Raw genomic sequence first — 57,671 nt, forward strand, 5'->3', positions numbered from 1 at the left:
AACAAATGTCACCCATTTGAGCCAAATACTTGCTCAAGAAGTACGAAGAATTACTGGGTTTGACAGAGTGATGGTTTATCGCTTTGATGAGAATTGGAATGGTAGAGTAATTGCAGAAGCGAAACTAGAGAATTTAACTGCTTATTTAGATTTGCACTATCCAGCTACAGATATTCCCCAACAAGCTAGAAAACTCTACACTCAAAATTGGCTCAGACTCATACCAGATGTCAACTATCAATCAGCAGCAATTATTCCTACCAATAACCCATTAACAGAACAACCTTTAGATTTAAGTAATGCAGTGCTAAGGAGTGTTTCACCCATACATATTGAATATATGAAAAATATGGGTGTAACAGCATCAATGTCAATTTCTATCATCAAAAATCAAACCCTGTGGGGATTAATTGCTTGTCATCATCAATCACCTAAATATATACCTTATGAAATTCGCAATGCGTGTGAATTTTTAGGACATATAACATCTATAGAATTGGGTGCAAAAGAGGATAGTGAAGATACTGAATATAAATTGCAGTTGAAATCTATTCATTCCAAGTTAGTGGAATATATGTCTAGAGAAACAAATTTTATTGCAGGTTTAACTAATTATCAACCTAATTTATTAGAACTTGTCAACGCAACCGGGGCAGCAGTTTATTTTGATGGTGAATATATTACTATTGGTAACACACCTGAACAACTGGATATACAAAATTTAATCAGATGGATAAATCACAATCTGCATGAAGAAATTTTTGCCACTAATGAGTTAGCCAAAATTTATCCAGCAGCAGAAAAATTTCGAGATGTAGCTAGTGGTTTGTTAGTAATTTCTATTGCCAAAAGTCAGAAAAACTATGTTTTATGGTTTCGTCCAGAAGTTTTGCAAACAGTAGCTTGGGGAGGAAATCCCCATAAAGCTGTAGAATTAAATGAAAATGGAGATATGCGTTTATCACCCCGCAAATCCTTTGATTTGTGGAAAGAAACAGTACGTTTAAAATCTCTTCCTTGGAAATCCTGTGAAATAAATGCAGCTTTAGATTTGAGAAATGCTATTATTGGTGTGGTACTGCGGAAAGTAGATGAACTTGCCCAGTTAAATATGGAATTAGAACGCAGTAACAGCGAATTAGATGCTTTTGCTTATATTGCATCCCATGATTTAAAAGAACCATTGCGCGGGATTCATAATTACTCTAATTTCCTCATCGAAGATTATGGTGACATCCTCAACGAAAATGGTAGGGCTAAATTACAAACCTTAGTGCGCTTAACTCAGCGCATGGAAGATTTGATTGATTCATTATTACATTTTTCCCGCTTAGGAAGGGTAGACCTTTCTATGCAGCAAACAGACCTCAATCAAGTTATACATCGGATTTTAGATTTGTTGAGTCCTCGCATAGAAGAGACAGGAATAGAAATTCGCATTCCTCAACCTTTACCAACAGTATATTGCGATCGCATTCAAGTAGGTGAAGTATTTAGTAATTTGATTGCTAATGCCATAAAATACAATGATAAAGCCGAAAAATGGATAGAAATAGGTTATATTTATAGAAATGAAACATTAATATTGTACGTTAAAGACAACGGTATTGGCATTCGAGAAAAACACTTTGATGCTATTTTTCGCATCTTTAAAAGACTGCATGGACCAAACAAATTTGGTGGTGGTACAGGCGCAGGACTCACCATTGCTAAAAAAATTGTGGAACGGCATAGTGGTAAAATATGGGTAGAGTCAAGCTATGGTGAAGGAAGTACCTTTTATTTCACATTAGCAGGAAGTGGAATTTAACTGTAAGAAGTAAAAAGTCAGGAGTCAGGAGTAAAAAATCAGGAATTTTACATTTTACTATTCCCCGTCCTAACAGATATGAAACTGCAACAAACGAACATGATTTAACAGAAAAATTACGGGTTTATATTTTTTATGGAGCAACCTTCAACAAAATGTATAATTGGTAAAAACACCCAACCTTTGCTAGTTGTTGAAGATAGTGATGAAGACTTTGAAGCCTTTTATAGAATTATCAAGCAACAAGCACTGATCAATCCGATAATTCGTTGTACAGATGGTGATGATGCCCTCGATTACCTATATCATAATGGCATATATGGTGACATCCAAACTTATCCCCCTCCAGCAATTATTTTACTGGATCTGAATTTACCGGGAACTGATGGTAGAGAAGTTTTACAACAAATTAAACAGGATGAAAATTTAAAAAAAATTCCTGTCGTTATATTCACCACTTCTTCTAATCCCAAGGATATTGATATATGTTACCAATACTCGGTTGCTAGTTATATTTTAAAACCTATAGATATCAAAAGACTAATCAAAACTATTCAAGTTTTTTTAACCTACTGGCTAGAGATTGTCATTCTTCCTGAAACTTTTAACTAATAACTATGGTGCAACCACGAACTGTTTTAATTGTTGATGATTCCCCTGAAGATCGCCAAGTTTATCGTCGTTATCTCCAGCAGGATCAGGAATATATCTACACAATTTTTGAGAAAGAATTGGGACAGGAAGCATTAGCTTTATGTCGGCAGTTTCAACCTGATGGAATTTTATTAGATTTTGTGTTACCCGACTTAGATGGATTAGAATTTATCACGGAATTAAAACAGCAAACTCATGGCAACATACCAGCAGTAATTATGTTAACAGGGTATGGCAATGAAACGGTTGCTGTGCAAGCTATAAAAAGTGGTGTTCAAGATTATTTAGTCAAAGGTAAAACAACAGCAGAACTCTTATGTTCAACCGTCAATTCAGCTATTAAAAACGTTAATTTAAGTCAGGAATTACAACGCAGTGAAGAACGTTTTCGTACCTCTGTAGAAAATATGATTGATTGCTTTGGCATTTATTCGGCTATTCGTAATCAAATAGGTGAAATAATTGATTTCCGCATTGATTATGTAAATGCAGCAGCTTGTGAATGTCACAGACTCACAAAAGAAGAAATAATAGATAAAAGACTGTGTGAAATACTCCCTGGTTATCGAACTAGCGGTATATTTAATGAATATTGCCGAGTTATAGAAACAGGCAATCCTGTAATGAAAGAATCACAACAATTTATCTGCAAATCTAAACAGGAGAAATTAGCCAGATATTTTGATCTTCGTATTGCCAAAATGAAAGATGGCTGTGTGGTTTCTTGGCGAGATGTAACTGAAAAAAAACAAGCAGAGGAACGGTTGCGGCAAAGTGAAGCCAAATTCCGCAGAATTGTGGAATCTAATATAGTTGGTATCTATTTTGGTGACATCGGTGGGCAAATTTATGAAGCTAATGATGCCTTTCTAAAAATATTGGGCTACACCCGTGAAGAATTGGCAAATGGCAGTATTCGTTGGGATATGATGACACCTTCAGAATACAAAAATCTAGACCAACAAAAAATTCAAGAACTACAAACTTTGGGAATTTGTACTCCCTTTGAAAAACAGTATTTTCACAAAAATGGTTCTCGTATACCAGTGCTATTAGCAATTGCCTTGATAGAAGGTGAAAAAAATGGCTATAGTGTCTGCTTTGTTCTGGATTTAACGCAACAAAAACAGACTGAAGAGGCATTGCGTCAAAGTGAACAATCATACCGTTACTTATCTGATGCCATACCTCAATTGGTGTGGATAGCGAATACTCAGGGTGAATGCGTTCATGTCAATCAAAGGTGGCTAGATTTTACAGGACAAACCCTTGAGCAAGTGATAGGATCTGGCTGGACTAAAATAGTGCATCCAGATGATATTGCTATTGCGATGGAAGCATGGTTAACAGCTTTACAAACAGGGAAACCTTATGAATTTGAAAAGCGTTTGAGAAGATATGATGGCATTTATCGCTGGTATTTAGTGAGAGCAGTACCCATTAAGGATGAGTGGGGAAAGGTTGTCAAGTGGTTTGGGACAAGTACAGATATTGAAGATAGCAAGCAGTTGGAGGCTGAAAGGGTCCGGCTTTTAGAAATGGAAAAAGCTGCCCGTCTGGAAGCTGAACAAGCGAACCAAGCAAAAGATGACTTTGTGGCGATGGTATCCCATGATTTGCGATCGCCACTCAATGCAATTTTAGGTTGGGCAAACTTACTGCGAACTCGGCCTTTAGATACACATACCATCAATCGTGCCTTAGAAATTATTGAACGAAATGCTCACTCCCAAGCCAAACTTTTGGAAGACTTGCTGAATATTTCCCGCATCCTACGGGGCAAGCTACAGCTTGAAGTCAGTCAAGTTAATCTGGTGTCTATTGTGAATACAGCTATAGAAACTGCTTATCCAACTGCAAAAGCTGAAAATATTTTCCTAGAATCAGTAATTGCTGAGTCAATTCCACCTATTAGGGGAGATGCTCACCGCTTACTGCAAGTTTTGGGTAATTTAATTGCCAATGCTATTAAATTCACTCCTTCCGGGGGAAGGGTGAAAGTGAAACTGTCACTGGTTGACGATCAAGTCACAAAACTCAAATATACTCAAATTACGGTTAGTGATACAGGAATTGGTATTAGTCCAGAGTTTTTACCCTTCGTATTTGAACGCTATCATCAATGCAATGGGCTATCCCCCACCATAGGTGAACGCAATCATAAAAAAGGCGGTTTAGGACTAGGTTTAGCGATCGCTCGTCATTTAGTAGAATTACACGGAGGTACAATTGAAGCCTCTAGTCCTGGTGTGGATAAGGGCGCTACTTTCACCATTAAATTGCCCATTAACGGCTGAATACTTACACCCCACCATCATCACTGTCATGGGAAAGCAGTAAATTCAAACTTTCACCAGAATTTAACCAGCCTGATCTGCGATTTTTAGAATACAAACAGATAGATGTGCAAGTTTCATCAATTCTCACTGCTGTTAATCCTGGTAATCCCGCTTCCTCTAATTTATCATATATCCAAGCCGCAATTGCTTCACTGGTTGGTGATTCCAAACCCGTAGATTCATTTAAATAATAATGATCTAAATAATTATCTAGTAAGGGTTGGAGATATTTTTTAATATCTGAATAATCCATCACCATCCCTTGTTTAGCACCTTCTTCCACTAAGATATTACCAGATATATAAACAACTCCACGCCAACTATGTCCATGCAACCGGGCGCATTTGCCGTCATGGTAAGGTAACTTATGTGCTGCCTCAAAGCGGAATTCTTTACCTATTAACCATTGATTATTAGTCATTCTACTCCTGTATATTATATAGCAGATTGCAGATCAATGAGGTACAGAATCGGGAGCATCCCAATTTTGAAAAAATAAACCTGTCCACTTCAAAAACTCTCGCTCGACTCTCTTCTCTTTGTGTCCTTTGCGTTCTTTGCGGTTCAATCATATCAAGGGAAAAGCCAGTTTTACTCCTGACTCCTGCTGTATATACTTTATCAAAGTTTTATAAAAGTTTTTCTCCTTGATATTCTGTCCATTCTAAAACCCGTCTTAAACCAATTTTTAAATATTCTTCTTGCAGTTCTATACTAATAGATTTTCTTCCTAAACGTTTAGCTACAGCAGCAGTTGTAAAAGTCCCAGCAAAGGGATCAAGTATTAAATCTCCTTCATTACTACTTGCTAACATCATTCTTTCTAACAATGATTCTGGTTTTTGTGAACGATGATTTTCATATTCTTTCATTTTATATCTCACACGATAAAAATACCAAACATTCCCAGGAACTTTTTCTGTATTATAAGCAGTGGGAACAGATTTTCTGTAATCAATCAATTGACGTTGTGAACCTGTTTTTGCTTCAATTTTTATATTCTCTGAATTAAAAGTATAGTTATTTTTATCTTTCACACAGTGTAAAATTGGTTCATACATTGAACCAAAGTATTTTTTAGCTTGAACTCCCGAACTGTCATAATGCCATATTATTCTACTGAGAATAGTTAATTTTTTTCTCAAGTAAATATCAAAATAAGGCATTGCTTGGGTACTAGACATTACATAAATTGTACCATCTTGTTTGAGAATACGAATACACTCATCTAACCATTGATATGACCAGTTTAAATATTCTGCTTCTGATTCCCATTTATCATGAAAATCACCAAACTTTTTACCTATATTATAAGGTGGATCAATAATTATTAAATCTACTGTTTCTGAGGGAATATGATTTTTTAAAACGTTAATTGTGTCACCATGAAATATGATATTTCCCTGTTCTTGATAAGATTGAATCATACATGAAATCATACATAATTAGGGGTTGCTAAAAAAGTATTTTTTAGGAGGTAGGAAATAGTTAATCAAATATTCTTCAAATTCTATCAGGTCTCGATATGATTGAACCGCAAAGAACGCAAAGTACACAAAGGTAAGAGTGTTTGAGAGAGTTTTATGAGTGGCTAATTTTACCTTTTTCCTAATTTCCAATTTTCACCACCTGGTAATTGAGTTAAATAATTATCAATGACTGCTGGCAACTCTTTAACTGAGTAATTATAAGTGAGTCTTAATAAATTTTCCGCTTGTTCAATTATTTGTTCTTTATCTACTATTTCTGTCAGTTGAAAGGGGCTGTAAATAGCATTCATTACTTCTTCACTGGCATCTCTAATGGCTTCTTCAAATTCATCTTCTAAGATTGGTCTCCATTCATCTATTTTAACATAATAGGAGGTTTTATTATCCTGTAAATTTATTTTTTTTATTTCTCTAACTGAACCACGAATTGAATTTGCACAAGAATTAGTTAAGCGTTTTTCTATTTGATTTTTAATCAAATGAATTATTAATCTTACTAGGAATGATTGGATATTCCTCAAAATTGCTTGTCTACTCATTCCCTCTAATTCGTCTACTATAGCTAACGCATCTGTATAACGCTGTTCTAAAATACTATTTCTGAGGTCTATTAATTCTTGTGTCATATTTATATTAGCCTCAATTTACATTCTTCTATTTACATTCTTGATAATTTCATTTTCACTAGATTTAATATTACCAAGTTTCTTATATTATAGCAGGAGGCAGGAGTCAGCAAAGAGACAGGGGAGCAGGGGGCAGGGGGAAAAGATTTATACCAGTCCCCACTCCCCAATCACCAATCACCAATCACCTATTCCCATTCTATAGTTCCAGGTGGCTTGGAAGTAATGTCATAAACTACACGGTTGACACCTTTTACCTCATTTACAATTCTGGTAGCGATCGCTTCTAGAACATCATAAGGTACACGCGCCCAGTCTGCTGTCATCCCATCTTCACTGGTGACTATCCGTAAAACTATGGGGTAAGCATAGGTTCTTTTGTCACCCATTACGCCCACACTACGAATAGGTAATAATACGGCGAAGGCTTGCCAATAGTCGTGATATAAGCCTCTTTGGTTGATTTCTTGGCGGACAATTAAATCAGCATCACGTAATATATTTAACCGTTCTGCTGTGACTTCACCTAAAATACGAATCGCTAAACCAGGTCCGGGGAAGGGTTGTCTTTGAACAATTTCTTCTGGTAAACCTATGGAACGGCCTACTTTACGAACTTCATCTTTAAACAGTTTCCGCAAAGGTTCAACAAGTTTAAATCTCAAGTCTTTGGGTAAACCACCAACGTTGTGATGACTCTTAATTTTCACTGCTACTCGTTCACCGGTTTTCGGGTCAACGTTTGTATCAGCAGATTCAATCACGTCTGGGTAAAGTGTACCCTGTGCTAAATAGTCAAAGTGACCAAGGCGTTTGGATGTTTCCTCAAAAACGCGAATAAATTCATGGCCGATAATACGGCGTTTTTCTTCAGGATCTGTAATACCTGCAATAGCAGAAATAAAGCGATCGCGGGCGTTGACATACTCTACGTGAATATGAAACTGTTCTTCAAACAATTTTATCAATCTTTCTGGTTCTAATTTCCGCATAAAGCCTTGATCAATAAACACACAGGTTAATTGATCACCTATAGCTTTATGTAGCAAAAATGCTAAAGTTGAAGAATCTACACCGCCAGAAAGTGCCAATAATACCCGTTTATCTCCCACTCTAGCGCGAATTTCTCGAATTGCTTCCTCTACAAAAGCCGCAGTCGTCCAGGTGGGTTCACAGTCGCAGATGTGGTAAACAAAGTTACGAATTAATGCTAAACCACCCAGGGAATGTACTACTTCAGGATGAAACTGTACACCATAAAGTTTTGTATCATGATTAGCAATAGCCGCACAGGGAGTATTTTCTGTATGTGCTAATAATTCAAACCCTGGTGGCATTTTTGTCACTGAGTCACCATGACTCATCCACATGGTTGTACCATCTTCGACGTTGGTTAACAAGTCCGTGGGATCATCTATATATAATGATGCTTTACCATATTCACCCCGATCCGCTTTGGTGACTTCTCCTCCCAGTTGGTTTACCATCAACTGCATCCCATAGCATACGCCTAAGATGGGGATGCCTAATTTCCAAATTTCTGGATCACAATGGGGCGCGTTTTCGCTATAAACTGAATTTGGACCACCAGATAAAATTATCCCTTTGGGGTTGAGTTTCTGTAAATGTTCTGCTGTGGTGCGATAGGATAGCACTTCAGAATATACTTGAGTCTCGCGGATACGTCTAGCGATTAGTTCTGAATATTGAGAACCAAAGTCTAGAATAACAATCATTTGGCGATTTAACTGCCCCAAATTTTCCTGAGTTTGGGGTGCTGTTTCGGTTGGTAGAGTCACCGCTGTATTCATGATGGTGAGAGTGTGTCTTTGATAGTAAAAATGTCAGTTACCATTTCCGGCTTTTTGGGCTAAATCTAAATTAATAGCTTTTTAGGCTAATAATGGTCGAGAAACCTAAAATACAGCAAATTTCATGTTTATGAGGTACACAAGGTTGGGTAAGGATATCTAACCCACATAAGTAAATATTATGAAAATGTGTACTACATTATACTGATATATTACTGTATATAGAGACGACTATGGCCGCACCTATTGAGCCGATAAATTTGGCTTATTATTAACCGCGAAAAATCACTCTGGAGTAGGTATACAAAAAATTATTTATTTGCTTTATTTATGATTATTCATATTAAGTTAACATAATTTTTCCATTAAGACACAACCAGTTTTACTCTTGATGATAATTTCTCGGTTGCGGTCGAAAAGCACAGAACCGCATACTGTGGTGTTAATATCTCGGTAACAATGACTTTTGATATATTCTTGAGAGCGAGTATCAATAGTTTCGGCAATGCTGCCATAAACTTGATCAGTCCAATTACTAGCAGTTTTGCTATCTAAGTCTCGCAGGTGTTGTAATGCTGCTTCTGCGGTGGGACTGTGAAATACTCTATTTATCTCTGAAGCTGGTAAACTGGCGATCGCACAATGGGCAGCTAAAATTTCCCGTCGGCCATCTGCTAGGTGGTGATGGGTGTGAAAAATTCCCCCTGCTAATTTCATTAGTTTACCGTGATAACCAAATAATAAGATTTCTTTGACTCCTAAAAGATTTGCTTCGACTAATAAAGGTCCTAACCAGTTGGCGGTTTTTACCAGTTGTTGCGGGTTTATTCCCCATTTTTGTGCTAAGTCTAAACCATTTTCGCCAATACAAAAAACTAAACTTTGAAACTCACTAGCTTTGTTTTTTAAATCACTGCGAAAAGCTGTTAGTTGATCTGGTGTGCTTAAAGGTTGAGAAATACCGCTTGTTCCTAATAAAGACAGTCCTTCAACTACTCCAAAAGCAGCGTTAGAAGTACGGACAGCGAGCGATCGCCCTTCTGGTAAAATAATTGTGACGATGATTTTTTCCCCTGGTGCTAAAAGTCGCTGTAGGTTTTCTTTGATTAAATTTTGGGCATAAGTATAAATCGCTGCTTGCTTTTCATTATTTAATTGTTTACCAATTCCTTCTCCGCCTTTAATGATAACACTTTCACTATCTCCCGTATACCATTCTACTGTTGCCCAAATTGGTGTATTTTTTGTCAAGTCTAGATTATCACCCGGATCACTGCGAGTAATAGCTAAAGCTGTATTTTCCGATATTCCCGCTACTTGCTCAATCAGTATTTCTACAATTTCAGCAGGTGTAATTAAGTCAATATTAACTACATTCAATGGTTGATGATGACGCAACCAATGTAAAGCCGCAACAGCAGCAGCACAGGCAAAAACAGGGAGAGTGTAACCAGAACGAGACATGATAATTGATAATTGATAATTGATAGTTGATAGTTGATATAGCAATCCTAAATGATTATAGAACGATTAGATCATAGTTACTATTGGCGTAAATCGAACTAGATTAAGACTTTGAGTATCCTAACCTTACCAAATCATTTGTACTATTTGTTCATAACTCAAATCGGATTGCTATAGTTGATAGTTGATAGTTGATAGTTGATAGTTGATAGTTGATAGTTGATTAGGTTATTTACTTCCCCTGTTCCCCCTGACTTCTCCATCTCCCCATCTCCCCACCTGCTGTCACCTGTCACCTGTCACCTGTCACCTAAACTAAACACCTACTTCTAACAATAAAGCTTCCATAGCTTCCCAAGAAATACCTTGTTGAATATAACGGGGAGATTCAGGATTATAAGGACTGGCTATGCGGTCAATGGCGACAATTATGGCATCATCAAGTAAGACAGGCACATCTGGATCAAAAGCTGTGGGACGCATCAAAGAACTAGAGAATCCCTTAAACACGGCAATTTTATCTTGTTCATCAGCAATATTGATGGTTACTAATAGAACTTCTTGAGGTCGTTTGACGGTGTATTGTTCTAGTCTTTTACCAATGGAATTATTCATCAAAAGGATATTTTACAAGTTAATTGAGTATTTGCATTATTTATTTTTTTTATACGAAAAAATCGGGTTGAAAACCTAGCCTTTTCAGGGGAAAAGTTTTGGGATCGGGGTATAAATCCCCCTCAACTAAGCTTCCAGTCCCTGCCTTCTTTAATGTGTTGCTACTGTGTGGCGTTTCTGCCATGTTTACCTAGTTTTACTAATACAAAATAGCTGAGATAAACTACATAAATTACTAAGCCAATTATGCCCAAAAACCCAAGAAAAGCTGGTTTACTATTATAATGGAAATAATCTTTAAACATTAATGGTGCTTCTAACCAAACTCTACAGTAGTTAGATTTGAGGGCATTTTCTGAAAAGGCACAACTTAAGAAAGGTGCAAAACCAATTACACCTAACAGGGAATAAATCGTCATTGCCCAACGCCAAGATGTGAAAGTCAGCTTTAAAGGACTGTTCGGTTGATACTCAATTTCATCGTTGATATCAACCCAAAACCAAAGAGAAATAGGAATGAGAATACGAGCTATTAAACCAGAGATAAAACTGACTGCCAAACCACCAATCATTAAGTAAACTGTGATGGCTAATAAACTTGCTACTCGCCAGTAAATCATTAGTAAGCGTTGTATACTATCTGCTTTTTGTACAAATGCCCAAATCAGAAGAATCAGGGGAATAATTAAGCTAAATAATAATGCTAATCTATAATCCATCCAGACATAGGGGCGAAACCAAAGTTGTGGCATAGTTTTGATTAGTTAATACCGTAGAATTAAGGTTGATTTTGTAAGCATTCAGCCGTCAGCTATCAGTTTCCCACCTCCTACCTTCGCTAAAGGAGGCAACAAGCAAAAGGCAAAAGACAGAAGTTTTGTAATTTTGACTTTTGACTTTTGACTTGATTTGTCTCCTGATCAGGTTTATAACCAGTGATTTGAGAGATGATCAAAACAATCGGGTCTAAAACCGGACTTCGTGCGGCTACGCTAATGCTATTGAAGGAGAAAAGTTTTTGGAGGGGGTATAAACCCCATGACAATAACGGACTCCCGCCTCCTGCCTTAGTTAAGAGTGATTGGTTAAATCTCTAGTCCTCGTAAAGCCGACACTCATCTGCTTCTGGATTAGCATCACAGTATTGCTCTAAAGAGTTTTTAGGTTTGGTTTGACGCTGGTGGGAAGCTTCCGCTTGCAATTCTTCGACTGCATCCCAAGCAGCAGCACATTCTGCGGAGTTGCTGCCGGAAATATCACAGACAACACGAGCTTGTTCAACTTCAGCTTGAATTTTTTCGTGAATGGTGTTGGTTGTTTCTTGAGTGTTTGTCATTGCGTTAATCTCGCTGGGTTTTGTTTATACTAAGTAGAGAAATCAAAAATTGCGGTTTTTGCTTTAATGTTCGCTTACTATTCTAACCACTGAGTTGCTGCTATATAAAACCTAGACAAAGCTAGACTTTACTTTCTACTTCAACGGGAGCATGGGAGCGGTTATCCCTCCGTAGACTTGCACGCTGTAGCCCAACGCGATCTTTCTGGTGTGAAAGGAGGCAGGAGTTGAAAGGCAGTTTTGCTGGAGGCCGATTATAGGGGATTTTCAACCCACCTCCAATCATAGACCGCCAAATCACCAGATTATGGCGGGGGACTTAAACCCAAATGGGCGAGTCAAAAAGGCTTTATTCTTAATTCAAAATTCTCCATCCTCCTGCCCCCTGCCTTTTGCCTCGCCCGAAGGGCAGTTAAGATTTTCAAAAAGACTACCACTATCATTGCTTGGTTTTCGCGTCGGCAATAGTCTTAATTCAATACTGGATATCCCAGGATTATATATCAAGATAGTTGATTTTTTAACTCAAGAGAAATTGATTTTTGTCTACATAAGTATAGCTTTGTCTGGAAAATCGCCAGCTTAGGACTAGCTCAGTTAAACTGCGATCCTGATCATCGCTTAATACAGCAAATTACCACAACTATACCCGGATTTCTCTTGATGTTTTCAGATTTGGCAGGGTATAACTACCGAAAAAGAAGCATACAATATATTTAATATTTAAATGAATATAGGAGTAAACGCCCCATTCAGCTTGTCAATTCTGATAAGATGCAATATCTCCCCGGATAACACAAACTACTAGCCTCAACACAAAAACAAGTCCAGCAATCATGGCAGACCAAATGCAGTGGGCAAATGCCCTATCAACCCGTCATTCTTTGGAAGCAGCTATTTCAGATGTGGTAGAACAAGCTATTTCGTCTTTAACAGCACCTGCGGATCTGGGGCTGGTATTCATTTCGTCTGCTTTTGCGAGTGAGTATTCCCGACTTTTACCATTGCTGGCAGAAAAGCTCTCTGTACCAGTGCTGATTGGTTGTGGTGCTGCGGGTGTGGTGGGGACGAACTCAGAAAACCAAATTCAGGAAATAGAAGGGGAAGCGGCGATTAGTTTGACGTTGGCGCATCTTCCTGGTGTCGATGTTCGCCCTTTTCATATTTTGGGCGATCAGTTGCCTGATTTGGATAGCTCACCAAATGCTTGGATTGATTTAGTGGGTGTGCCACCATCATCTGTACCCCAGTTTATTTTGTTGTCTAGTGCTTTTTCTTCAGGAACTAATGATTTGTTGCAGGGCTTGGATTTTGCTTACCCTGGTTCGGTGGTTGTGGGGGGACAGGTCGGCGGAGGTTTTGGCAGCGATCGCATCGGCTTATTTTGTAATGGTCGTCTCTATCGTCAAGGTACTGTGGGTGTGGCTTTGAGTGGTGATATTGTGCTGGAAAGTGTTGTCGCTCAAGGATGCCGTCCTATTGGTGAACCATTACAGGTGACTAAGGCTGAACGCAATATTATTTTGGAGTTGGATGAACAAGTTCCTTTGACGGTGTTGCGGAATTTAATTGATCGCCTCAGTGATGAGGAAAAAATGCTGGCGCAGCATTCTTTGTTTGTGGGGTTGGCAATGAATGAATTTAAGCTTTCTTTAAAGCAAGGTGATTTTCTCATTCGCAACTTACTAGGAGTAGATCCAGTCGCTGGGGCGATCGCTATTGGCGATCGCATTCGTCCTGGTCAAAGGTTACAATTTCACCTGCGGGATGCTCAAGCTTCTGCTGAAGAATTAGAATTTCTCTTGCAAGAATATCAAGCTCAAAATAGCAATTCATCCTCTGCTTTAGGGGCGTTAATGTTTAGTTGTGTGGGACGTGGTACTGGACTTTACGGAAAACCCAATTTTGATTCCCAGTTATTTAGTAGTTATTTTCATGACATCCCTATGGGTGGTTGTTTCTGTAGTGGTGAAATCGGTCCTGTGACTGGTAGAACTTTCCTCCACGGTTATACTTCAGTTTTTGCAATTTGCCGCAGAAGGTGACTGGTGACAGGTGACAGGTGACTGGGGAAGATTTTTAAATATTACCAATTACCAATTACCAATTACCAATTACCAATTACCAATTACCAATTACCAATTACCAAGCAAAAGCTTACTGTTATTATCAATTGGGCTGGGATGTCCACTGTGAGTAACTGCACTATATTTTTGAATGTAACGACGGACTTCTAAAGGAAAGTTGGGATAGTCTATTACTGCATCCCCATCGGCGATAGTTGCCCAAAAATCTCGCAAATCTGGGGCTAGTTGTTGTGCCTGTGCCAATGGTAGATTTAGGGGGGGTAGGGTGAGTAATTTGATCAGGAAGGGGAAAGAGCGATCGCCCATCCATTGTTTTGATGATTTTTGCAAGTTGGGAAAATCTGGTACTGATTCCACACGATGAGAGACTATTTGTAACCATTCTTTACCTAGATGATCTCGTTCAAATTCTAAAACACGGTAAGGATGGGGATAACTAACTAATGAACCAGTGGTAATATCATAGACTCCATCACCACAAGCTACATCTTGAACGTGCAAATGTCCGGTAAAGACTAATCTCACTCCATGTTTACGCAGTAACTTTAAAAGTTCTGGGGCATTTTCTAGCATATAACGGTTTGCCATTGGATGATTTGATTGATCTGGCAAATGTTCGACAACGTTGTGATGCACCATCACCAAAACTAACTCATTGTTAATTTTTGCTAGTTCTGTTTCTAACCACTGAAACTGCTGCTGATCTAAACGCCCGATTTGTTTACCATGCTCATCAAAGGTGTTAGAATTTAAACCTATTAGCCGCACTCTGGGCAAGATTTGACAATTGTAGTAAGGTTGGTGTGGGTTTTCATAACCAAACTTGCGGTAATAATGGGGAAAATCTGCAAAACCTATGGATTGCTCGTTTGCTGATAATACGGGAACATCATGATTACCAGGAATAACATACACCGGAAAAGGTAGTTGAGAAAGTCTGTTTGCTAACCACGCATGATTTTCTGGTTCACCGTGTTGGGTTAAGTCTCCGGGAATCAGCAGAAAGTCTAAATCAAGTTGTGTTAAATGTTCTAGTACACTTTCAAAGGCGGGAATACTGACTTCCACTAAATGAAATCGGTTAGGATGATCCCAAATTGTATGGGGTTGTGCAATGTGTAAGTCACTAACTATAGCAAAACGAAAGTTGATATCCATTGATTTAAAAAAATGTTAAAGCGGAAAGAGTAAATATACCCTTTTTACAAAAGTATAACTCTTGCCTTGTCTAGTTACGTACTAGCAACCAGACTTAATATTTGTATGTTTAACTTTTATTAGCGAAATTTTAGTGACAGGAGTAGTCAAAGGAGTATTTATTATGGCTATGATTCGAGTTCGTCAGCACGTTAACCCCCTAGCGAGAAAATTTCAAACCCCTGTTGATCCCCCAGCATGGGAAAAAATCTATGCACAGTATCAGCAACCCTTACATTTAGATATTGGATGTGCGAGGGGTAGGTTTTTATTACAGATGGCACAGGTAGAAACAAACTGGAATTTTTTGGGTTTGGAAATTAGAGAACCTTTGGTTATAGAAGCAAATAGGATAGTTTCTGAGTTGGGTTTAACAAATTTACATTATTTATTTTGCAATGTGAATAATTCTTTGAGTCCAATTTTATCTACTTTACAACCAGGGATTTTACAACGGGTGACAATTCAATTTCCTGATCCTTGGTTTAAAAGTCGTCATGCTAAACGTAGGGTGGTACAATCAGAATTAGTGGAAGATTTAGCTAATTATTTGGCTGTGGGTGGGGTGGTATTTTTGCAATCTGATCAGGAATTTATTGCTGTGGAAATGTGCGATCGCTTCCAAGAAAATCCAGCATTTGAGAAAATGGGAACGGAAAAATGGTTAGCAGAAAATCCGCTTCCTGTGCCTACAGAAAGGGAAATTGCAACGCAAAATAAAGGTGAACCTGTTTATCGAGCAATGTTTGTGAAACGAGCAATTAATCAACAAATTGATAACGAGTCAGACGTTTAACTGTAGTTAAATCTAATCCTAATTCTTTGGTAATTCCTGCTTCTAAAGCTGCAATATCTGTAGTCGGTAGTTCCAGTTCCAAGTTTTTGATTGCGGAATCCGTTGTCTTAATAGTTACTTTGGTAAATCCGCCCTTCTCCTTAATTTCTGCTTTAATAGCAATGACAGCTACAGATAAGTTAACTTTAACTTGGTGGTTGGCTTCTAAGTAAGATTGGGTACTATATTGATAACTTAACATTTGATTAGCAACGCTTTTTCCTCCCAACCAAATACTTAAACCTATCAGGGGTAATGGTAGCCAAAATGCCAACCCTAAACCCACAAACGGAGATATAACTGAGTTTGTTTTTAAACATTTCCATAGGGTAACAAGAAAATTATTTCTATTCATAATCCATATTTATTGCAAAAAATTAGCATTATTGTAATAGAATATTTCTAATCTAGAGTGTAAATTGTTGACAATCCTTATGAAAATATTGGTAGTTGAGGATGATTCAGAACTCTTAGAACCTGTTAATACAGCACTTTCCAGGGCTGGACATATTGTTGATGGGGTGGGTAGCTGTGAATTGGCAACCAGTTTAATAGCTGAAAAAGATTATGATTTGTTAATATTAGATTGGATGTTACCTAAAGGCAGTGGTATTCAAATTTGCCAACATTACCGACATATAGGGAAAACATCTCCTGTGTTAATTATGACTGCAAAAGATAGTATTCTTGATAAAGTCAAAGGATTAGATGCTGGTGCAGATGACTACCTTGTTAAACCTGTAGATATACGGGAGCTATTGGCCAGAGTCAGAGCTTTAGGAAGAAGAAGTCCTATTTGGCAAGATCAAATTTTACAATTTGCCGATTTAAAGTTAAATCTAGATACTTATACCGTAGAAAAACAAAATCAAAATGTGCAGTTATCTGTACGTGAATGTCAACTATTAGAATACTTGTTTCGTCATCCTAATCAAGTTTTAAGTCGTGATCAATTAGAGCAAGCATTATGGACATGGGATGCAGAATTAGGGAATAATGCTATTACTGTACAGATTAGAAGATTGCGGCAACGTTTACAACAAATAGGAGCAGAAAACTTGATTGAAACTGTCTATGGTTTAGGATATCGTTTAACTGCTGCTAATTGTAATTAGGGCTTGCTGATTAAGTAGGTGAACAGAAAAATTTGGCTCTTGCGTCTGTTTTAACCCTCTTTAATCTTGCCTTTTGCCTCTTGTCTGTCCATAACGACGATTTTTAACGCCCACCTACTTATGTCTAACTTATTTGATCGTAGTCGTCGCAATTTAGCATGGTGGTTTACTCTCTCAATGGGGAGTATTTTGGTAATATTTGCTAGTGTAATTTATGTTGCTGTTGTTAAAGATCGTCAGCAAGCTTTTGATTTACAACTTTATAGTAAAAGCCGAGTTATGGCGGCGGGAATTCGCTATAATTTACAACAAGGTCAATGGCGAGTTAAACTTGATGATGTGCCACTTTTAGGAAGTAATACTTTATTTATAGAAAGATTAGAAGATGAAATCGCCTATGCTCGTTGGTACTCTCCCGATGGTAAGTTAGTCAGATTTGTGAGGGAAAAACCGCCGACATTAGTTAATATTACTCCAGGTTTTCAGACTTTACAAAGATCAAATTTATGGTTACGTCAAGTGACATTACCTGTACTTCAAGATGGAGTATTAATTGGTTATTTACAAATAGCATCTCCCTTAACTCCGGTACAGGAAACATTAACCCAATTATGTTTATTTTTAGCAATTGGTGTACCGTTAGGAATAGTAGCTATTGGTTTTACAGGTTGGTTTTTAGGCGGTTTGGCTATGCAGCCTATTTATGAATCATATCAAAAATTAAATCGGTTTACTGCTTATGCTTCCCATGAGTTAAGAAATCCATTGGCTAAGGTATTAAGTCATGCTCAGTTAGGTTTAATGTCAAGGGAGGAAGGTAACACTGAGACTATTTCTCGATTACAAATAATTATTAAAACTACGAAAGCTATTAGTAATCTTGTGAGTGATTTATTGTTTTTGGCACGTCATGAAGGCGTGCTAAATGCACAAATATTAAAAGAAATTGATTTGGTGGAATTTTTGCAGACTTTAGTTGAGGAACAATCTATTTATTGTGAAGATAAGGGATTATTTTTTAAAACAGATTTTCCTAATTCCCAGGTGATATTAGCAGTTGAACCAGATTTATTGCGTCAGGCTATATTAAATTTATTAAGTAATGCGATTAAATATACTCCTGTTGGTGGTACGGTGGAGTTAAAATTAGTGCAGTTGTCTCGGAGTGTCATTATTCAAGTGTTGGATAATGGTACAGGTATTCCGAGTGCAGATTTACCTTATATATTTGAGCAGTTTTATCGTTGTCAAAGTCATAGACAGTACAGTGGTTTTGGTTTGGGTTTAGCGATCGCTCAACAAATTACTCAAGCTCATCGTGGTAAAATTACTGTTAGCAGTACCCTTGGTGAAGGTTCTTGTTTTCAAATTGAATTACCTAACATAATAGTTCGTAGTGAGCGATTTATCGCTCTCTGACAAGGTTTTAAAGGGCTAAAGCCCTGACTACGAACATTTCTTTACATTTTTTCACTTCTACTTCTTGACGGTTTCGCAGATACCCAAATGGTGGCTTTCCGCAAGGTCTGAGCAAAGAAAGAAAGAAAATTTTATAGAAATAAGTCCCTTGTTATTTTTCTGTTATTTTTATCTGCAACACTATTAATATTCACAAAATTAAAGTCATATTCTATGTACCGGAGAGCTTTTTTAAGTATTACTGTTACTGCGCTTAGTGCTGCAATTCTTTTACCTGCTAAAGCTTTAGCAGAATCTTCTGAAACTCAGACAAATACCCAAAAGGAAGCAACGGATACAGTAGAATCTCCTGAAACTCAGACAAGCACCAAAAAGAAACCAACTGATTCTGTAAAGAAAAAAGACAAACCAAAAAAACATCATCGCAAAAAATCCAAGAAACATGGACATAAAGAAAAACCTGTGGTAACTAAGCAAATAGAACCACCTGCTATTCAAGCTAATTAATATCCTATGAATTGGAGTGCTGCATTACCGACTTTTTTCATTACCTTACGTGAAGGTGTAGAAGCCGCTTTAGTGGTGGGAATTGTCTTTGCTTGTTTACAGCAAGCTCAACAACAAAAATTACACCGCTGGATATATTTAGGCGTTATCACTGCGGTAATAGCTAGTTTTGGAGTTGGGTTAATTCTCAATTTAAGTATCCAAGGATTACAAACATCTGATTTACTCTATGCACCAGTTTTCAAGCAATTGTTTGAAATGGGGTTAGGGTTAATAGCAATTTCTATGCTCAGTTGGATGTTAATTTGGATGACAAAACAAGCAAGATTCCTCAAAGCTGAAATTCAAACCTCTGTAAAAACTGCTTTAAATGAAGATAAAAAAGCAGCTTGGGCAATTTTTAGCTTAATCTTTATTGCGGTTTTTCGAGAAGGTTTAGAAACAGCATTATTTATTGTTGCTCAATTTCAATCAGGCTTAATACCTGTGCTGGGAGCAATAGGAGGATTAACTATAGCAGTGTTAATGGGAATGCTGCTATTTAAGTGGAGTATCCGCATTAATTTAAGTCAATTTTTTCAATGGATGGGGATATTACTATTAACAATAGTTTCCGGTTTAGTCATTTCTGCTCTCCGCCATCTTGATGCTGCTGTCACAGCTTTTAACAAAATAAATGCTCTGAATATTTGTCAAGGAGGAAGTAATGCTTGTGTTTTAGGTTTCCAAATTTGGGATTTTTCAGACATTTTACCTGATAAACAATTTCCGGGAATTTTGCTAAAAACCCTATTTGGATATAACCAAAAATTGTATCTAGCCCAAGCTGTAGCATATATCCTATTTTGGATTGTCATTGGTGGTTTATATTTCCGCAGTCTTAACCAAACTGCACCATTAAAACTAGCAAGTAAAGTTAATTAAATGCAACGGTAGAGGTATTTAAAATATCTCTACAAATCTGTCTTTATTCAAATTTGAATAAGGAAATTTTTTCATGAGTTTATAGCTACAAATAGGAGAATTAAACATTTCTTAATATTCTAAAATATTGCTTTTTTTGAACTCATCATGTTAAATTTATTGCTAATACCTCTCAACTACAATTATCTCAAAAGCCATAACCACTAAAGTAATTTAGTAGTCATGGAAAGCAATGCTATATTTATCTACCCATTCAGCGCCAACTGATGAGGGAAATCAAAGCTCAATTAGTTGAGAAAGTTTGTTTTTTCATTACCAAAGCAAAAAAAAGGCAAGCGCCAACTTGCCTCAAAAATCAAAAAATTAATTTCATCTTCTAGTATGCAGACAAATCTGACTTTTTTCAATAGTAACCTGTTAATTGCCTTTTTCCTATTCACAGCCATTGCTACACCTGCTGCGGCCAAAGAAACCGAAGAGAAAGGAAGTAACACTATCACGACTACCAAATCTGAAAGCCAAATTCCTAACCTACAGGAAATTAATATTCCCCACACTAGCACCAAGTTCTTAACTCAAGACACACCAGAGAATACAGAAGCAGAAAATACAGAAGCAGAAAATACAGAAGCAGAAAATACAGAAGTTGCAAGTCAAGAGGGTGATATAGAACTAGATGTAGTTGGTACTCCTTTAGTTAACTTTATTGAAGAAAGACAACAATCACCCACAGGTGTAATTATTCTTGATCAAAGAGAAATTCAAAGGTTTAATTATCGGACAGTTGGTGAAGTTTTGCGTCGTCAACCAGGTGTAGTTTTAGGAGGTCCACCGGGAGAAGATAAAGATGTAAGACTTTTGGGTTTACCGAAAGAATACACCCAAATTTTAATTAATGGTCAGCGTTTTCCTGACGGTGGAGAAAACCGGGAATTTAAAGTAGATAGAATTCCTGTTAGTTTAGTTGAGCGCATTGAAATTATCAGTAATCCTACCGCTACCCAAAATTCTCAAGGTGTAGCAGGGACAGTCAATATTATCCTCAAAAAAGCACCAGATGGTCGAGTTGCTGACTTAACAGTTAGCGGCACAACTTTAGAAAGTAAGGAACCATTTGGTGGATTGAGTTTACTTTATGGGGATAAACAAGGGGATTTTAGTTATTTATTGAGCGCAGGAATTCAGCAAAGAGAAGCACCCAAGAATAAATTTAAGCAAACTTTAGATTTACAGAATCGTCCTACCCAAACAGAACGGGAAACTGAAAGTAAGAGTCTTTTAGATATTAGCATTGCTCCTAACTTAGTTTGGCGAATTTCTCCTCAAGATACCCTCAGTTTTGAACCCTTCTTTTTGCGAACTACTGAAGAAAAAGACGCAACTCGCAATATTGATAATCAGAAGTTCTTTTCTCCTAGTGGGAGATTGCAAGAATTAAAACAGGACCATGTGAATCTTAATGAAGATAAAACCATCACTGGTTGGCGTTTAGGTGGTCATTGGGAACATGAATTAAGTGCAACCAGTAATATGAAATTGGGATTATTTTTCCAAAAAACCGATGAAACCAAAAGCAAAATAGAAACCATCAATAGCACGACTACAACTTTTAGAAATGTTGATGGTAGTCCCATTAATAATACCAGAAATACTACCAATATTAAGCGAGAAGAAGAGAAAAAATCAGACCAAGATTTATTTGCAACCTTGGGTTTTAATTTCCGTCCTTGGGAAAATCATAAAGTAACAGTAGGAATAGAAGGAAGTTTACGGGATAGAGAAAAAAAGAAAATTAGCACAGAACAAGAAATAGTTCCCACATTGAAACAACCAGTAGAAAAAACTGGACCAAAAGATATCTATACTATCGAGGAAAATCAACTTAATATCTTTGTTCAAGACGAAATCCGTTTAGGTGAAAAACACACCCTCACCGCAGGTTTACGGATGGAAACAATTGATAATAAAGCTACCGCAGGTGATAGTAGTGAAGTTAAACAATCAGGTACTGTCTTTAATCCCTCCTTACATTACAAATATTTAGTCACACCCACAACGGTTTTCAGGACAAGTTTAGCACGTACAGTTCGTCGTCCTAAATTTGATGATTTGATTCCTTTTCGAGATAGTAAAGATGGGACTTTACTTAAACCAGATAACGTTGGAAATCCTAACTTAAAACCAGAAACATCATTAGGTATAGAAACAGGAATTGAGCAATCTTGGGGAAATAATACTGGTGCATTTGGTGTGAATGCTTTTTATCGTTCAGTGAATGACAAAATCGAAAATGAAATAAATCTCAACCCTGAAAATAACCGCTTTGAACAATCACCGAGAAATGTGGGAGATGGAAAAATTTATGGTTTACGTCTTGACGCACAAACTCGGACTCCTTTTCTTGGTTTACCCAATTTAACTTTATTTGGTAATGTTTCTTTTTTGGGTTCTGAAGTAGAAGATAAAAAAAGCGGAGAAATTCGCCGTTTTAAAGAACAACCTAGTTATGTAGCTAACCTTGGTTTTGATTACACTATTCCCAATTGGGGGATGAATTTTGGTTTAACTTACAATATTTTACCTGGGTTTGAAAACCGAGAACTCAAAGACGGAAAAACAGAAGTTACGAACCAAGCAGGAGAAAACAGTTTAGATGCTTACCTAGCTTTTCGCTTAACTAATAGTGTGCAAATGAGTTTATTTGGTAAGAACCTTTTAGCTGCGGAAAGAAGTAAAGACAGAAGTATTTTTAATGCTGAAGGTGTGCTGGAAAATTTACGCATTGAAAGGGAAACAGCAGAACGTCTTTATGGTATTAGTTTGTCATGGCAATTTTGATTTAGTTTGATTTTGTTAATGTAAATACTCCTGTTATATGCTCATAGGGAGTATTTACCATTATTTTCAAGAGCAGGATTTTATGAATAACCAAAAAAATGGAATCAATAAGGATTTAGCACCAGAGATTTTTCAATTAGCGGCTGAATTATACGCTCAAAAACAACAAGAATATTCTCTAGATGAGTTAGTCTTAATTGGAGAAGAAGCTAAAATTCCGGCTGAGTTTATTCAGCAAGCTGTGGAGTTAATTCAAGTTAAAAATCAAAATAAAAATAAAAATAAAAAAATTAAAATTCTCAAAAAAATTCCTAAATTAAAAGTGTTTTTACTGGGAATAGCTATTACAACCGCAACTTTATTTATAAGTGGGATTAGTTATAAGATGATTTTTGTTAATCAAGATAATTCAGAATCAAAAATAGGGATTTTACCTGGTGAAACTAAAACTAAACATTCGGGTAATGTGGAACTTTATTTAATCAACAAAGAAGGTTTAGTTGATGGACTTTTACTCAAAGATGGTAAACAAGTAAAAGTACCACGTCATTTAAGTAAGCAACTGATAAACATTATTAAACCAGGAGATTCTGTAGAAGTAGTTGGTAAATTAGGTACTCCTACTGTATATGGACAAGAAATAGATACTCACACAATTACAAACTTAGAAACTAAAGCTTCTTTATCTAAAGAACCTAAACAGAAAAAGGAGAAAAAACCAGAAATCACCGATTTTCAGAATATTAATATTAATGATTCGGTTCAACATTGGTTAATTAATGGTAAAGGAGAAATTCGCGGAGCAGTTTTAACATCTGGTACACAAGTTTATTTTGCGAAACATCTTCATGTTCACTTAAACAAGGTTGCTAAAAAAGGTAGTCAAATTCAAGCTGAAGGAGTGGGAAGAAATACCCCCAATGGTTCAGTTTTAGAAGTGATTTCTCTACAAATTGATGGACAAATTTTACCAGGTAAATGAAAGATAAATGAAAAAAATAAGATCCCAAAATTCACTTTCTGCTTTAGTGGTAGATATGTTCAAAGTTTTACTAACATATCCCCAATGGTTAGCTGCTGCTATTATTTCCACTATCGTTGTTTCTGCACTTGAACCTAGTTTAGCTTGGATGGGTAAGAAAGTTGTAGATGATTTAAAAAAAGGTAATATTGATTTAAATTCATCCTTAACTAACTATATTGTGGTTTTTGGAGGTTTATTAATTGGGTTAGGTTTGATAAAATTTGGTGATAAACTCATTGATAAAATCTATGAAACTAAATTAATTATTTGTTTACAAAGAACCTATTTACAACGTCGAGAAAAGGAAAGAGATGCTGAAGATATTTCTCACATTCTCTATCATTGTAACCGCGCTAAACCAGGATTAGATATTATTCATAAAGATGGTTGGAAAATTATTTCTCAAACTATTTCTGTAATTGTTTGGCAATTAACTTTAGCTCCCGCATGGTTGCAAGCTTTATTAATTGCGGTTATTCCTCCTATTTTAATTGGTTTTATTTTTGGGCAATTTATTCAAAAGTCAAGTTTAAAAATGCTCACTGCTCAAGAAAATATTGCTGCTTCAACTCAAGAAGCAAAGAAGTTAGAATTAATTGCCAACCAAGAATCATTTCTTCGTCATAGTATTCAATTAGAAATAGTTAAATCAGGTACGGAAATATTAATGGATTTGTTAACCTGGTTTGGTTTATTGGTGATAGTTATATTAGCTTCAGTTTTTCATTTAAAAATCGTTCCCCAAGATATCCAAGCTGGTGATTTAGTGCTGTTTTGGGCAAATTTAAACTTACTTTCTAAACCATTGGGAGATATCGTCAAAGTTTACAACAAAGCTAGAGAATCTTATCCAGCTTTAATGAGAATTTTACGCCCACAATTGTCATAAATAAGGAGGCAAAAATGAGAAACTATACAGCATTTGCTCATAGAATTATTGGGGTTATTGTTGGTGTTTTTATTATCATTATCGGTTTAACTGGTAGTGTTTTGGTATTTGACAAACAAGTAAATCCTATATTGCATCTTGCCACACATCAAGTTACACACCAAGGAGAAAAAATTTCTCTACAAACAGCAGCTTCTATTATTTATCAACAATATCCTGAAGCTAAATTAGAATGGATAACTATTCCTACCCAAGCAACTGAACCTTATCATTTATTAATCAAATCACAAGACAATGTAAAAACCGATATTTACTTAAATTCCTATAGTGGTGAAGTGTTAGGAATTTATTTAAAAGATAGTCCTTTTCTGAAAATTATTAATCAATTACATACTCATTTACTTGCGGGTAAAATTGGTTCTTTCTTGGTTGGTTTGTGTGGAGTTTTATTACTAATATTAAGTATAACTGGTGTCATGTTATGGAATGGTTGGAAAAAGTTTTCCGTTGGTTGGAAAATTCGTTGGCAAGCTAAAGCTAAAATTTTACAATATGATTTACATAAGGTTAGTGGTGTTGTAGCGGCAATATTTTTAGTTTTAATTGCTGCTAGTGGTAGCTTTATGGTTTTTCATAAACCTCTTGAAAATTTTAGTTATCTATTAACTGGAAATACCAAAATAGAAAAACCTATTTCCCAGATTTCGACTAATGTTATACCTTTAACTTTAGATAATTTTCTGCAAACAGCTTTAGATGTATTACCAGAAGGTAAACCAACAGTTTTATATCCTGCTAAAGATGAAAAATCAACAGTAAGAGTCAGGTTTAAGTTACCTAATGAAATTGCTCCAGAGGGTAAAAGTTTTGTTTATCTGAATCAGTATCAAGGTGATGTATTGCAAATAGAAAGATTTTTTGAAACTTCTAGCTTTGAACAAATAAAACCTTGGATGGATGCTTTACATACTGGAAGTTATGGAGGTTTAATAATGCTGGTTTTGTATATCCTAGTTGGTATTATATCCGCTGGTTTATCTATTACAGGTTTTGTGATTTGGTGGGGAAGAAGTAAGAACAAACCCAAGAAAAAACCTGCTTAATTCTGTAGGTTGGGTTGACGGAAGGAAACCCAACATTATTAATATTAATGTAAATTATCAAGATAAGGAGTATAAATAACAGTGCAAGCAAATTTTATTCGCCAAATTGCTCAAAAAAATCCGGCTGAATTTCAAATTGAGACTTCAGCTTTTATCCTATATCAGCGGTTTTTTAAATATATCTGGAAAGAAAAATTAAAACTAATATTAGCATCAAGCACAATTTTTATTCTCTCTTTTGTACAAGTAATTATTCCCCAAATTACTCGTTATATTATTGATGTTGTGATCCCAGAAAAAAGATTTGATTTATTACCTTGGTTGGGATTAGGTATTGCTAGTATTGCTTTATTAATTGGGGGTTTAAATTTTGCTCGTAGTTATCTAATGTCTTTAGTAGGACAACAAATTATCCATGATATCAGAAATGAATTATATCAACATTTACAAAGGCTGTCTTTGAGTTTTTTTGAAAATCAACGTACAGGTACTTTAATGACGCGAGTAATGCGTGATGTTGATGCTCTAGAAAAGTTAGTAACTACAGAAGTCGCCGAAATTGTGGCAGAAACAGTTACATTTTTTGTGATTGTTACTTATTTAATTTATGCAGATTGGCAATTAACGGTTTTAATTTTGATCACCTTACCTGTGATGGTTTATCTAACTCAGGTTTTCGGTAAAAGAATGCGGGGAGTTTATAGAGAAGTACAGGAACAAAATTCAGAAATTAATAATCACCTCCAGGAAACTTTATCTAATATTAAGTTAATCAAAGCTTGTGCTAATGAAGGTTATGAAATTGATCGGTTTTCTGATTTCAATCGTTTAAATATGGAGGTGAATCTTCGTGCTGTGCGGTTGACTTCTAGTTTTTCACCTGTGATTGATTTTATGAATCATCTTGGCCATATTACTATTCTTTCTTATGGTTCTTGGGAGGTGATGAAAGGAAGAATGACTATAGGTGATTTAACGGCTTTTCTAGCTTATTTAAATCATATTAATCAACCTGCAAAACGGTTTAGTAAGGTAATGCACGTCATTCAAAAAGGTGCTACTGCTTTGGAACGAGTTTTTCAAACTTTGGATACTGAACCGGAAGTGAAAGAAAAACCAAATGCTCTTGCTCTTCCCCCGATACAAGGTAATATTAATTGGGAAAATGTAGGATTTGCTTATACTTCTAGTCAAGCTGTAATTAGTAATTTTAGTTTAGATATAAAACCGGGAATGACTGTGGCTTTAGTCGGTTCTTCGGGTGCTGGTAAAAGCACTTTGGCAAATTTAGCGGCTCGATTTTATGATCCACAAGAAGGAAGAATTTTAATTGATGGTTATGATTTGCGGGATGTGAGTTTACAGTCTTTAAGAAGTCAAATGGGGATTGTTTCTCAGGAAACTTTATTGTTACATGGAACAGTAAAGGAAAATATTGCTTATGGTAAACCAGGTGTGAGTGATGCGGAAATAGAAACTGCGGCTAAAATTGCTCATGCTCATGAATTTATTATTAATTTACCCAAGAAATATGATACTTTAATTGGTGAAAAGGGTGTAAAGTTATCGGGAGGACAAAGACAACGTTTAGCTATTGCGAGAGCTTTGATTAAAAATCCCCAATTTTTGATTTTAGATGAGGCTACTTCTGCGCTTGATACGGAATCAGAGTATTTAATTCAACAGGGATTACAAGTATTATTAAAAAATCGTACTTGTTTGGTGATTGCCCATCGTCTTTCTACTATCCAAAATGCTGATTTAATTATGGTTTTAGAAAAGGGTAAGGTAATAGAAAAGGGTAGTCATGGTGAATTAATTACCCAGGGGGGAAGATATGCTTATTTACATACAATGCAGTTTCCTCAAAAGTCCAGTTTGGATTTACAAGAACAATTGGTTTAAAAATATTACAATCTTACATTTTTATCAACGGTAAAATAACTGTGAAAGTTGTTCCTACATCAATTTGACTCTCAAATTTAATTTCACCACCATGCGCTTCCACACATTTTTTCACAATTGCTAAACCCATACCTGTACCGGAAATACCGCTGACATTTTCACCACGATGAAAGGGAATAAATAGTTGATTTTGATCTTTTGTAGAAATACCAATTCCCCAATCTTGAATTTTGAAAGTGACGGTTTTTTCTTGTCTGGTTAATTCAAATTTGACTTTGCTATCAGGGTGGGAATATTTAATAGCATTAGTGAGGATATTTCCTAAAATATGCCGTAATAAATTTTCATCCCAAAGAGTTGAGCTAAAGTCACCAGAACTGGTAAATTCTATAGTCACTCGTTTCTCTAAAGCAGTTAAATGGGCTTCTTCTAATATTTGGTGACAAAAAGCTTCTAAATCTAAAGGATAAAGTTGACATTGTAATTTGCCAGAATCAGCTTTACCAATAAATGAAACTTCATCTAATAATTGCGCCATGTTTTTAATAGCGGAACGAATCATTTTTAGATGATTTAATTTTTTCTCTTGGGTTAATTTTTCATCGTTGTTTTGGAGCAATCCCGCAGCTAGGAGTATAGTGTTTAAAGGATTACGAATGTCATGGGAAAGCATAGAAACAAATTCAGTTTTAAACTGATATAGTTCCTGGGCTTTTTCCAGTTCAGCAGTTCTTTCTTCAACTGTGATTTCTAATGTTTGATTGACTGTGCGTAATTGTTCTAAAACTTGTTTTCTGGCGATCGCATACTGAACTGAACGCACTAAAACATCTGGATTTACTTGTCTTTTGACTAAATAATCTTGCGCTCCCTGTCTCACAGCTTCTATTGCTAATTCTTCATCATTGATATTAGTAAGAACAACAATAGGTGTGCTGGGTGCTTGACTCATTAGTAAGGGGAGGGATGATAATCCTTGACTATCAGGTAAGGTTAAATCTAACAAAATTACGTCATAGTTTTGTTGACTTAATTCATAAAAAGCATCTCGTAATCTTTGGACATGAACTAAACTAAACTCTTTAGATGGGGATTGCTTCAAAAACTCTTGTAACAACCTAGCTTCCGCCAAGTTGTCTTCAATTAACAAGATTTTTACCAAGCAAGTTGCAGTCATTATTTTCCAGGAGTTCAGGAGTTCAGGAGGTAGGGAGCAGTTTTTTAATTACGAATTATGAATTATCAATTTATTTTTACCCAGTCACCAGTCACCAATCACCAATCACCAATTACCAATCACCAATCACCAGTATTATTCTGTTGGTAAAGTGGCGGTAGCAAACCAAAATTCTTCGATACCTTTGACTATTTGAAATAATTGGGCGAGGTTGCGGGATTTGGTGATGTAACAGTTTACGTGCAAGTCGTAACTGTGGTAAATGTCATCTTCGTTTTTGGAAGTTGTTAACACTACCACAGGAATGCGTTTGAGTTTGGGATCAGATTTAATTTCTGCTAATACTTCTCGTCCATCTTTTCTGGGTAAATTTAAATCAAGAAGAATCAGATCGGGGCGTATGGCATTTGCATATTCACCTTCTTGACGCAGATAGGCCATTGCGTCTATTCCATCCCTAACTGTCACTACCTGATGAGGTAGTGAACTGGTTTTTAATGCTTCTTGGATGAGGCGAATGTCGGCTTTATTATCCTCAACTAAAAAGATTATTTTGTGTGTTTCTTCCGTTTCTACGCTCACGATCACGTCCTCCTGCTGGAATGGTAAAGTAGAAGGTTGCACCTTGTCCGAGTTGTGACTCTACCCAAATTCGCCCCCGATGGCATTCAATGATTTTTTTACAAATTGCTAAACCCATACCAGTACCGGGGTATTCATCCCTGGTGTGGAGACGTTGAAAGATGACAAAAATGCGATCGCTAAATTGCGGATCTATGCCTATTCCATTATCGCGTACTGAGAACAACCATTCATCTTCTAATCTTTCTGCACCTATATGAATTTTTGGTGGTTCGTTACTGCGGAATTTGATCGCATTACCGATCAAGTTCAAAAATAGTTGCATTATTTGTGTACCATCAGCCATGACTGTGGGTAAGGGGTCATGGGTAATAGTTGTGCCGGTTTCGGAAATGCGTTTGCGGAGGTTGCTTAACGCTCTTTCTAAGGCTGTTTCTACTTCTGTAACTTGAAATGCGATCGCTTGAGTATCAACTTTGGAATATGCTAATACATCATCAATCAAGGTTTGCATTAAGCTGACTCCCTCGACTGCAAAATTAATAAATTCTTTTGCATCTTCATCAAGGGCAGCTTCATAACGCATTTCTAATAATTGCACATAATTTGCTACTTGATTTAGTGGTTCTTGTAAATCATGGGAAGCAACATAGGCAAATTTTTTCAATTCCGCATTTGATCTTTCTAAATCATGGGCTAATTGTGCTAATTCATCCGCTTGACGTAATACAATATTTACTATTGCTTTCCGCAATTCTAAAGCTGCTTTGATTTCTACATATTGCCAAGGTAAGGATGTTAATTTAACTGTTTCTTTCCACAGTTCAAATGATTTCCGGGGACATAAATGTAAATTTCCCTGAGTTTGATTAACTTCAAAAGCTTGATTAGGATTTCCACCCCAATTAACAGTTTGAATCACCTCCGGTCTAAACCATAATACATAATTCCTTTGGGAAATAGGAATAGCTAATAAACCACTAGCGACATTTTTAAAACTAATCGCATCTGGGTAAATATTAGCCAAAGAATCCGTATAAAAGACTTCATCCTCTATATTATTCTTTAACCATTCTACTAAAAAATTCAGTTCTTCTTCTTTGGGAGTTTCCCCAATTAAAGTATAATTTCCTCCAAAACAAACTGCTGCTCCTGTGGCACTGGTTAAATCTAAAAGATTTGGTTGGTTTTTCACCAAACCATCAATAAAGTTATCTTCTTGGGACATATATTCAACTAAAAGTGATTGAATATAGGTCAAATTCATGCGATAATCGTAATCTTCTGTTTCTTCTCTAGCGGAAATTTCAGAAAATATCACTCTCCCTAAAAATTCGCAAGCTTTTCGCAATTCATAGGAAATATATTTAGGTGTGATATGATGACAAGCAATCAATCCCCAAAGTTTTTTATCTTTAATCAAAGAGATGGTTAAAGAAGAAGCAACTCCCATATTATGTAAATATTCTATATGGCAAGGTGCGGGACTTCTGAGAATAGAGTTAGTTAAATCAACTGGACGATTTGTAACAGGATTATCAACAGGAAAAATTCTTACAGGTTCTATATTAGCATCGGGAATTAACCTGATAGAATTATCAATAAATAATTTTCTCGCTGGTTTGGGAATGTCTGATTCTGGATAATGTAAACCCAGGTAAGATTCTAATTCATCTATTTTTTCTTCCGCAATAACTGAACCATGTCCATCATCATTGAATTTATATAGCATGACTCGATCAAATCCGGTGACTTTTCGCACTTCTTGAACAATGATTTGACAAAATTCTCTCAGATTTTTGGTGTTTTCTAACCGATTAATGGATGTTCTGGCTAAGTGGTAAAAGCTTAAAAAGGGAATATTTTCTTGGGAAATTGCAGGTTCTAATTCTAGAATTAAAAAACCTTCGGAATTACGGTGAAATACAGCATCAAATACTGTGTATTCATCACCTTTTCTCTTAATCCAAAGTTTGGTAGGATTGATAAAATCTAGATTCTGATCTAATAACCCAGATTTAATTCTCTCAAACTGGAATGGATCGATTAAATCTTCTAATTTTTTCTGCACCATATTTTCGGGAGAAATGCCGAAAACATTTAAGGTATTATTACTAACCTGTAATACGTTTAATTCTGGTTCTTCTAATACTAACAGAATACCATAAGGTTGAATTTGGCTAGAAAGATGAATTGGTGCTTCTTTCAAGCTGGTTATATTAATATCTGAAACATTTTGTAGTTGTAAGCTTTGTAGTTGTAAGCTGATATCCATCACGATTCCCCTCTATTATCTAGGTGCATCAAGAGCAGAGTTAGCGATAGATGTTTTCACTTGTCAGGTTTATTAACCTACCCAGATGTAACTCTCTTAGCACTTTTCAATGTTTTTAGGACTTACGCAAGATGTGACTGAAAACCTTATTCTTGCGTAGGGGTAATTCATGAATTACCCCTACTTTCGTTCCTTTTTGCATAAGTCCTGGTTTTTTTCAACTAACTTGCAGATGATTATGTAGCTAAGAAACTGAATGAGATGTTAAATTATACTAATTTGCTTTTTCTAGATTTGGTGATTACTTGGTTAATTTTTTGTATTCTCTATATCATTGCCTTGCTTTTTTGTAATTGGGTAGATTTACCCTAACTGCTTACAGTTTAACAGGTAGTTATTCTGAATACCGATAATAAATGTAAAACACAAGTGAGTAATTAAACGCTTTTTATGTAGATATATTAAGAAAAAATCAAATCTTGGATCTTAAATTCCAGATCCCTGACTTCTGAACATCAATCAGATTTAATGGAAATTATCAAAATAAGAAGTCGGGGATATTTATTGCCACTTTTACATCAAATCCAACTTCTAAACCACATCCGTAGGTGATAATCTTCCATAGAAAGAGGTAAACCTAAATAAATAGGTAGCCAAAAAACAAAAGCAACTATAATAGTAAAAGTGATTGTCAGTCCAAATATCCGCATTCCTCTATAATAACTGCGAAGACATTGATCAACAAACCAAGCAAGTGCAATAAATGTAAATACCACTGCACTCATATAATGGTAGATAAATACACAGCGATTTACTTTCACCCAAGGTAATAAATTAGCAGCATAATTGATAACAATATATAAACCAATCCAAGTATCAACGCCGAGATTTTTGGGAATAAATAATCGTTGTTGTTGTATTCCAGGTAAAATGATTTTTACAAATAACATGACTACTAAAAATATAATCACTGCCAAACCAAACCACCATAAAAAAGGATTACCCATTGCATGAACATCATAAACCACTTTCCCCGCACCAGGAGGTAAGGGTGGTCCAAATACAGGAAGGGGATCTTGAAAACTTTGAGTAATTTGATAATAATAAGCCATTGGGCGAGTCATTAATGGCCATTTATACCATGCAGCACAATAAGGATGTACACTAGAATCATTACCACCTAACTGAAGATGAAACTGTAAAATTTGTTGGTGAACTTCTATAAATCCATAACTTGTGTCTAGTTGGAGATGAGGAATCCAAATTAAACTGTACATTAATATAGGGATAATTCCGAGAAAAAATCCCATTTGTAAAATATTGATTTGCGTAATTTTTTGTAGTGGTATTTGTGGGGTATTTTCTTGATTTTTAATTTGATTATTATTGGCTGAAAAGGAGTTGCGTAAATAAGAAAATAAAGGTGATCGTGGTGAAGGTGAAAAAGATTGCAACCAACGAATTATCCAAGCTGCTATCCACATTCCATAAGCACCAGCAAGAAACCATAAACCGTTCCATTTTGTACCAATGGAAGCACCAAAACTAATTCCAGCTATGAATAAAGCAAACCAACGTTGTTGATTTTGTTTCTCCAAAGCTAATAATAAAAACCAGTGTCCGATTAATCCAAAAATCACTATATAGATATTACTTAAAGCATAGCGAGATTCTACCAAAAATAAACCATCCAAAGCTGTAAATAAACCTGCCAATAGAGCGAAACCACCACGATAGCTTAATTGATAAGTGAGGAAAATAACTATTAAGGGAATTAATGAACCTGTAAAAGCATTTGCCCACCGATAACTCCAAGGAGATAATAAAGAACCTGTTGCACCATTGACAGTATTTTGCCAAAAGGGAATATGATTACCAATCCAAATTCCTAAACCAATGATATATTGACTTAGTGGGGGATGGGCATTAAAAAAGGGAGTGTTGGTAAGATAATTATTACCAAACTGAGCAAAGTAAACTTCATCAAATACGAGGGTATTAAATCGGTCTAATCCCCAAAAACGTAAACTAAATGACAGGAGAAATATTACCGTCGTACATATCCGAAACCATTTTTTAGTCATTGCTAATTAAATGTGTAAATAGCTGTTAGGGTCAGTTTATTATGACCATAAGCTATGGTAATTCAATTAGGGCAATGATTCAACTATATTTGAATTATCTTTTTTATGTATAAACTTACTCAGATCCTGAACGGTTTTAAATTATCGTTGAGTTGGGAATTTCTGTAACTGGTGTTTTTCCCCAGGTTTCTATTTGGTTGAGTGTATGTTTGGTTAATGGATAAAATCTGACGCTATCTTCTGTCAGATTTACTTGTTTATGCAGTCGTTTTTTGAGTTCTTTATATTTATCTTGGTTAAGAATACATTCAAAAACTGAATATTGGACTCGTTGACCATATCCTTCCAAGATATCTGATACTTTTTTACGTCGTTTATCACAGGGAATATCATAGACAATAACGTAAAATAACATTAGCGAATTTGATAAGGTTTATACATTTGACTTGGTTGATAAACAAAATCTTTAAAGGCTTTAATTTGCTGGGTCATTAAATCCCAACGTGGTTGTTTTTCTTCTTGAGAGTTTTGGACTTCTTCTTCTAATCTTTGGAGGAAATATTTAATATATTTTTGTCTACCTGAATTATTTAAATAACAACCACTATCATGATATTCAAAATCGTTGTTAGCATCCATAATTTTAGTATTAACTAACCACAATACTAAGGAATCAATAATTGGTGTTCTAAATTCTTCAATTAAGTCAGAAGCTAAAGCTGCATGGCGTTCTGTTCCTTGATGTAAACAAGCATAATAGGGATCTAATCCTTGGAGTTCAATTAATGTTAATAGGTGATTCCAGAGAATTTGATAACCAAAACTCAGCATAGCATTAACTGGGTTGCCTGGAGGACGACGACTGCGGGCTAAAAATATAAAGTTAGGATTATTTAAACATTCACCAAATGCGGAAAAATATTGAGCAGCACCAGCACCTTCTAAGCCCATTAAACGTTCTATTGTTTCAGCTTCTCCGGCTTTTTCAATTAACACTTGTAAGCTTTTAATGCTAATATCGGCGGTGGTGGAAGGGTTGCGTCGTTGTTGACGTTGTAGGAATGTGCGACTGTTTTTTAATTTGGCTTGAATGATTTTTCTAGCTACTATGAGTTTATCAATTGTTGTGAGTTCTTGTTGATAACGAGATAAGCGCCGATATCCTCTTTCTATGGGCATTAATCGACCATAACAATATCCCATTCTTGATAAATAAGCAATGGGTATATCTCGCCAAAGACAGCTACGAATCGCCTGGGTTGTGATTTGCGATTTACCAAAGATTAATATTTGTTCTAGTAGTGGTAGTTGAATTTCGCCGTGAATTGTTTCTCCTTGTTTAACTATTAATGTTTCCGCTTTGAGGGAGATACAACAACCTTGGCGTGAGACGTAAAGTGTTCTCATGTTTTTTATTTTATGATTGATTTTTTGTCAACTTAGATTACCGCTTTGTAACATTAATTAATATTTTTTCGGCAAGAGTAAAAAAGGAGTCAGGGATCTTTTTTTACGCCTCATTTAGAAATCCATAATAGAAATTTAGTCTTGATTTTTTTGTGAAGAATTAATTATTATTGACTGTTGTGAGATGATTTCTGCTATCATTGTTTTAATTTGAGTTGGTTGCAAAAAACGAACAATTGTATCTCCTGCTGTGGCATTTATAAAACTAGCAAGTGTGACTAAAAGTGTGTTGATAATTACTGCTGCTAGTCCTAATGGTGCAATTAACAAAATTATGAGTGTAATTCCACCATTGAGTAAGGAAACTGCTAAGTTTCGTACTAAGGCCGCACGATGAGAAATATACATAATTTACTTGGGATTTGAGTTGATGCTGTTTTTTTTAAGTTAATCGGTATAGAAAGTTTATACAAGTGGTTTCATGCGAATGACGATTTTTTTTATTGGTGTTGATTTTTTTGCGGCCGGGTACGCTGAGGGGTGGAAATTCTGATTTTTTCGTTGCCCCTGCCGATGTGTTGCTGTGTAGGGGTTTTAGGGCTTCTGACTGTGTTGGTTTTACCTGAAAATGGTCTTGGTTTCATACCCCGTCGCAAATGGCATCTAGACATTAGTCGCTGTCTGGGTTTATACTATGAGGAGGTCGCTTCCTTTATAGGAAGTGGAATTAATGGAAACTGTAACATCCTAGTGAACTGTGCTGTGTTGTGATTTTTCCAGGTCGCTTCCTTTATAGGAAGTGGAATTAATGGAAACGAACAATTTTTCTCAGCCCTGGCTCTGCCTGTCCGCAGGGTCGCTTCCTTTATAGGAAGTGGAATTAATGGAAACTTAGTTGGGGAAAATTGCTAGAACACGCCGTTTCCATGGTCGCTTCCTTTATAGGAAGTGGAATTAATGGAAACTTGTTCTTGTCATAATGAATAACGAGAGCATCCTTTGGTGTCGCTTCCTTTATAGGAAGTGGAATTAATGGAAACCTGACAATACACAAGCTGTGTCTTGCCGTTGCTGAAGCCACGATAGTCGCTTCCTTTATAGGAAGTGGAATTAATGGAAACACTCCCCCGGTGGCGTTGGAGTTTCCCCCTGTGCCGGGTCGCTTCCTTTATAGGAAGTGGAATTAATGGAAACGGCAGGGAAAAGATTATCAATACTTCCCAATCTTTCGATGTCGCTTCCTTTATAGGAAGTGGAATTAATGGAAACATTACCTGAAAAGAAATCGGGGATATTCAATCAATGAATATTCAGATCCCCGACTTCTTCCAAAATCTTGCTATTTAACAGATAATTAATCGTAGAAGTCGGGGATCTAGTCCAAACTAATGAATGGAAAGATTCAGATCCCCGACTTCCTTGTGGAATTATCTGTTTTTTAGAAAATTGATAAAAGAAGTAGGGGATCTAGAGGGGGACTATCTATAAATATTGACCATATCCTCACCAATTTGCTTAATTTTATCCACTAATAATTGTGGCTTGACAACCTTTACACCTGCTTTAAAACCAAGAATCCAGCGTAATAATTCTATATCTTCTAAACACCATTGAGGTAATTTTATTTGAAAGCGATGGGGAAATTTATTATCTTCTGTTTTCTCTAAACAAAAAATAGCTTTTGGTAAATTTAATTTATTTCCGGTAACTGGTAAAGACATTTTCATCTGTTGTGCTGGAAAGCGTTTAGTTCCTTCAGCAACAAACCGAAACATGGCATCATTAAACCACAGTTCCACAATAACGCAAACTTGAGAACGTTGTTGTTTATTACCAGTAAGAAATTGCTGTTGATCTTGGGAACTATATCCTAAAAAAATTCCTCCACTAGCTGCTGATAATATTTGAAGTTGTTTTAAAGCTGTTTCCTGTTGTTGTCGAGAACGGGTTTGATTTTGGGGTTTACCAATAAATAATCTATCTAATCTTTCAAAGCGAAATAAGCTAGAATATTTACCTGATACACATTCATAACCCAAGTACCAAGCAGAGTTAGAAAAAACAATTTGTAGGGGAAATGCTAAAAAGAATCCTGCTTCATCCTGTGCAAATTTACCACCACCAGGAAAGCGATTTAATTCTAAAAGTTGTCCGTTAGCGATCGCTTCTTCAACTCTTGGTAAATTTCTCGCTAAAGATTCTGATGGTAAATATTCTGGGTCAATCATACTACGATTTGCGATCGCTCTTACAGGATACACTTCACTCACACCTAATTTACTTTTCTCCATGCGAGTAGCAAATTTTTCATAAATCTCTAAAGCTATGGGATCATTGAGACTTTGTGCTTGAGACTGGAGGACTTGAAACACTTGGGTTAATTCTAATTGTGATAAAATTGCAGTTCCCGCAAAATAACCATCGCGCATAGGAAAATTAGGTAAAATTTGATAGGGTTTCAGCACTTTCTCAATATCTTTACGGACAGAATCTAAAACATTACTATTAATTATCCCCTGTTCTTGCATTGCAAACACTAGGGTTTTTAAACTTCCCTGGCCAGAATTGACTAAAAATGGATGATGTAAAATGAATCTAATTGTTTGTAATAATCGCTGGAATGCTGGGAAATCAGAATAAGGGTGAGTAGAGAGGGAAATTACAGAAGTAATAGAACTAGCTCCAGGGAAGATGGAAGTATGGGAAGATGAGGAAATAGTATTGACACCAATAAAGGAATTTTTTTGTAACCAAAGTAAATCAGCAGTTATGGCTTTTTCATCTGCATAGATATTGCCAAACAATTGACTTATACAAGTTGTAATTTCTTCTAGGGAAGTTGTAAATTCAGGAACTTTACCCAAAAGAGAAGCTAACAAACTAGGGTGAGTTGCTTGTAAATTACCAATTCCTGGATAGCGAATAATTAAAGATAATAAATACATCAATCGCTCAAAATCCAGTAATTTACTATAAGCGTGAATAGTAATTTGACTATTGCGATTTGTGCGGTTGATGAGAGTCCGATCAAGTTGTTGAATATAAGTAGATATTTGTTGAAAATTGAACTTTGCAGACGTGATATCAACTTCTTTAATTATTGCAAATCCTTCCGCTGCAACTGGGGGAAAATCTTGCAGAGATTGGTACATTTTATCAATTTCTGCTTCTGGAACTTGACGAGTGCGTTGTTTATTCCAGTGTTTACAGGTTTGAATAGGTGTGTGTAAATACCAACCCATCCATAAGATAGGGGAAGCGATCGCTAAATTGAACTTTTGATCTAACTTTTGATCTAACTTTTGCAATAAATTCAGTCTCCATGCACGCTTGGCATTAGTAGCATCATAAATTACACAAATACCTTCAGTAATAGCGGTGACAATTTCAGAAATCACCTTTGCTTCTATTTCCGTCCACACACCTTGAATAGCTGCATCACCATAGAGTTGCTGACGAATAGCATCAGTCGAAATAACGCGATAATTCCCCAATTTAGCAAGATAAGCAGCAAAAGTTGACTTCCCGCTACCGGGGACACCGATCAAGAAATGACAGATGGGAGGGGTGGACATTTTTGTTCATACTTGTTTTGCATTTTCTCCCGTTCACTAGAGTAAAAGTCTAGTGTTTTCAAGCGAAGCACGAATTTTTTTACCTCATTTACCTGGTGAATTTCGTCATTCGCATGAGTAGCAGTTTACAATCGGTTTTTTACCTTTAAGATAAAAACACAACATAAATGCGTCAATCTTCACAGATTGCAAAAAACAGTCAAATTTGTTGATATATCTTCGCAAATGTGAAATTTACGTGCAAAAACTTAACGATTTATAACTAAACTTGTGGATTTTTTTGACTAAATCTTACAAAATATTTTTTTTGCACACAGTATAACTTTTAGCGTGTATGTTAAAAACTAAGCACAACAAGGAGATACAGAACCTATGAATATATATACTGCTATCACCTTCGCTCCCGTTCAAGGGTTTATTGAGAAATCCCGCAAGCTTCGTGACTTGTATGGTGGTTCTTTAATTCTGTCTTATTTGAGTCAAAAGTTAGTAGAAGAGTTTCATAAACCACCAACATTAGAGGTAATTTCTCCTGCAAGTCATAATTTACAAAAAGGAATGCCTAACCGAATTTTGATTAAAGGTTATGTTAGCCAAGACCAAGCTAAAGAAGTCTTGCTAAGAAACTGGAAAAATGTCTTGAAAGTCTGTAAAAAATGGATAGATACAGATAATTTATCTCAAGATAAATTTCCTGAATTTAAGTATGAATGGGATAGAGAATGGAGTTTATGGGGTTGTCACACTTGGGAGATATTTCAAGGATGTGGATGTACTATTAAAGATGCAATGGAGGATTTAGAAACTAAAAAATTATCCCGTGATTGGACTGCGGTAAATTGGATTGGTGAAAGTTCTAGTTTAACTGGTACTGATGGGATCGCTTTTCCTGGTATGGGTGCAGAAAGACGTAATCCTAAAGAGATAAAATATAGTGATGAAAAGAAGGAAATTGAAGCTTTTTATCAGAAATTAGCGGAAATAACAGAACAGAACTCAGAAATACCGGAAGGTAAATTTATTGCCTTGAATGAAAAATTGAGTATTCCTGAATTGGTCAAACGTCTGGTTACTTGGCCAGAAATAGCTGAAGAATTAGAAATACAAGAACTAGATAAAAGTTTTGCAGAAATTCAACGTAAACCAACAGAAACTATACGCGGACAATGGACAGGGTGGTTTATGGGAGATGGTGACAAAGTTGGAGAACATTTACAAGAATTAGCGCAGAAAGAAAATGGTGATAAAGAAATAAAAAAATTTAGTAAAGCAATGCGAAATTGGGGTAAACAATTTGATGACAGATTTAATTTAAAACAAAAATTAGGTAGAGTTGTTTACGCTGGTGGTGATGATTTTTTAGGAATTATTTATAGTGAAGATACTCAAAAACAGATTTCTCCATTTACAGCTTATGAATGGTTATTAACTTTAAATAATACATGGAAAAAACATGGTGAAAAAATTACTGTGAGTGTGGGTTTTGTTTGGGTTGCGGGTAGTGTTCCCCAGCGAGATGTTTTACAACATTGTCGAGAAGCGGAAAAGGAAGCAAAAAATTTAGGGAGGAATAGAGTTACTATTCGGGTGGTTTTTAATAGTGGTCAATATGTCCAGTGGACTTGTCCCTGGGATGATTTGGGGATTTTGATGAAATATCGAGATAGGGATGGTAAAACATTTTATGAGTGGGAATGTAAGGGAAGAAATAAAGATGATTTTCCTAACTGGAGTCATGTTTATAGTGATTTAGCAACATTAAAAGCTCGTCATAGTTTTGGTTTATCACCCAATAAACACCATACATATATCAATGAACTGAAGGTATTAGATAATCTTTCTGGGTTAATTGACTTTATAGAAATGTATTTTCCTGGTTGTAAAGATATTCTCAAAAACAAAGAAAAATATCTTGTATGTGGTAACAAAGATCCTAACAATGTTACTCGTAAAACAGAATCCGCACCATTAATGATTACGTGGATTGAAGATTTAATTAATATTGGCTGGCATTTATGCTCAAAACCGGAGTAACTTATGTTTGAATATTTAATCATTATAAAACCATTAGGATTGATGTATGGAAGCGCAGGAGCATTTCTGTCACCTGAAAATTTAGTAGGTCGTTCTGGTGCTAAATTCCCACCTGATGCTGCTGCTTTATCGGGATTATTCTTTAGTGCAAACTTTAAAAATAAAAGCATCAAAGAAGAATTGCAACAAAAACTATATACTGCTGGACCTTTTTGGGCAGATTCTAAAAAAGAACAAAATTTTTATGTTCCCATTCCTAAATCTAAAATCATTGGTGAAGATAACATCAATGAGTGGATTATCAATGAAGATGGAAAATGGGATATTAAGAATAAGCCTAAAGATAAATCAAGACCAAAAATGGAATCTTCTGTTTCTTGGCAAACTATAAAATCTTGGATTCAGAATTTTTCTTTACCAATAATTAAAAAAGCAAACTCAGCTAATCCACCTTGGGAATATGTCAGTTTTTTACACCCTCAAATGGATAATGAACAAAGGTGTTCACTACCTAAAGATGGATTATTTTTAGAAACTGCGGTAAGAGTACCAGATAATATAAGTTTGGTTTACTTATCTACCCATGAATTACCTAGCGGTTGGTATCGTTTTGGAGGTGAAAATCATGTTGTAGAAATTGAATCAGAAAAAATTAAAGATGAAACTAAAAAATTTTTACAAGAATCAATAGAAGATGCTTGTGCTTTCATAACACCTGCTGTTTGGGGTTCAAATCGTCTCTCCCATCGTTACCCAGAACATCCAAATTTTCCCAAACCAGCACACATCTTAACAGAAAAACCAATACCCTATCGTTACCGCTTATCTGGAAGACTTGGTAGAGGACGTTATGCTGTTCCTCCTGGAACTGTTTATGTTTTTGATCAACCTTTAGGTAAATCTTGGTGGGAATGGGATCAAAAATGGTTTCCCGATGAAGGTTATAGTCTCAAAAAAGTCGGGTGTGGTTTGTGTTTACCAATCAAAATTGAAAATCTATCTTTGCAAAAAGGAGCAGCATAATGTATAACAAAGCCTATGGTATTATTGAGACTTTAGCACCTGTTCATGTGGGTGCATCAGCAGGAGAAGAAGACGGAAATTTGAATCTTATTTTTCGTGATCAATTTACCCAAACTGGTGTTATTCCCGGTAGTTCAATTCGTGGTCGTCTTCGTGCTGATATGCGAATTTATAAAGATTTTTTAGCCAAACAAAAAGAAGCAGGAAAAATATTAGACATACCACCAAATATTGATGAAGAAATTTGGTATGGTCAAAAGTCAGAATCAGGAAGTGAGAATCTAAAAAATGAGGCTTTAATTAAATTAGAATATGCTTCAATTGTTTGGCTACCAGTATTTTGTCCTGGTCAACCTATTGTTTGGGTTAGTTGTCCAAGTCTTTTAAATAGATATAAAAGAATTACTGGTATTACAGCCGAACTTCCGAAAACATATACAGCTTCAGAACAGCTAACACCATTAGAGTCTAAATCTAAAGATAAAGAATTCAAAGGTAAAAAGTTTCTATTTTTCAATTTGGGATTTTTAACAATTGAACACACGAAGGACTTAAAAGACTGGTTTCCTTTAGATAAAAAGTATCCGGCTATAGTTGTTGATGATAATGATATGCCAATGATTCATGATATGGCTTTATATCGTCAAAGTCGGGTGGCTTTAGAAGAAAAAGTAAAAAAGGCTAAGAAAGGGGCATTTTTCAATGTTGAAGCATTACCAGAAGGTACGGTTTTAGCTTTTCCAATTGCTATCAAACCTAATGATAAAGATTGGAAACCTATTAATGGTACTACCAGTGGTGAAATTTATTTAGGAGGACTAGAATCTATAGGTTTTGGTCATTGTTATTTAACAGTTAAGGAGATATAAATATGGCTTGGCATTCTTACGAATTGGACAGAGAAGCGCAAAAACTTGTAATTAAATACAAAGATAAAGATGTGTTAAATGAATCACACAAAATGCGCGTTACTGTTGCCTATGGTTTGGAAAGATTTTGGGGTGAAAACTTACGTTTAATTGGCAAGCCTAAAGAAAAAGAAAAAGGTGAATATTGGCGCGATACTTGGTCAACTTTAGTAAGAGTGATGCACAATGCTGGAATTGAAGTACCTAATGAAAATATAGGTCGTGATAGAAATAATAATTTTATCACAGAAGACATTGAACGGATGAGCAAAAAACTATGGGATAAAGAAACTTTCCCGATAGAACATCAAAGAATTACCCTGGCAGTTTTAACACAGCTTTGCGATAGTTTAGTTTGGTGGACACAACGATATAAAAATCAACCTTCAGACAAAAATCAATCTTCAGGAGAACAATAATGAATAATGAAGATATACCAATGATGTTTCGCGCTCAAATTCATCCTAGATGTCAAGTTCATAGAGTTATTAAAGACAGAAATATCCAAGATGCAGATAAATGGGTTAATAATTGGAAACAGGTTTTTCCTAAAGATATACTTCCTACTGAAGAACTGCAAAAACCTATACAACCTCCTCCTGTGCAGAAAAATAGAAACTCTGGAACTGCACGTCCTAGTAATAATCTTGCGCTTGCACGTTCCCCAAAACCAAGTGTATCTAGTGCAAAAGTTGAGTTAAATATTCCACAGTTTGGTAATGGCGTAGAAACAAAGGAATATACAATAAGATGGAGACTTGTTACTAATAGTGGACAAGATGAGGGAGTAATTCGCCCTATTATTGGTGCAAAAGGTTTTCCTTATTATTCAGGTGCAAGTATGAAAGGTGCTTTCTTGCGTGCTTGCAAACAAATGTCTCTTTCAACAGAAGAAACTGAAAATTATTGTGGTGCAAAACTAGATGATGGTAGTTATAAACCTGGAATATTGCGCTTTCATGGTGCTTATCCAGTAGATATGAATTGGACAAAAAATTTAGTAGATATTATTCACTGTCAAGACGAGAAACAAGTAATTAAAGATAAAAAAACAAATGCTAATGCACAAATTTCATTACATCATGTAAAGTTAAATTTTGGTATTTCTAGCACTAAAAAACTTAATACTTCAGAATGGAAAAAGATTTGGGAAATATGGGAATTTGCACTTTCTAAAGGTCTGGGTTCAAGAGTTAGTGCCGGTTATGGACAATTTCAAAATATTGATAGCCACAGTCAATTAATACAAATTCATCTTCAGGGACAAGGTGCAACATCTAAATTAGTTGATGGAACTAAAGAATTTCGTCCTAATATGTTTAAAGCTGCCTTGCGTGGGCATACTCTTCGACTTTTAGGAGGATTAACTGATGTCAATACTGCAAAAGAACAAACTTGTAAAATTTGGGGTGGTTTTAACAATGATGACGAAGATAAGCAAACATTTGTAGGATTGCTAGGAATTGGTTTTGATTATCAACCATCTCATATTAGATTTGAGAAAGAAAAGCAATTTTATCAAATCAGTCAAGGTAAATTAAATATTTTGTGTATGCACGATAATTTACCTGAACAAGAGATTTCTAATTTACGTGAATTATCAACTAAGTTAGTTCAATTTACAATTTTATTTAGTGGCTTTGGTAAATCATGGCGGCGAATATGTCATAAAAAGTTTTACTCTAGTTATTTTGAAAATCCCCGTAAACAAGTAATTGGTTGTAATTGGGAATTTATCAATGATTCTCAATTGCTGTATTTACCAGTTAATCAACTTTCTGATATTGCAGTGTTTATTAATGATGTCCAAAATCTTATCAAAAAGAGGATACCAAACAATAAACAACGTAACCCAGGAATAGCAAGTTGGCGTGAATCTTGGTATTCTCCAAAAGTTGAAGTATGGGGACGGTTTGCTGAAAATGGCAAAAGTAAAGCTATACATTGGTTTCATGGTAATTATGATGGTACAAATTCCATTAAAAATCCTCATCCTTTAAGTGGTTCGATGGGTAATACAGGACGTATTTGGCACAGAATGTACCCAAGATATATCATTAATTCCAATAATCAAATAGTAAGAGGACAGGGTTATGTGGAGTTATTAACAATTTTTAGGAAAGAATCATCAGATGAGAAATTTTTGAATTTCTTAGCAGATACAGATAAGAGTGGTTTTGAAAAAATTTGGTAATCAGGAGATTTAATCATGGCAATTTGGATTCTTAGCACCGGTAATAGTGATGTGCAGTTAAAAACTGATGATAATTGGCAAGGTTTATTTGAAGATGTGATGGAAAAACCTCCTCTTGAGGTTTGTCATGATCGTAATAATAAGTTTATTAACTTAACTAAAGATGATTTAACAAGACTTTATCCAGTTCCAGCGCGAGTATTAGGGTTAGCTTATAAAGAGAAATGGCAGGAAAATTTTGATGATCTGGATTTTCCACTTCTTAATACTTTTTTGGATTTTTTTGAGAAGAATTATCTTCAGAATGAGCTAAATAAAATTATTGTTTTACTAACAGATCAATCTAGTATTTTTGCTATTAATGGTGAAAATTCATCTCCAGAATGTCCCTATTGGCAAGATACAATAGAACTTAAAACAATTTTTGAAATGTATTTTGAATCTAAAAAAATTGACAATACAAAAATTTTGTTCAAAACTTTAATACCAGAATCTAAGGAACAAGGTTTAGATCATTGGGAATATACTTTATCTGAAGTTGAAAGAAAAATTCATGAAGCTATTGTAGAAGTCAATTATAACTTTGAACAGAATGAAACGGTTTACATAAGTCATCAAGCTGGTACACCTGCAATATCTTCTGCATTACAGTTTGTCAGTTTAAGTAAGTTCAAGAAGGTGAAGTTTTTAGTTAGTAATCCATTATATGATTATGATATAAATACAGGGAATTTAAAATTAGAGTATAAACCACAGCCTATTGATAGTTCAAAATATGCAAGAGGTATTCAACTGCAAAAGGCTAAACAATTAATTGAAAGTGGTTTACCTGGTGCTGCTTTAAATATTTTGGATACCATTGATATTGATGAAACTGTGAAAGAAGAACTAATAGAATTGGTGAGATTTTTTAATATCGAAACTGAACTAGATAAAAGTAGAAAAATTGCTCCAGAGACGTTAATAAAAGATGCAATAAAACGAGTAGTAAATGCTTTAGAACTTGTGAGTTGTTACTTTCAAGAACAAAGCTATATTCAAGGTATAGCTTTATTAGCTGCTGCCCATGAAACTTTTCTCAAAGCAGCAATCATGAAAGAATTATCTAATCAATATTCTTACTTTAATTTATCTGTTAATGGAAATTCAAAGCGATTACAGGTAACAAGAGTCATTGAATGGACTAAATCAGGTTTAGGTTTTGCTAAAGATCCTAAAGATAAAAAGTATCGAGAGTTAGATAATCATTTGAAAAAATTGCTAGGCATAACACATATTGAAAATATTAAGTCTTATAAACTTGATATTTTAAAACAATTAGATTTTCCGACTAATGATCCTGACTTGTCTAAAAAGTTTAATAAAGATAGAGGTAAAGATGATAAATCTGATCATGGCAATTTTAGTGTAATTGGCAGTAATACAGGTATGCTGGCATGGCTAAAAAAATTATCATCAAACTCATCAAACTTTACATCTTGGGATCTAATGGAATTTATAGGTCAATATGATAGAGAATTTGAAGATGATAGACGTAATCAATTAATGCACAATTTAGTAGGTGCTAAACCAGCAGAAGTAATTAAATATTTATTAGGTAATCAACAAGATATCTCACCGTATACTGATGATAATGCAGGTGTATTTACGGCTTATCAAGAAAAAGTTAAAAAACCATTTTTAGAACAAATTCAGAAATTAGGATTACCTTACCAAGAAAGTGATTTGCGAAAAAAATTACAAGAAATAGCTAGTAAGCTACGTTGAATAACTGGAAATAATGCGTTCCTTCTTACACCTTTAGTAATAATCTCTTTGTCTCATGATCATGATATCGCCAGATTTTCGACTGCAATTAATAAATCAACTAATCAGGATCAACACTCAATTGATCAAAATCAACACCCAATTAATAAAACTCAACCAGCAAATAATCAACCTGAACCGTCAATTAATGAAGTTCATGCAGCTTATGTCCAAAATGTGAAATCACCATTTTTGAAGGCATTAAAATTATTTGCACTTTCCCCAGAACAACCTATAGAAAATCAATTGGAGGAGAAATTGCAACAATTAGCAAATTCAATTAACTAATCTACAAATGTAAGAATTCAGGAGTCAGGAGTCAGCAGTATATGACAGGTTTTTGTATTAGTTTTGATTTTTTGCGAAGGTCAGCCCAAGAAGGCTCAAATGCTGATTCTTTCGTTGTGAACTTCGCTCTGGCTCTGTGTAAGGGTTTCAGGCGTTTTGGTTGGTGGTTTTTGGCTGAAAATTGTCCTGTTTTCAGTGACCTTCGCAAACAGCCTCTAGACACTAGGCACAGCAAGGGTTTATACTAGAGGGGTCGCTTCCTTTATAGGAAGTGGAATTAATGGAAACCTCAGAAACTCTACAAACTTATCCCTGTTGTCAACTACGTCGCTTCCTTTATAGGAAGTGGAATTAATGGAAACTAGACCCGCCGCCGCTGGTTCCTGATGTCTTGTCAAGTCGCTTCCTTTATAGGAAGTGGAATTAATGGAAACAAAGTGGCTAATGCAGAAGCATTAGTCCAATTAATAGTGTCGCTTCCTTTATAGGAAGTGGAATTAATGGAAACATGCTTATATAGGCATCATCAGTCTCTAGATCGTACTTTCGTCGCTTCCTTTATAGGAAGTGGAATTAATGGAAACCTAGAAAGGAAAAGGTTAAGAGTAGGTGAGCGTAAGTCGCTTCCTTTATAGGAAGTGGAATTAATGGAAACTAATGGAATATCGGATTTGATAGCAGCAATAGCAAGTCGCTTCCTTTATAGGAAGTGGAATGAATAGAAACATGAAAAAATCGGGGATCTTAAACCTTAACTAGATCCCCGAATTTTATATTTAATTAGTTAATTAACAGCAAAATAATCCTCAAAAAACGGGGATAATTAAACAGAATCTTCACACTTTGCCACTGCTAACATAGTCTGTAAAACCGAATCAGGATTCAAACTAATAGTATCAACACCAACAATATTCAGATAACTTTCTTGCTGTCCCGCAAAACTCGCATCAGGTAAGTCTTCCGCAGTGGCGCTAGAACAGACTGCAACATCCGTATCTGCGTTGTATTCTTGACAAAGAATTTGGTATGCAGTGGCGATCGCACCTCGCAGATCCTTAGGAAAAGGCAAAATCACCAATACCATTAGGTGATCGGGGTGATTATAATACTCTAGTCAAGAAAAATGAACAAATATTAGAGATAATAACTGTACATAAAACAGCGGATAGATGCACCATGTCACAATTAGAAAAATTCTTGAAAATGGCAGAAGATGAACTAACCGAGTACAGCACTGATGCCAGAAAGATAGAAAAACTACGCAGGAAGATAAGTTTATCCTTATCATTAGTACAACAACGGCAAATGAAATCCGAATTATTAGCTACAATGCAATCTGGTAAAATTGCAGAAATAGTAGAGAAACAAAGACAAGCAGCAGCTTTGCCATTTTGGGGTATTGGCGGTTTGGGTTTATTATTGGGAATTTCTCTAAATCAACCTATCGGTTTATTAGCAGCCATACTGGGAACTTTAGCAGCTTTTAGAATCCAAAAATGGGGTTGGCAGTTACAAGCAAAACGTCTATTGTTACGCACCTTGGAAGATATAGAGGAACGTATTACTCAATCTAGTAAATAAGGTTACATGGGTTTGTGTATGAATGAAACTCAAAAATCAGATTTAGAAACCTTATCTATAGGGAAAAAACAGTAATCAGGAAAAGTGGCCACTAGTTTGTGGTATCCTTTGCTGGTTACATAGATTACTAAAATCACTAAATAAAATCTAGACAAGGTTTGCCTCCTTGCTAAACTAACAATTGTTACCCTGAGACATCGGTTATTACTAAAAGACCATTGATGGAGCTAACTATTATGACCAAGTATGATAAAATATTTCAGTCAAAAGAAATCTCAGAAGAATCACTAAGTCCAGAAGAAGCGGTAGCCGCTATAGGTGTAATTACCGGAATAATTGATTCTTCCATTGAAGACTTAGATGCAGAAAGTTTAGCCAGTATTCTCTGGGAATTTGAGGTTTTTGATGAATACTCAGCCGAGGAAATGCTAGAAATAGTTGATAGACTAGTAGCGATCGCCGAAAATGAAGGGCTAGGGGCATTATTCAACACCGCCAACACCAGCCTTGTAGATGAAATAGTATTAGATGCCTTTGCTGCTGGGGTAGTAATGCTTTTAGACGACGAAAACCTGACTATCCCTACACCAAAACAGCCTTATATTAAAAAATTACAACAAGCCTTAGAACTAGAAGATATAGAAGCAGAAGAAATTATCAAAGAAATCATAGCTGCAATAGAAGAAGCAGAATATCAAGAAGAATATGCCCAGACAGAACAGGAAACAGTATTATTAGACGAATTTGGACAAGAAATATATCAATCACCTTTGGGTAATTTTATTGTTCCCATACCAGTTACCCCAGAACAGGGAGGAAAAATTCAAAGTCAAGAAGGAATAGTTGGCTTTTCTGATGATGTCGGTACTTTACTGAGAATTGATTATTATCCTCTACCAAACGAACATTTAGCAACAATGGAATCTCAGGGACAGGAAACATATCTCCACTCTATTTTAATCGAAAAATATTTACCACAAGCCATTTTTGCCAATGTTGAAGGTGCAGAAATCAAATATACAGAATATCTGCAAGATACCTTAAAAGGTTATTATTATGTATTAGTTGATATGCCCAAAGGTTCAACAATTTCCAAACAAGAAAAGAACGGCAATGCCATCAGATTAGATGCCTATCGGGGTTTGTTAGCATTTATCAATGGTGAGTTTTTGTATATAGTTAGCAGTCAGCGGACATTTTTTAAAGGTGACATTCCGGGTTCTATTTTGGATGAAGCTGAGGATATTAAGCAAAATATTTTAGAGTTTATCGAGACAATGGAGTTTAGTTAGGGTTTGCTGAAAAAGTCTTGTCGTGATGACAGGTGACAGGTGCTACGCCACGGTGCTACGCCACGGTGACAGTTTCAAGAGTTGGATAGGAACGATTTTTCCTTTGAGTAGGAATTACAGCAGTTTCGAGGTAAATGAGGTACAAGGTTAACAGGCAGGATGCCTGTTCCACAAAGGTTTTATGATTTGAGTTTGTACCTCACTGGTATGAAATATGCTGTAAATGCAAGGTTTTTAAGTTTCCACCCCGTAAAAGCTTGCACTTTTTTTACCTGAAAACGGCTCAAACCCTTTACCTGTAATCTTTTCATGTTTATTCAGCAAACCCTAGTTAGTAGGTGAGAGGTTAATAAAATTTTAGATTTTAGATTTTGGATTGAAGGTTATCAATACAATCCAAAATCATCTATCCAAAACAATTAAAATTTAATCCGTCGATAAATTTCATTTATAGGAACTTCTACATTTAAACTGTGCAGAAAAATTGATTTATCAATCTGATCATAAGTTTGTAATTGCCAAAGATTATTATTGGGATTTTCCTGTTTATAATAATGATCAATATAAGGTTCTGTTTGACTTACCAGCAGATATTCACAAAAACTAGAAACTGAGCGATATTTTCTAAATTTATCGCCTCTATCATAACCTTCAGTGGAAGGTGAAAGCACCTCAATAATTAATGAAGGATTGAGAATTTCATCAGTGCGATTATTATTAAATATTGGTTCACCATTAATCACCATCACATCAGCATAAGTACCATGATTAAATTCAGGAATCCAAATTCTTAAATCACCATTATAAGTTTGAAAATCAGTATCTCTCAAAGCTACATTGAGCAACGTAGTAATATTTACACCAATACGGCTATGAACTTCTGAACCTCCAGGCATAACAATAATTTCTCCGTTAGAATATTCATGTCTTTCTGTAGCTGTTTCCTCCATTGCGCGATATTCATCTGAAGTGAAGTTTGTTTTTTTTACCTCTGTTGTGGGGTTTGGTGGATAGGTGGAAGCAATAACCATGATTACATTTCCTATTTATAATATTCAGCAACATACCATAGTTAAATTTGGGTATATAAATATTTTATCCTGTTAATGATTCAAGTTGCAACAACCATGAATTAAAGTGAGGACACTTATTCCTAATTGTTTCCAAACCTATTAATTCAGCCAATTGTGAACCATCAGCAACTTTTCCTTTTTCATAAGCAGGAAACTGGGAAATAATGCGTTTACTAGGTGCTGTTTCTATTCCATCATTTATAAATTCAGGAGTTTCATAAATATTAGCCATATTCTGGAGAATTTTAACTTTGTCTAAGCAGTCATTATAAATAAACTCAAAACAACTTGGTTCAGAAAACAGATAAGCTTCGTATTCATGTAATTGAATGTAAGGTATGAATCGCGGATCATCAATATCATCAGCAAAATTTTTCTCTAAAAATTCTACTCTTTGTAAAGGATGTTGACGTAATTTTTCAGACTGATTTAATCCTGGAAAATCAGGAGCGATCGCATACAAATCAATCATCGTTGTAAAGAAAACATTATCTCCTTTCTCTTGTTTGAGAAAACGTAAAATATCATCCTTCATTGGTTCGTATTTTCGACCACCTCCACGATGAACTTTACCTTTTCTTCTAGCATGAGCTATCAATATAATTTTCTCTAAAAAAACATTATATTTAGCCAAATGTGGTTTAAGGATATTATCAGCAAATGTCTGTTCAGTTTGTCCTTCAGCAAATAAATAAAGTCTGATCATTAGTGGGGACCTCCACCAATGATATTTTTCTCCCAAATTTCTCCTAAACTATATTCTTCTAACCAAACTTCTAACTCTTCTGCATTTAACCTTTTAAATATGGATTCTTTATCTACTCTATCTACAGTAATTACATCTTCAGGATTAAAATTATCTAGAAAAGCAGTAGATTGGGTACTAATTAAAATTTGTGTATGATAGGAAGCCTTACCAAAAATCGCCGCTATAATATTTAAAGCATAAGGATGTAAACCCAATTCCGGCTCATCAACAATAATTAATGCTGGAAGTTCTTCTTCTGGTTGCAAAAGCAAAGTAATTAAACAAATAGCACGCAATGTACCATCAGAAAATTGATGTGATCCAAAAACTTGATCTGATCCTTTTTCTCGCCAATTCAGAATAACATTATTACCTCTAGGTTCAAGCACAAAATCATCAAAAAATGGAGCAATTAAACGAATGGTTTTAATAATACGCTGATAGACTAAATTATTATCTTCACGAAATCTCAAAAGTAATGCAGCTAAATTTCCGGCATCAGACATTAATAACCTATTATCACCAACATAACAAGATTGACGAACTGCTGCGGTAGAAGATGTGTCATGGAAATGGTAAACACGACATTGGTTGAGAAAAAATTGCAAAATTTGAGCCGTTTCCCTACCTGCTTTCGCTGCATCAATCATTTTTGTTTCCTGATGTCCTGAACCGAAAGAGCTAGTGCTTGAAGGAATGTGTTTAGTTTCTGAAAATTTCCAGGTAAACCCCTCATCAGCAAAAATCAAAGTATCCCCAGCAGCATGAAATAGACGCATGGAATATACAAGGAGGTCTGTTTTTACATCAAACTCTAATTGTGCTTCTATTTGCGGTGTTATTTTCAGTCCAAAATATAAAAGAGAATGAGCATAACCAGATACAGCAATATATTGCTGCAATCTATCATTCATCATCTCATTCAACATCTTAAAAAACGAAATGAGATTACTTTTACCTGCTCCGTTAGCTCCAATTAAAATATTTAAAGGACGCAATTCAAGATCCATATTTTTAATAGACTTGAATCCATTAATTTTTAGTCTTTGCAACATAGTCAATCATTAGTATTTATAAAAGTGATGATACAAAAGTTTTGAGTTGATTTTAGCAAATAACCATAATCACAGCTACTTAATAATCATACAAAAAAAGATGATCATTCAAAAGAGAAAATAAACTTTTACAAAAACCTAAGTTTTATTACTTTCTTCCTTTGCGTCTTTGCGCCTTTGCGTGAGGTTAAAAAATCTACCACAATTATATGAAAATCTCTGTAATAACCCAACCTAAGTAGGTAGGTGTTAAAAATTGTCGTTATGGCAAGGCAGGAGGCAGGAGGTTTTTGGCAACTTTACATTGTGTTACACACCTTGGTTTTTTCGTGCCGACTTACTTAAATAAAATTAGCTGCATTCTAAGTCAAAATCGCTCCACCCATTAACCGCGCATACCTATACTGCAACTCTTCCTTCATCAACGGCCAACGCGCTAAACTCGCATCCATATCAATCACTTTCTCTGCTGCTTGACGCGCTAACAGCAACACATCCTCATCTTCCAGCAAACTAGCCAAAGTAAAATCCGCTACCCCAGATTGTCTAGTCCCCATCACTTCCCCAGGACCACGAAACCTCATATCCATTTCCGAAATAAAAAACCCATCCTGAGACTGTACCAGCACCATCAACCGTTGTTGTGCATCAGGACTTCTGGAACTACTCATCAATAAACAATAGGACTGCGCTGCACCCCGTCCCACACGACCCCGTAATTGGTGTAACTGAGATAACCCAAACCTCTCCGCGTGTTCAATTAACATCACCGTAGCATTAGGAACATCCACACCCACCTCTACCACCGTCGTAGAAACTAAAATCTGGGTTTCATTATCCCGGAATTTAGTAATAGCTTCATCCTTTTCTGCTGAAGTCATTCTTCCATGCAATAACCCCACTTGAAACTCAGGAAAAACGCTTTCTTGTAATTTTTGATGTTCATCTATTGCTGAACGCAAATCTAATTTTTCTGACTCTTCCACCAAAGGCAAAACTACATAAATCTGCCTACCTTGGGCAATTTCTCGCCGCATTAAATCATAAGCTTGGGGTCTTTGTTGACCAGTTAACAAAGATGTTTTAATTGCTTGTCTTCCTGGTGGTAATTCATCAATTTGACTCACATCTAAATCACCATGAACTGTTAAAGCTAATGTTCTCGGAATAGGAGTTGCAGTCATGGTTAAAACGTGGGGTTGTTCACCTTTTTGTTGTAATTTCGCTCGTTGTTCCACCCCAAACCGATGCTGTTCATCAATCACAACTAAACCCAATCTTTGAAAATTTACCTTATCTTGAATTAACGCATGAGTTCCCACTAAAAGAGGTAATTCACCTGTTTCTAATTGCGAATGAATTTCTCTCCTTTTGGCTGTTTTTGTTGAACCTGTTAATAATTCAACTGGCAAATGTAACAGGTTAAACCAACTAACTAACTTTCTATAATGTTGTTCTGCTAATACTTCCGTGGGAGCCATCAAAGCTGCTTGATAACCCGATTGAATTGCTGCTAAAATCGCAACTACAGCTACTACAGTTTTACCCGAACCTACATCACCCTGTACTAACCGATTCATGGGTGTAGGTTTTTGTAAATCATTGAGAATATCGTTAATAACTCTTTGTTGAGCGTTAGTAAATTTAAAAGGTAAAATCTCGTTAAATTGTTCTAATAATTGACCTTTTGGTGCTAAAACCGCGCTAGTTTGAATTGCCTTAGCTTTTTTCTGACGTTGCAATAAACCTATTTGTAAATAGAAAAATTCATCAAATACTAAACGCCGACGGGCATACTTTAAAGTATCACTATCTTTAGGAAAATGAATATTAGGAATTGCGTCTTTTAATTCCATTAATTCATATTTTTTTCTTAAACCAACTGGTAAAGGATCTTTTAAATTTACCGCCGCAGGTAAAGCAGCCATTACCGCTTGTCTCACGGTATTTGCAACAACTCCTTCAGTTAAACCATAAATCGGTACAACCCGCCCAATAGTAAAAGATTCTATCGCATCACCAGGATTTGCTAATACTTCTATTTCGGGATTATCTAAGGTTAAACCATATTTACTGGCTTTCACTAAACCACAAGCAGCCACCACACTACCCACAGCATAACGTCGTTTTAAACTTTCTTGCCAACCACGACTACTAAATCTAGCACCGGCATAAAATCTACTAACTTTTATTTGTCCACTTTTATCTTTTAATAATAGTTCTAAAATTGATAACTTTTGATTTTTAGGACTGGTAAAACAATTACAACGCTTAACTTCGGCGATGATGGTTACTGTTTCACCTCCTTGTAATTCTTGAATGTTAACTTGACGAGCATAATCAATATAATCACGAGGATAATAAAACAGTAAATCTCTCACTGTTGATAAATCTAAACGAGATAAATTTTCTGCTCTCTTGATGCCAATTTCTGGTAAATCGCTGAGTTTTTGCTCAATTTTTGGCGCTAGTCTCCGACTGGTTTCAGTCACAATAGGAGTTGTTTTAACTGTTTTTGTTGAATAATTTTTTTCCTGGGTTTTAATTTCCTGAGTTTTAATTTCTTGTTTTTTTATGTCTTGATGTTGCTGTTCACCCGATTCTAATTGTTGTTGTAATTGATAAAGATAGGTTTTAACTTCAGCAACTAACTGCTGTCTAATTTCTACTGCTAAATCTGGATATTCAGCAAATTGAAAGGCGATATGATGCCAGCGCGATCGCTCTTTTGCTGGTAAACTTTGAGGAAACTTCCCAAAGGTTAAACTGAGAAATTCACTGAAGCGATATTGTCTACCCATCAAATCTACAAACCCATTTTCAGCCTCTACCGCCAAGGCTTTATGTAATCTTATCCAATCGGGAATTTCGTTAGTCATTAGTTGTTAGTTGTTAGTCATTAGTCATGAATCATTAGTTAATTCTACCCAATCACCAGTCACCAGTCACCAATCACCAATCACCTGTCACCAGTCACCTTAAACTAATCCTCAAACCAACTCGCACGCCAAGCCGCTTCCGCTTCCGCAATTTTCAATTCTCTGTGTTTCTTTTGATATTCTTTTCCTAATTTATTCAGTTGCAGTAAAATATTACGAATTTGTTTGCGTGCTGACAAGAGTGTGTTATCAGCAAATTCAATGTCTCCTAGTCGCAAGTTCAGGGTCATCAGTTGTGTCAAGCTAGAATCTTCTGATTCATCGTCACTACTGATTTCAATTACTAAGTTTAATAGATTAGGCGGACCCGGTATCACTTCCCCTGAAGCTTCTGAAACTGCGGCCGCTGCTGCTGCTAAAATCGGTTCTGGTAATTTTTTCGGTAAAATTCCCGCTTTTTGAATTAAAGAATTAGCATCCTGGGAAACTTTTCTCAGAGTATTCTGAATTCCTTCCTCTAAATCTTGATGCCATTGTGCCACTTCTATGGGGTTGGAAGGATCTAAATATTTTTGCTTTTGAATTTTCGATTGAGGATCGTTTTCACTTTCTTCAGTTTCGTCAATTTCTTCAAATTCCTCCGTTTCTTCAGTTTCCTCCGTTTCTTCAAATTCCTCCGTTTCTTCAGTTTCTTCCGTATCTCCACCTTGAAGATAAACAAGCAATTGTTGTGCGCCTTTTTGTCCTAATTTACGAATACCTTGTTGCAATTGTTGTCGCTGATTCAGTGACAATTTGAGAAATTTATCAGGATATCCTTGAGTACAAAGGTGATAAACTGCCAAAATTAACTGTTTTTGTAAAGCTTCACCCAGGATAGTTAAATAATTGACATAATTGCTGTGGAGTTCTGTGGCGATCGCTCTAATCGCCTGTTTTATGGCTGTGATATCCTGTTCTATGCGCTCAATTGATCTGGCCATATTTTCCTTTTTTTCTCCACCTGAATTTTATTTTGATACAAATTTACAATTTGCAGTGAAAATAATCATCCAGAACATCTGGAGTTTGGACTATAGTGCGGCTCGTAGTTAGCCCATTAAGGCGTAAACTTGATATATTTAGAAATATAGCCGTAGACAAAGTAGTTAGGACATCAATTAATCATGAAACTCTTACTACAAAAGTGTTTTAATCCTGACTCCTGACTCCTGCTATATTTGACTATATTTTTCGTAACTACGGCTGCCAATAAAATACAGGTCAGCAAAATTTGCCAGACCTGTGATTTTACAAATATCAGTTATCAGTTATCAGTGTCATCAACGTTCATTTTACCATAAACTGTCTGACCTGTCTACTGTGTACTGATTTAATCATTAGTCAAAAATCTTTAGTCCAGCAGCTTCAGTTAATAACATACTATTAATAACTAACTACTGACTACTGACTCATAACTAAATTACTTAGCGCCATTACTTAGCGCCCATTTGAGCAGCTACTTCTTCAGCAAAGTTAGTTTCTTGTTTTTCAATGCCTTCACCCAGTACATATCGCACAAAGCCATGCACTTTAATGTCTTCATCGACTTTAGACTGAACTTGCTTCACTAAGTCTGCTACAGAAATGCTTTGATCGCGGATATAAGGTTGATCCAACAAAGTTAATTCTTTTAGGCGTTTTTCAATCCGTCCTTGAACAA

General features: G+C 35.6%; 47 protein-coding genes, 1 pseudogene and 2 CRISPR repeat arrays (2 of these 50 running past the window's edge). Of the genes and pseudogenes, 23 read left to right on the forward strand and 25 right to left on the reverse strand.

What is annotated here, in order from left to right; translation table 11 throughout:
• From IQ237_RS02890 to IQ237_RS02900, 3 genes are all read left to right on the forward strand, one after another.
• Positions 1-1,810: the 3' portion of an ATP-binding protein gene (locus tag IQ237_RS02890; RefSeq protein WP_194052078.1), read on the forward strand. The gene continues 458 nt to the left of window position 1, outside the view; only the last 1,810 of its 2,268 coding nucleotides appear in the window; its start codon lies beyond the left edge, outside the window; it ends in the stop codon at positions 1,808-1,810.
• Between the two features lie 159 nt (positions 1,811-1,969).
• Positions 1,970-2,422, forward strand: coding sequence for a response regulator (locus tag IQ237_RS02895; RefSeq protein WP_194052241.1), 453 nt, complete (start codon positions 1,970-1,972; stop codon positions 2,420-2,422).
• 5 nt (positions 2,423-2,427) lie between these two features.
• Entirely contained in the window at positions 2,428-4,761 is a 2,334-nt protein-coding gene (locus tag IQ237_RS02900; protein WP_194052079.1) for a PAS domain S-box protein, read from the forward strand.
• Positions 4,762-4,765: 4 nt separating this feature from the next.
• Here the strand turns inward: IQ237_RS02900 and queD are convergent, their stop codons facing one another.
• The 8 genes from queD to IQ237_RS02940 form a co-directional block, all read right to left on the reverse strand.
• The gene (gene queD / locus IQ237_RS02905; RefSeq protein WP_194052080.1) at positions 4,766-5,224 is read right to left on the reverse strand and encodes a 6-carboxytetrahydropterin synthase QueD; all 459 of its coding nucleotides are present in this window, start codon (positions 5,222-5,224) and stop codon (positions 4,766-4,768) included.
• A 208-nt stretch (positions 5,225-5,432) separates the two neighbouring features.
• Positions 5,433-6,230 carry an adenine-specific DNA-methyltransferase gene (gene yhdJ, locus IQ237_RS02910; protein ID WP_194052082.1) on the reverse strand — a complete coding sequence of 266 codons (798 nt, stop codon included), beginning with the start codon at positions 6,228-6,230 and terminating at the stop codon, positions 5,433-5,435.
• 170 nt (positions 6,231-6,400) lie between these two features.
• Positions 6,401-6,919, reverse strand: a complete 519-nt coding sequence (locus IQ237_RS02915) for a DUF29 family protein (protein ID WP_194052084.1) — start codon at positions 6,917-6,919, stop codon at positions 6,401-6,403.
• 188 nt (positions 6,920-7,107) lie between these two features.
• Positions 7,108-8,730, reverse strand: a complete 1,623-nt coding sequence (gene guaA / locus IQ237_RS02920) for a glutamine-hydrolyzing GMP synthase (RefSeq protein ID WP_194052086.1) — start codon at positions 8,728-8,730, stop codon at positions 7,108-7,110.
• 348 nt (positions 8,731-9,078) lie between these two features.
• Complete coding sequence (cbiD, locus tag IQ237_RS02925) at positions 9,079-10,194, reverse strand: cobalt-precorrin-5B (C(1))-methyltransferase CbiD (protein WP_194052089.1); 1,116 nt, start codon at positions 10,192-10,194, stop codon at positions 9,079-9,081.
• Positions 10,195-10,509: 315 nt separating this feature from the next.
• On the reverse strand, positions 10,510-10,809 hold the full coding sequence (locus tag IQ237_RS02930) for a hypothetical protein (protein ID WP_194052091.1): 300 nt from the start codon (positions 10,807-10,809) through the stop codon (positions 10,510-10,512).
• Between the two features lie 161 nt (positions 10,810-10,970).
• Complete coding sequence (locus IQ237_RS02935; protein WP_194052093.1) at positions 10,971-11,561, reverse strand: DUF3177 family protein; 591 nt, start codon at positions 11,559-11,561, stop codon at positions 10,971-10,973.
• 341 nt (positions 11,562-11,902) lie between these two features.
• A complete protein-coding gene (locus IQ237_RS02940; protein WP_194052096.1) occupies positions 11,903-12,145 on the reverse strand; it encodes a Calvin cycle protein CP12 in 243 nt (80 codons plus the stop codon).
• Positions 12,146-12,981: 836 nt separating this feature from the next.
• On the opposite strand from IQ237_RS02940, the gene IQ237_RS02945 reads away from it, so the two are divergent.
• Entirely contained in the window at positions 12,982-14,190 is a 1,209-nt protein-coding gene (locus IQ237_RS02945; RefSeq protein WP_194052098.1) for an FIST N-terminal domain-containing protein, read from the forward strand.
• A gap of 90 nt (positions 14,191-14,280) precedes the next feature.
• On the opposite strand, the gene IQ237_RS02950 is transcribed toward IQ237_RS02945, so the two are convergent.
• Complete coding sequence (locus IQ237_RS02950) at positions 14,281-15,390, reverse strand: metallophosphoesterase (RefSeq protein WP_194052101.1); 1,110 nt, start codon at positions 15,388-15,390, stop codon at positions 14,281-14,283.
• Between the two features lie 163 nt (positions 15,391-15,553).
• Between IQ237_RS02950 and trmB the strand changes: the two genes are divergently transcribed.
• Positions 15,554-16,225, forward strand: a complete 672-nt coding sequence (gene trmB / locus IQ237_RS02955; protein WP_194052103.1) for a tRNA (guanosine(46)-N7)-methyltransferase TrmB — start codon at positions 15,554-15,556, stop codon at positions 16,223-16,225.
• Here the strand turns inward: trmB and IQ237_RS02960 are convergent.
• Positions 16,191-16,619 (reverse strand): hypothetical protein, encoded by a 429-nt coding sequence (locus IQ237_RS02960; RefSeq protein ID WP_194052105.1) that lies wholly within the window; start codon positions 16,617-16,619, stop codon positions 16,191-16,193. The genes trmB and IQ237_RS02960 overlap by 35 nt on opposite strands.
• 79 nt (positions 16,620-16,698) lie before the next feature.
• Between IQ237_RS02960 and IQ237_RS02965 the strand changes: the two genes are divergently transcribed.
• The 9 genes from IQ237_RS02965 to IQ237_RS26845 all read left to right on the forward strand — a co-directional run bounded on the left by IQ237_RS02965 (position 16,699) and on the right by IQ237_RS26845 (position 27,988).
• Positions 16,699-17,379 carry a response regulator transcription factor gene (locus IQ237_RS02965; protein WP_194052107.1) on the forward strand — a complete coding sequence of 227 codons (681 nt, stop codon included), beginning with the start codon at positions 16,699-16,701 and terminating at the stop codon, positions 17,377-17,379.
• A 120-nt stretch (positions 17,380-17,499) separates the two neighbouring features.
• Positions 17,500-18,798, forward strand: a complete 1,299-nt coding sequence (locus IQ237_RS02970) for a sensor histidine kinase KdpD (RefSeq protein WP_194052109.1) — start codon at positions 17,500-17,502, stop codon at positions 18,796-18,798.
• A gap of 213 nt (positions 18,799-19,011) precedes the next feature.
• A complete protein-coding gene (locus IQ237_RS02975) occupies positions 19,012-19,305 on the forward strand; it encodes a hypothetical protein (protein WP_194052111.1) in 294 nt (97 codons plus the stop codon).
• Between the two features lie 6 nt (positions 19,306-19,311).
• Positions 19,312-20,229, forward strand: coding sequence for an FTR1 family protein (locus IQ237_RS02980; protein WP_194052113.1), 918 nt, complete (start codon positions 19,312-19,314; stop codon positions 20,227-20,229).
• 381 nt (positions 20,230-20,610) lie between these two features.
• Positions 20,611-23,067 carry a TonB-dependent siderophore receptor gene (locus IQ237_RS02985; RefSeq protein WP_194052115.1) on the forward strand — a complete coding sequence of 819 codons (2,457 nt, stop codon included), beginning with the start codon at positions 20,611-20,613 and terminating at the stop codon, positions 23,065-23,067.
• An 82-nt stretch (positions 23,068-23,149) separates the two neighbouring features.
• Entirely contained in the window at positions 23,150-24,049 is a 900-nt protein-coding gene (locus IQ237_RS02990) for a hypothetical protein (RefSeq protein WP_194052117.1), read from the forward strand.
• Between the two features lie 7 nt (positions 24,050-24,056).
• Positions 24,057-24,980, forward strand: coding sequence for an ABC transporter ATP-binding protein (locus IQ237_RS02995; RefSeq protein WP_194052119.1), 924 nt, complete (start codon positions 24,057-24,059; stop codon positions 24,978-24,980).
• Positions 24,981-24,994: 14 nt separating this feature from the next.
• On the forward strand, positions 24,995-26,083 hold the full coding sequence (locus IQ237_RS03000; protein WP_194052121.1) for a PepSY domain-containing protein: 1,089 nt from the start codon (positions 24,995-24,997) through the stop codon (positions 26,081-26,083).
• Between the two features lie 81 nt (positions 26,084-26,164).
• Entirely contained in the window at positions 26,165-27,988 is a 1,824-nt protein-coding gene (locus tag IQ237_RS26845) for an ABC transporter ATP-binding protein (RefSeq protein ID WP_194052123.1), read from the forward strand.
• Positions 27,989-28,001: 13 nt separating this feature from the next.
• Here the strand turns inward: IQ237_RS26845 and IQ237_RS03010 are convergent, their stop codons facing one another.
• The 8 genes from IQ237_RS03010 to IQ237_RS03045 all read right to left on the reverse strand — a co-directional run bounded on the left by IQ237_RS03010 (position 28,002) and on the right by IQ237_RS03045 (position 39,088).
• A complete protein-coding gene (locus IQ237_RS03010) occupies positions 28,002-29,165 on the reverse strand; it encodes a hybrid sensor histidine kinase/response regulator (RefSeq protein ID WP_194052125.1) in 1,164 nt (387 codons plus the stop codon).
• 135 nt (positions 29,166-29,300) lie between these two features.
• The gene (locus IQ237_RS03015; RefSeq protein WP_194052127.1) at positions 29,301-29,747 is read right to left on the reverse strand and encodes a response regulator; all 447 of its coding nucleotides are present in this window, start codon (positions 29,745-29,747) and stop codon (positions 29,301-29,303) included.
• The gene (locus tag IQ237_RS03020; RefSeq protein ID WP_194052136.1) at positions 29,701-32,022 is read right to left on the reverse strand and encodes an ATP-binding protein; all 2,322 of its coding nucleotides are present in this window, start codon (positions 32,020-32,022) and stop codon (positions 29,701-29,703) included. The genes IQ237_RS03015 and IQ237_RS03020 overlap by 47 nt, the downstream gene beginning before the upstream one ends.
• A gap of 578 nt (positions 32,023-32,600) precedes the next feature.
• A complete protein-coding gene (locus IQ237_RS03025; protein WP_194052144.1) occupies positions 32,601-34,106 on the reverse strand; it encodes a dolichyl-phosphate-mannose--protein mannosyltransferase in 1,506 nt (501 codons plus the stop codon).
• 136 nt (positions 34,107-34,242) lie between these two features.
• Complete coding sequence (gene cas2, locus IQ237_RS03030) at positions 34,243-34,521, reverse strand: CRISPR-associated endonuclease Cas2 (RefSeq protein ID WP_194052154.1); 279 nt, start codon at positions 34,519-34,521, stop codon at positions 34,243-34,245.
• Entirely contained in the window at positions 34,521-35,513 is a 993-nt protein-coding gene (cas1, locus tag IQ237_RS03035) for a CRISPR-associated endonuclease Cas1 (RefSeq protein ID WP_194052156.1), read from the reverse strand. The genes cas2 and cas1 overlap by 1 nt, the downstream gene beginning before the upstream one ends.
• Before the next feature lie 135 nt (positions 35,514-35,648).
• The gene (csx18, locus tag IQ237_RS03040; protein WP_194052158.1) at positions 35,649-35,921 is read right to left on the reverse strand and encodes a CRISPR-associated protein Csx18; all 273 of its coding nucleotides are present in this window, start codon (positions 35,919-35,921) and stop codon (positions 35,649-35,651) included.
• A gap of 294 nt (positions 35,922-36,215) precedes the next feature.
• Positions 36,216-36,782: direct repeats of the CRISPR family, unit length 36 nt; unit sequence GTCGCTTCCTTTATAGGAAGTGGAATTAATGGAAAC.
• 209 nt (positions 36,783-36,991) lie between these two features.
• Positions 36,992-39,088, reverse strand: a complete 2,097-nt coding sequence (locus IQ237_RS03045; protein WP_194052160.1) for a WYL domain-containing protein — start codon at positions 39,086-39,088, stop codon at positions 36,992-36,994.
• Positions 39,089-39,460: 372 nt separating this feature from the next.
• On the opposite strand from IQ237_RS03045, the gene IQ237_RS03050 reads away from it, so the two are divergent.
• From IQ237_RS03050 to IQ237_RS03080, 7 genes are read left to right on the forward strand one after another with little or no spacing between them, the layout of a single operon-like run.
• A complete protein-coding gene (locus IQ237_RS03050; RefSeq protein ID WP_194052162.1) occupies positions 39,461-41,122 on the forward strand; it encodes a type III-B CRISPR-associated protein Cas10/Cmr2 in 1,662 nt (553 codons plus the stop codon).
• 3 nt (positions 41,123-41,125) lie between these two features.
• Entirely contained in the window at positions 41,126-42,145 is a 1,020-nt protein-coding gene (locus tag IQ237_RS03055; protein ID WP_194052164.1) for a type III-B CRISPR module-associated Cmr3 family protein, read from the forward strand.
• A complete protein-coding gene (locus tag IQ237_RS03060; protein ID WP_194052166.1) occupies positions 42,145-43,014 on the forward strand; it encodes an RAMP superfamily CRISPR-associated protein in 870 nt (289 codons plus the stop codon). The genes IQ237_RS03055 and IQ237_RS03060 overlap by 1 nt, the downstream gene beginning before the upstream one ends.
• A 2-nt stretch (positions 43,015-43,016) precedes the next feature.
• The gene (locus IQ237_RS03065) at positions 43,017-43,472 is read left to right on the forward strand and encodes a hypothetical protein (protein WP_194052168.1); all 456 of its coding nucleotides are present in this window, start codon (positions 43,017-43,019) and stop codon (positions 43,470-43,472) included.
• Positions 43,472-45,247, forward strand: coding sequence for a hypothetical protein (locus IQ237_RS03070; protein WP_194052170.1), 1,776 nt, complete (start codon positions 43,472-43,474; stop codon positions 45,245-45,247). Before IQ237_RS03065 ends, IQ237_RS03070 begins: the two co-directional genes overlap by 1 nt.
• 15 nt (positions 45,248-45,262) lie before the next feature.
• Positions 45,263-47,014 carry a hypothetical protein gene (locus IQ237_RS03075; RefSeq protein WP_194052172.1) on the forward strand — a complete coding sequence of 584 codons (1,752 nt, stop codon included), beginning with the start codon at positions 45,263-45,265 and terminating at the stop codon, positions 47,012-47,014.
• A 48-nt stretch (positions 47,015-47,062) separates the two neighbouring features.
• The gene (locus IQ237_RS03080) at positions 47,063-47,341 is read left to right on the forward strand and encodes a hypothetical protein (protein WP_194052174.1); all 279 of its coding nucleotides are present in this window, start codon (positions 47,063-47,065) and stop codon (positions 47,339-47,341) included.
• 252 nt (positions 47,342-47,593) lie between these two features.
• A CRISPR array of direct repeats spans positions 47,594-48,067; the repeat unit is 36 nt; unit sequence GTCGCTTCCTTTATAGGAAGTGGAATTAATGGAAAC.
• Positions 48,068-48,230: 163 nt separating this feature from the next.
• Here IQ237_RS03080 and IQ237_RS26060 read toward each other — a convergent pair.
• Positions 48,231-48,422: pseudogene (locus tag IQ237_RS26060) on the reverse strand (PEP/pyruvate-binding domain-containing protein); the annotation flags it as partial.
• Positions 48,423-48,517: 95 nt separating this feature from the next.
• Here IQ237_RS26060 and IQ237_RS03090 point away from each other — a divergent pair.
• Positions 48,518-48,922: a hypothetical protein gene (locus IQ237_RS03090; RefSeq protein ID WP_194052179.1), complete on the forward strand. Its 405-nt coding sequence runs from the start codon at positions 48,518-48,520 to the stop codon at positions 48,920-48,922.
• Between the two features lie 236 nt (positions 48,923-49,158).
• Positions 49,159-50,214 (forward strand): tellurite resistance TerB family protein, encoded by a 1,056-nt coding sequence (locus tag IQ237_RS03095; protein WP_194052181.1) that lies wholly within the window; start codon positions 49,159-49,161, stop codon positions 50,212-50,214.
• 419 nt (positions 50,215-50,633) lie between these two features.
• Here IQ237_RS03095 and IQ237_RS03100 read toward each other — a convergent pair whose 3' ends face one another.
• From IQ237_RS03100 to tsf, 6 genes are all read right to left on the reverse strand, one after another.
• Complete coding sequence (locus IQ237_RS03100) at positions 50,634-51,245, reverse strand: Uma2 family endonuclease (protein ID WP_194052183.1); 612 nt, start codon at positions 51,243-51,245, stop codon at positions 50,634-50,636.
• Positions 51,246-51,309: 64 nt separating this feature from the next.
• On the reverse strand, positions 51,310-51,993 hold the full coding sequence (locus IQ237_RS03105; RefSeq protein WP_194052185.1) for a DUF4276 family protein: 684 nt from the start codon (positions 51,991-51,993) through the stop codon (positions 51,310-51,312).
• Complete coding sequence (locus tag IQ237_RS03110) at positions 51,993-53,090, reverse strand: AAA family ATPase (RefSeq protein WP_194052187.1); 1,098 nt, start codon at positions 53,088-53,090, stop codon at positions 51,993-51,995. Before IQ237_RS03110 ends, IQ237_RS03105 begins: the two co-directional genes overlap by 1 nt.
• A 362-nt stretch (positions 53,091-53,452) precedes the next feature.
• Positions 53,453-55,969 (reverse strand): ATP-dependent DNA helicase RecG, encoded by a 2,517-nt coding sequence (gene recG / locus IQ237_RS03115; protein ID WP_194052189.1) that lies wholly within the window; start codon positions 55,967-55,969, stop codon positions 53,453-53,455.
• Between the two features lie 104 nt (positions 55,970-56,073).
• Positions 56,074-56,952: a hypothetical protein gene (locus IQ237_RS03120; protein ID WP_194052191.1), complete on the reverse strand. Its 879-nt coding sequence runs from the start codon at positions 56,950-56,952 to the stop codon at positions 56,074-56,076.
• A gap of 492 nt (positions 56,953-57,444) precedes the next feature.
• Positions 57,445-57,671 carry the end of a translation elongation factor Ts gene (gene tsf / locus IQ237_RS03125; RefSeq protein ID WP_194052193.1) on the reverse strand. It continues 715 nt past the right edge of the window, so 227 of the gene's 942 nt are visible here — the last part of the coding sequence; its start codon lies beyond the right edge, outside the window; its stop codon occupies positions 57,445-57,447.

Source organism: Sphaerospermopsis sp. LEGE 08334 (assembly GCF_015207205.1).
In the GTDB taxonomy this organism is placed as follows: domain Bacteria; phylum Cyanobacteriota; class Cyanobacteriia; order Cyanobacteriales; family Nostocaceae; genus Sphaerospermopsis.

What these genes read in the sequence shown, in the direction of transcription:
- IQ237_RS02930 (WP_194052091.1), bottom strand. Translation starts at nt 10,809, where the DNA reads ATGAATAATTCCATTGGTAAAAGACTAGAACAATACACCGTCAAACGA.
- yhdJ (WP_194052082.1), bottom strand. Translation starts at nt 6,230, where the DNA reads ATGATTCAATCTTATCAAGAACAGGGAAATATCATATTTCATGGTGAC.
- IQ237_RS02970 (WP_194052109.1), top strand. Translation starts at nt 17,500, where the DNA reads ATGTCTAACTTATTTGATCGTAGTCGTCGCAATTTAGCATGGTGGTTT.
- IQ237_RS02980 (WP_194052113.1), top strand. Translation starts at nt 19,312, where the DNA reads ATGAATTGGAGTGCTGCATTACCGACTTTTTTCATTACCTTACGTGAA.
- IQ237_RS02940 (WP_194052096.1), bottom strand. Translation starts at nt 12,145, where the DNA reads ATGACAAACACTCAAGAAACAACCAACACCATTCACGAAAAAATTCAA.
- queD (WP_194052080.1), bottom strand. Translation starts at nt 5,224, where the DNA reads ATGACTAATAATCAATGGTTAATAGGTAAAGAATTCCGCTTTGAGGCA.
- recG (WP_194052189.1), bottom strand. Translation starts at nt 55,969, where the DNA reads ATGACTAACGAAATTCCCGATTGGATAAGATTACATAAAGCCTTGGCG.
- IQ237_RS03045 (WP_194052160.1), bottom strand. Translation starts at nt 39,088, where the DNA reads ATGTCCACCCCTCCCATCTGTCATTTCTTGATCGGTGTCCCCGGTAGC.
- IQ237_RS03055 (WP_194052164.1), top strand. Translation starts at nt 41,126, where the DNA reads ATGTTTGAATATTTAATCATTATAAAACCATTAGGATTGATGTATGGA.
- IQ237_RS03000 (WP_194052121.1), top strand. Translation starts at nt 24,995, where the DNA reads ATGAGAAACTATACAGCATTTGCTCATAGAATTATTGGGGTTATTGTT.
- IQ237_RS02985 (WP_194052115.1), top strand. Translation starts at nt 20,611, where the DNA reads ATGCAGACAAATCTGACTTTTTTCAATAGTAACCTGTTAATTGCCTTT.
- IQ237_RS03020 (WP_194052136.1), bottom strand. Translation starts at nt 32,022, where the DNA reads ATGGATATCAGCTTACAACTACAAAGCTTACAACTACAAAATGTTTCA.
- guaA (WP_194052086.1), bottom strand. Translation starts at nt 8,730, where the DNA reads ATGAATACAGCGGTGACTCTACCAACCGAAACAGCACCCCAAACTCAG.
- csx18 (WP_194052158.1), bottom strand. Translation starts at nt 35,921, where the DNA reads ATGTATATTTCTCATCGTGCGGCCTTAGTACGAAACTTAGCAGTTTCC.
- IQ237_RS03050 (WP_194052162.1), top strand. Translation starts at nt 39,461, where the DNA reads ATGAATATATATACTGCTATCACCTTCGCTCCCGTTCAAGGGTTTATT.
- IQ237_RS03100 (WP_194052183.1), bottom strand. Translation starts at nt 51,245, where the DNA reads ATGGTTATTGCTTCCACCTATCCACCAAACCCCACAACAGAGGTAAAA.
- IQ237_RS02915 (WP_194052084.1), bottom strand. Translation starts at nt 6,919, where the DNA reads ATGACACAAGAATTAATAGACCTCAGAAATAGTATTTTAGAACAGCGT.
- IQ237_RS02960 (WP_194052105.1), bottom strand. Translation starts at nt 16,619, where the DNA reads ATGAATAGAAATAATTTTCTTGTTACCCTATGGAAATGTTTAAAAACA.
- trmB (WP_194052103.1), top strand. Translation starts at nt 15,554, where the DNA reads ATGGCTATGATTCGAGTTCGTCAGCACGTTAACCCCCTAGCGAGAAAA.
- cas2 (WP_194052154.1), bottom strand. Translation starts at nt 34,521, where the DNA reads ATGTTATTTTACGTTATTGTCTATGATATTCCCTGTGATAAACGACGT.
- IQ237_RS03070 (WP_194052170.1), top strand. Translation starts at nt 43,472, where the DNA reads ATGAATAATGAAGATATACCAATGATGTTTCGCGCTCAAATTCATCCT.
- IQ237_RS03065 (WP_194052168.1), top strand. Translation starts at nt 43,017, where the DNA reads ATGGCTTGGCATTCTTACGAATTGGACAGAGAAGCGCAAAAACTTGTA.
- cas1 (WP_194052156.1), bottom strand. Translation starts at nt 35,513, where the DNA reads ATGAGAACACTTTACGTCTCACGCCAAGGTTGTTGTATCTCCCTCAAA.
- IQ237_RS02990 (WP_194052117.1), top strand. Translation starts at nt 23,150, where the DNA reads ATGAATAACCAAAAAAATGGAATCAATAAGGATTTAGCACCAGAGATT.
- IQ237_RS03095 (WP_194052181.1), top strand. Translation starts at nt 49,159, where the DNA reads ATGACCAAGTATGATAAAATATTTCAGTCAAAAGAAATCTCAGAAGAA.
- IQ237_RS03075 (WP_194052172.1), top strand. Translation starts at nt 45,263, where the DNA reads ATGGCAATTTGGATTCTTAGCACCGGTAATAGTGATGTGCAGTTAAAA.
- IQ237_RS02945 (WP_194052098.1), top strand. Translation starts at nt 12,982, where the DNA reads ATGGCAGACCAAATGCAGTGGGCAAATGCCCTATCAACCCGTCATTCT.
- IQ237_RS03090 (WP_194052179.1), top strand. Translation starts at nt 48,518, where the DNA reads ATGTCACAATTAGAAAAATTCTTGAAAATGGCAGAAGATGAACTAACC.
- IQ237_RS03105 (WP_194052185.1), bottom strand. Translation starts at nt 51,993, where the DNA reads ATGATCAGACTTTATTTATTTGCTGAAGGACAAACTGAACAGACATTT.
- IQ237_RS03120 (WP_194052191.1), bottom strand. Translation starts at nt 56,952, where the DNA reads ATGGCCAGATCAATTGAGCGCATAGAACAGGATATCACAGCCATAAAA.
- IQ237_RS03060 (WP_194052166.1), top strand. Translation starts at nt 42,145, where the DNA reads ATGTATAACAAAGCCTATGGTATTATTGAGACTTTAGCACCTGTTCAT.
- cbiD (WP_194052089.1), bottom strand. Translation starts at nt 10,194, where the DNA reads ATGTCTCGTTCTGGTTACACTCTCCCTGTTTTTGCCTGTGCTGCTGCT.
- IQ237_RS03025 (WP_194052144.1), bottom strand. Translation starts at nt 34,106, where the DNA reads ATGACTAAAAAATGGTTTCGGATATGTACGACGGTAATATTTCTCCTG.
- IQ237_RS02975 (WP_194052111.1), top strand. Translation starts at nt 19,012, where the DNA reads ATGTACCGGAGAGCTTTTTTAAGTATTACTGTTACTGCGCTTAGTGCT.
- IQ237_RS02935 (WP_194052093.1), bottom strand. Translation starts at nt 11,561, where the DNA reads ATGCCACAACTTTGGTTTCGCCCCTATGTCTGGATGGATTATAGATTA.
- IQ237_RS02995 (WP_194052119.1), top strand. Translation starts at nt 24,057, where the DNA reads ATGAAAAAAATAAGATCCCAAAATTCACTTTCTGCTTTAGTGGTAGAT.
- IQ237_RS02950 (WP_194052101.1), bottom strand. Translation starts at nt 15,390, where the DNA reads ATGGATATCAACTTTCGTTTTGCTATAGTTAGTGACTTACACATTGCA.
- IQ237_RS02965 (WP_194052107.1), top strand. Translation starts at nt 16,699, where the DNA reads ATGAAAATATTGGTAGTTGAGGATGATTCAGAACTCTTAGAACCTGTT.
- IQ237_RS02900 (WP_194052079.1), top strand. Translation starts at nt 2,428, where the DNA reads ATGGTGCAACCACGAACTGTTTTAATTGTTGATGATTCCCCTGAAGAT.
- IQ237_RS03110 (WP_194052187.1), bottom strand. Translation starts at nt 53,090, where the DNA reads ATGTTGCAAAGACTAAAAATTAATGGATTCAAGTCTATTAAAAATATG.
- IQ237_RS03010 (WP_194052125.1), bottom strand. Translation starts at nt 29,165, where the DNA reads ATGACTGCAACTTGCTTGGTAAAAATCTTGTTAATTGAAGACAACTTG.